At 61.4% G+C, this 57,230-nt stretch carries 52 protein-coding genes (2 of these 52 running past the window's edge); 21 read left to right on the top strand and 31 right to left on the bottom strand.

Features of this window, described 5'->3' with window-relative positions:
• From folM to ydgH, 3 genes are all read right to left on the bottom strand, one after another.
• Positions 1–22: the start of a dihydromonapterin reductase gene (gene folM / locus CWM61_RS05125; protein WP_100630831.1), read on the bottom strand. It extends 701 nt beyond the left edge of the window; only the first 22 of its 723 coding nucleotides appear in the window; it begins with the start codon at positions 20–22; its stop codon lies off the left edge, out of view.
• 36 nt (positions 23–58) lie between these two features.
• Positions 59–1,441, bottom strand: coding sequence for an amino acid permease (locus CWM61_RS05120; RefSeq protein ID WP_061154738.1), 1,383 nt, complete (start codon positions 1,439–1,441; stop codon positions 59–61).
• A 177-nt stretch (positions 1,442–1,618) separates the two neighbouring features.
• Positions 1,619–2,569, bottom strand: coding sequence for a DUF1471 family protein YdgH (gene ydgH, locus CWM61_RS05110; RefSeq protein WP_061154737.1), 951 nt, complete (start codon positions 2,567–2,569; stop codon positions 1,619–1,621).
• A 521-nt stretch (positions 2,570–3,090) separates the two neighbouring features.
• Between ydgH and pntA the strand changes: the two genes are divergently transcribed.
• From pntA to CWM61_RS05090, 3 genes are all read left to right on the top strand, one after another.
• Entirely contained in the window at positions 3,091–4,620 is a 1,530-nt protein-coding gene (pntA, locus tag CWM61_RS05100; protein WP_023340072.1) for a Re/Si-specific NAD(P)(+) transhydrogenase subunit alpha, read from the top strand.
• A 10-nt stretch (positions 4,621–4,630) separates the two neighbouring features.
• Entirely contained in the window at positions 4,631–6,019 is a 1,389-nt protein-coding gene (pntB, locus tag CWM61_RS05095; protein ID WP_012541888.1) for a Re/Si-specific NAD(P)(+) transhydrogenase subunit beta, read from the top strand.
• Between the two features lie 148 nt (positions 6,020–6,167).
• A complete protein-coding gene (locus CWM61_RS05090; protein WP_004887037.1) occupies positions 6,168–6,356 on the top strand; it encodes a YdiH family protein in 189 nt (62 codons plus the stop codon).
• Between the two features lie 116 nt (positions 6,357–6,472).
• Here the strand turns inward: CWM61_RS05090 and uspE are convergent, their stop codons facing one another.
• From uspE to ogt, 3 genes are all read right to left on the bottom strand, one after another.
• Positions 6,473–7,423 (bottom strand): universal stress protein UspE, encoded by a 951-nt coding sequence (uspE, locus tag CWM61_RS05085; protein ID WP_061154735.1) that lies wholly within the window; start codon positions 7,421–7,423, stop codon positions 6,473–6,475.
• A gap of 138 nt (positions 7,424–7,561) precedes the next feature.
• A complete protein-coding gene (gene fnr / locus CWM61_RS05080) occupies positions 7,562–8,314 on the bottom strand; it encodes a fumarate/nitrate reduction transcriptional regulator Fnr (protein ID WP_002903394.1) in 753 nt (250 codons plus the stop codon).
• 194 nt (positions 8,315–8,508) lie between these two features.
• Positions 8,509–9,024 carry a methylated-DNA--[protein]-cysteine S-methyltransferase gene (gene ogt / locus CWM61_RS05075; RefSeq protein WP_023297535.1) on the bottom strand — a complete coding sequence of 172 codons (516 nt, stop codon included), beginning with the start codon at positions 9,022–9,024 and terminating at the stop codon, positions 8,509–8,511.
• Positions 9,025–9,281: 257 nt separating this feature from the next.
• Between ogt and CWM61_RS05070 the strand changes: the two genes are divergently transcribed.
• Positions 9,282–9,440 (top strand): phosphatidate cytidylyltransferase, encoded by a 159-nt coding sequence (locus CWM61_RS05070; protein ID WP_100630830.1) that lies wholly within the window; start codon positions 9,282–9,284, stop codon positions 9,438–9,440.
• Positions 9,441–9,472: 32 nt separating this feature from the next.
• Here the strand turns inward: CWM61_RS05070 and abgT are convergent, their stop codons facing one another.
• The 3 genes from abgT to CWM61_RS05055 form a co-directional block, all read right to left on the bottom strand.
• Positions 9,473–10,999 carry a p-aminobenzoyl-glutamate transporter gene (gene abgT, locus CWM61_RS05065; RefSeq protein WP_100630829.1) on the bottom strand — a complete coding sequence of 509 codons (1,527 nt, stop codon included), beginning with the start codon at positions 10,997–10,999 and terminating at the stop codon, positions 9,473–9,475.
• 123 nt (positions 11,000–11,122) lie between these two features.
• Positions 11,123–12,568, bottom strand: a complete 1,446-nt coding sequence (locus tag CWM61_RS05060) for a M20 family metallopeptidase (protein WP_100630828.1) — start codon at positions 12,566–12,568, stop codon at positions 11,123–11,125.
• A complete protein-coding gene (locus CWM61_RS05055) occupies positions 12,568–13,878 on the bottom strand; it encodes a M20 family metallo-hydrolase (protein ID WP_074385970.1) in 1,311 nt (436 codons plus the stop codon). The genes CWM61_RS05060 and CWM61_RS05055 overlap by 1 nt, the downstream gene beginning before the upstream one ends.
• A gap of 166 nt (positions 13,879–14,044) precedes the next feature.
• On the opposite strand from CWM61_RS05055, the gene CWM61_RS05050 reads away from it, so the two are divergent.
• Both CWM61_RS05050 and smrA read left to right on the top strand, forming a co-directional pair.
• Entirely contained in the window at positions 14,045–14,953 is a 909-nt protein-coding gene (locus CWM61_RS05050; protein WP_061154730.1) for a LysR family transcriptional regulator, read from the top strand.
• A 101-nt stretch (positions 14,954–15,054) separates the two neighbouring features.
• Positions 15,055–15,618 (top strand): DNA endonuclease SmrA, encoded by a 564-nt coding sequence (smrA, locus tag CWM61_RS05045; protein WP_100630827.1) that lies wholly within the window; start codon positions 15,055–15,057, stop codon positions 15,616–15,618.
• On the opposite strand, the gene CWM61_RS05040 is transcribed toward smrA, so the two are convergent.
• Entirely contained in the window at positions 15,615–16,421 is an 807-nt protein-coding gene (locus CWM61_RS05040; RefSeq protein WP_061154728.1) for an IclR family transcriptional regulator C-terminal domain-containing protein, read from the bottom strand. The genes smrA and CWM61_RS05040 overlap by 4 nt on opposite strands.
• Positions 16,422–16,590: 169 nt before the next feature.
• Here CWM61_RS05040 and CWM61_RS05035 point away from each other — a divergent pair, with 169 nt between their 5' ends.
• From CWM61_RS05035 to pcaC, 6 genes are read left to right on the top strand one after another with little or no spacing between them, the layout of a single operon-like run.
• Complete coding sequence (locus CWM61_RS05035) at positions 16,591–17,277, top strand: 3-oxoacid CoA-transferase subunit A (RefSeq protein ID WP_032754259.1); 687 nt, start codon at positions 16,591–16,593, stop codon at positions 17,275–17,277.
• A gap of 10 nt (positions 17,278–17,287) precedes the next feature.
• On the top strand, positions 17,288–17,944 hold the full coding sequence (locus CWM61_RS05030) for a 3-oxoacid CoA-transferase subunit B (RefSeq protein WP_061154726.1): 657 nt from the start codon (positions 17,288–17,290) through the stop codon (positions 17,942–17,944).
• A 10-nt stretch (positions 17,945–17,954) separates the two neighbouring features.
• Positions 17,955–19,157 carry a 3-oxoadipyl-CoA thiolase gene (pcaF, locus tag CWM61_RS05025; protein ID WP_074385967.1) on the top strand — a complete coding sequence of 401 codons (1,203 nt, stop codon included), beginning with the start codon at positions 17,955–17,957 and terminating at the stop codon, positions 19,155–19,157.
• Positions 19,158–19,166: 9 nt separating this feature from the next.
• Complete coding sequence (locus CWM61_RS05020) at positions 19,167–20,519, top strand: 3-carboxy-cis,cis-muconate cycloisomerase (protein WP_100630826.1); 1,353 nt, start codon at positions 19,167–19,169, stop codon at positions 20,517–20,519.
• Entirely contained in the window at positions 20,509–21,276 is a 768-nt protein-coding gene (pcaD, locus tag CWM61_RS05015; protein WP_100630825.1) for a 3-oxoadipate enol-lactonase, read from the top strand. The genes CWM61_RS05020 and pcaD overlap by 11 nt, the downstream gene beginning before the upstream one ends.
• Entirely contained in the window at positions 21,266–21,655 is a 390-nt protein-coding gene (pcaC, locus tag CWM61_RS05010) for a 4-carboxymuconolactone decarboxylase (RefSeq protein ID WP_012968329.1), read from the top strand. The genes pcaD and pcaC overlap by 11 nt, the downstream gene beginning before the upstream one ends.
• 851 nt (positions 21,656–22,506) lie before the next feature.
• Here pcaC and CWM61_RS05000 read toward each other — a convergent pair.
• The 4 genes from CWM61_RS05000 to nifL form a co-directional block, all read right to left on the bottom strand.
• Positions 22,507–23,022, bottom strand: coding sequence for a nitrogen fixation protein NifQ (locus CWM61_RS05000; RefSeq protein WP_100630824.1), 516 nt, complete (start codon positions 23,020–23,022; stop codon positions 22,507–22,509).
• Positions 23,022–24,428, bottom strand: a complete 1,407-nt coding sequence (gene nifB, locus CWM61_RS04995) for a nitrogenase cofactor biosynthesis protein NifB (RefSeq protein WP_100630823.1) — start codon at positions 24,426–24,428, stop codon at positions 23,022–23,024. The genes CWM61_RS05000 and nifB overlap by 1 nt, the downstream gene beginning before the upstream one ends.
• 164 nt (positions 24,429–24,592) lie before the next feature.
• The gene (gene nifA / locus CWM61_RS04990) at positions 24,593–26,167 is read right to left on the bottom strand and encodes a nif-specific transcriptional activator NifA (RefSeq protein ID WP_008804120.1); all 1,575 of its coding nucleotides are present in this window, start codon (positions 26,165–26,167) and stop codon (positions 24,593–24,595) included.
• Positions 26,164–27,648 (bottom strand): nitrogen fixation negative regulator NifL, encoded by a 1,485-nt coding sequence (gene nifL, locus CWM61_RS04985; protein ID WP_047666775.1) that lies wholly within the window; start codon positions 27,646–27,648, stop codon positions 26,164–26,166. Before nifL ends, nifA begins: the two co-directional genes overlap by 4 nt.
• A 319-nt stretch (positions 27,649–27,967) precedes the next feature.
• Here nifL and CWM61_RS04980 point away from each other — a divergent pair, with 319 nt between their 5' ends.
• Positions 27,968–28,498, top strand: coding sequence for a flavodoxin (locus CWM61_RS04980; RefSeq protein WP_100630822.1), 531 nt, complete (start codon positions 27,968–27,970; stop codon positions 28,496–28,498).
• A gap of 22 nt (positions 28,499–28,520) precedes the next feature.
• Here CWM61_RS04980 and nifM read toward each other — a convergent pair whose 3' ends face one another.
• The 14 genes from nifM to nifH all read right to left on the bottom strand — a co-directional run bounded on the left by nifM (position 28,521) and on the right by nifH (position 42,256).
• Positions 28,521–29,321, bottom strand: a complete 801-nt coding sequence (nifM, locus tag CWM61_RS04975; protein WP_100630821.1) for a nitrogen fixation protein NifM — start codon at positions 29,319–29,321, stop codon at positions 28,521–28,523.
• Positions 29,321–29,764 carry a nitrogen fixation protein NifZ gene (locus tag CWM61_RS04970; RefSeq protein ID WP_061153948.1) on the bottom strand — a complete coding sequence of 148 codons (444 nt, stop codon included), beginning with the start codon at positions 29,762–29,764 and terminating at the stop codon, positions 29,321–29,323. The genes nifM and CWM61_RS04970 overlap by 1 nt, the downstream gene beginning before the upstream one ends.
• Positions 29,761–30,018, bottom strand: a complete 258-nt coding sequence (locus CWM61_RS04965) for a nitrogenase-stabilizing/protective protein NifW (RefSeq protein ID WP_061153949.1) — start codon at positions 30,016–30,018, stop codon at positions 29,761–29,763. Before CWM61_RS04965 ends, CWM61_RS04970 begins: the two co-directional genes overlap by 4 nt.
• 2 nt (positions 30,019–30,020) lie before the next feature.
• Positions 30,021–31,163, bottom strand: a complete 1,143-nt coding sequence (nifV, locus tag CWM61_RS04960) for a homocitrate synthase (protein WP_100630935.1) — start codon at positions 31,161–31,163, stop codon at positions 30,021–30,023.
• A 16-nt stretch (positions 31,164–31,179) separates the two neighbouring features.
• The gene (gene nifS, locus CWM61_RS04955; RefSeq protein ID WP_074385339.1) at positions 31,180–32,382 is read right to left on the bottom strand and encodes a cysteine desulfurase NifS; all 1,203 of its coding nucleotides are present in this window, start codon (positions 32,380–32,382) and stop codon (positions 31,180–31,182) included.
• A 15-nt stretch (positions 32,383–32,397) separates the two neighbouring features.
• Positions 32,398–33,237 (bottom strand): Fe-S cluster assembly protein NifU, encoded by an 840-nt coding sequence (gene nifU, locus CWM61_RS04950; RefSeq protein ID WP_074385340.1) that lies wholly within the window; start codon positions 33,235–33,237, stop codon positions 32,398–32,400.
• A gap of 194 nt (positions 33,238–33,431) precedes the next feature.
• A complete protein-coding gene (locus CWM61_RS04945; RefSeq protein WP_008804129.1) occupies positions 33,432–33,902 on the bottom strand; it encodes a NifB/NifX family molybdenum-iron cluster-binding protein in 471 nt (156 codons plus the stop codon).
• A complete protein-coding gene (gene nifN, locus CWM61_RS04940) occupies positions 33,889–35,274 on the bottom strand; it encodes a nitrogenase iron-molybdenum cofactor biosynthesis protein NifN (RefSeq protein WP_100630820.1) in 1,386 nt (461 codons plus the stop codon). The genes CWM61_RS04945 and nifN overlap by 14 nt, the downstream gene beginning before the upstream one ends.
• Positions 35,275–35,283: 9 nt before the next feature.
• Complete coding sequence (nifE, locus tag CWM61_RS04935; protein WP_100630819.1) at positions 35,284–36,657, bottom strand: nitrogenase iron-molybdenum cofactor biosynthesis protein NifE; 1,374 nt, start codon at positions 36,655–36,657, stop codon at positions 35,284–35,286.
• A gap of 703 nt (positions 36,658–37,360) precedes the next feature.
• On the bottom strand, positions 37,361–38,023 hold the full coding sequence (locus tag CWM61_RS04930) for a NifB/NifX family molybdenum-iron cluster-binding protein (RefSeq protein ID WP_100630818.1): 663 nt from the start codon (positions 38,021–38,023) through the stop codon (positions 37,361–37,363).
• Between the two features lie 10 nt (positions 38,024–38,033).
• Complete coding sequence (gene nifT, locus CWM61_RS04925; RefSeq protein WP_100630817.1) at positions 38,034–38,252, bottom strand: putative nitrogen fixation protein NifT; 219 nt, start codon at positions 38,250–38,252, stop codon at positions 38,034–38,036.
• Positions 38,253–38,291: 39 nt separating this feature from the next.
• Entirely contained in the window at positions 38,292–39,854 is a 1,563-nt protein-coding gene (nifK, locus tag CWM61_RS04920; RefSeq protein ID WP_008804133.1) for a nitrogenase molybdenum-iron protein subunit beta, read from the bottom strand.
• A gap of 55 nt (positions 39,855–39,909) precedes the next feature.
• On the bottom strand, positions 39,910–41,358 hold the full coding sequence (gene nifD / locus CWM61_RS04915) for a nitrogenase molybdenum-iron protein alpha chain (protein WP_012541112.1): 1,449 nt from the start codon (positions 41,356–41,358) through the stop codon (positions 39,910–39,912).
• Positions 41,359–41,374: 16 nt separating this feature from the next.
• Entirely contained in the window at positions 41,375–42,256 is an 882-nt protein-coding gene (gene nifH, locus CWM61_RS04910) for a nitrogenase iron protein (protein WP_004203553.1), read from the bottom strand.
• A 403-nt stretch (positions 42,257–42,659) separates the two neighbouring features.
• On the opposite strand from nifH, the gene nifJ reads away from it, so the two are divergent.
• The gene (gene nifJ, locus CWM61_RS04905; protein WP_100630816.1) at positions 42,660–46,175 is read left to right on the top strand and encodes a pyruvate:ferredoxin (flavodoxin) oxidoreductase; all 3,516 of its coding nucleotides are present in this window, start codon (positions 42,660–42,662) and stop codon (positions 46,173–46,175) included.
• A gap of 16 nt (positions 46,176–46,191) precedes the next feature.
• Here the strand turns inward: nifJ and CWM61_RS04900 are convergent, their stop codons facing one another.
• The gene (locus CWM61_RS04900) at positions 46,192–46,500 is read right to left on the bottom strand and encodes an ArsR/SmtB family transcription factor (RefSeq protein WP_008804136.1); all 309 of its coding nucleotides are present in this window, start codon (positions 46,498–46,500) and stop codon (positions 46,192–46,194) included.
• Positions 46,501–46,740: 240 nt separating this feature from the next.
• On the opposite strand from CWM61_RS04900, the gene fusA reads away from it, so the two are divergent.
• Positions 46,741–48,843, top strand: coding sequence for an elongation factor G (fusA, locus tag CWM61_RS04895; RefSeq protein ID WP_100630815.1), 2,103 nt, complete (start codon positions 46,741–46,743; stop codon positions 48,841–48,843).
• 223 nt (positions 48,844–49,066) lie between these two features.
• Here the strand turns inward: fusA and sbcB are convergent, their stop codons facing one another.
• On the bottom strand, positions 49,067–50,491 hold the full coding sequence (sbcB, locus tag CWM61_RS04890) for an exodeoxyribonuclease I (RefSeq protein ID WP_100630814.1): 1,425 nt from the start codon (positions 50,489–50,491) through the stop codon (positions 49,067–49,069).
• Between the two features lie 180 nt (positions 50,492–50,671).
• Between sbcB and dacD the strand changes: the two genes are divergently transcribed.
• From dacD to cobT, 6 genes are all read left to right on the top strand, one after another.
• Positions 50,672–51,835, top strand: coding sequence for a serine-type D-Ala-D-Ala carboxypeptidase DacD (gene dacD / locus CWM61_RS04885; protein ID WP_016161444.1), 1,164 nt, complete (start codon positions 50,672–50,674; stop codon positions 51,833–51,835).
• 177 nt (positions 51,836–52,012) lie between these two features.
• The gene (gene sbmC / locus CWM61_RS04880; protein ID WP_074385348.1) at positions 52,013–52,486 is read left to right on the top strand and encodes a DNA gyrase inhibitor SbmC; all 474 of its coding nucleotides are present in this window, start codon (positions 52,013–52,015) and stop codon (positions 52,484–52,486) included.
• Positions 52,487–52,584: 98 nt separating this feature from the next.
• Positions 52,585–53,643: an FUSC family protein gene (locus CWM61_RS04875; RefSeq protein WP_100630813.1), complete on the top strand. Its 1,059-nt coding sequence runs from the start codon at positions 52,585–52,587 to the stop codon at positions 53,641–53,643.
• 167 nt (positions 53,644–53,810) lie between these two features.
• A complete protein-coding gene (locus CWM61_RS04870) occupies positions 53,811–54,134 on the top strand; it encodes a DUF496 family protein (RefSeq protein WP_002911883.1) in 324 nt (107 codons plus the stop codon).
• Positions 54,135–54,446: 312 nt separating this feature from the next.
• Positions 54,447–55,187 (top strand): adenosylcobinamide-GDP ribazoletransferase, encoded by a 741-nt coding sequence (gene cobS / locus CWM61_RS04865; RefSeq protein WP_008804142.1) that lies wholly within the window; start codon positions 54,447–54,449, stop codon positions 55,185–55,187.
• A gap of 27 nt (positions 55,188–55,214) precedes the next feature.
• Positions 55,215–56,282 carry a nicotinate-nucleotide--dimethylbenzimidazole phosphoribosyltransferase gene (cobT, locus tag CWM61_RS04860; protein ID WP_100630812.1) on the top strand — a complete coding sequence of 356 codons (1,068 nt, stop codon included), beginning with the start codon at positions 55,215–55,217 and terminating at the stop codon, positions 56,280–56,282.
• A 45-nt stretch (positions 56,283–56,327) separates the two neighbouring features.
• Here the strand turns inward: cobT and CWM61_RS04855 are convergent, their stop codons facing one another.
• Positions 56,328–57,230, bottom strand: the 3' portion of a protein-coding gene (locus tag CWM61_RS04855) for an adenosylhomocysteinase (protein WP_074385350.1). The gene runs 207 nt beyond the window's last position; only the last 903 of its 1,110 coding nucleotides appear in the window; the start codon falls outside the window, past its right edge — the gene reads right to left on this strand; it ends in the stop codon at positions 56,328–56,330.

The raw sequence follows: 57,230 nt of genomic DNA, 5'->3' as shown, positions 1-57,230 counted from the left end.
GGCGGGGCTGTTGTTCAGCCATGGGTATCTCCTATGCGTTCTGCGGCAGGGCGACCGCTTACCCCACCAGCATCCACGTTGCCGGCACAGCGGCAACCAGCAATAAACCAATTAGCGCCAATTCGCGGCGTTTGAGCGAACGATCGTGCTGGTGCGTACGTCGAGCGTACAAAAAGACCAGAAGACCCGGAGCGTAAAGTACCACCGACAACAGTAAATGCACAGGTCCCGACGCGTATAATAACCATAAGCCATAAATGCAGGCGCCGATACCCACCGCTTTGTGCAGCGGGCGGGTGGCGATTTTCAGCAGAAAGGCGCCGACCAGCAGATAGGGGACGAGGATCATCTCTGAGGCGATGGTCAGCAGGGTGCCGTAGTCCGACCCGGTCAACCAGATCAGCACCAGCGATGCCTGAACGCTGATATTGGTCAGCCACAGCGAGGCGGACGGGGCATTATTGCTGTTCTGGCGGGCAAACAGGCGCGGGAAGGCTTTATGCGTGGCGGCCAGGAACGGCACTTCCGCAGCCATGATGGTCCAGCTCAGGTAGGCGCCACACACCGACACGATCAGGCCCGCCGCAATCACAATTTCTCCCCATGAGCCCATCATGTTGACCATCAGTCCCGCCATCGACGGGTTACGCATGCCGGCCAGTTCACTGCGCGGCACCACGCCCAGCGACAGCAGGGTGACCAGCAGATAAACCGCGAGGGCAGAGATGACCGCCAGCAGCGTTGCGCGACCGACATCGCGCTTGTGTCGGGCGCGGGCGGAAACCACGACGGCACCTTCCACGCCGATAAACACCCACAGGGTGATCAGCATGGTGTTTTTAACCTGCTCCCAAACGGGGATACCCAGTGCCAGCCCACGGAAATCGAGGCGAAACGTATCCAGTTGGAAGGCCAGGGCGGCGAGCGCGATAAACGCGCCCAGCGGCAGGAGTTTGGCGAGGGTGGCCACCAGATTAATCCCCGCCGCCGTCTGCACGCCGCGCAGAACCAGAAAATGGACAACCCACAGCAGAACTGAAGCGCCAGCGATAGACTGCCAGGTGTTGCCATCGCCAAACAGGCGCAGCTCAGGGGTATCGGTGAAGAAACTGAGCGCCGAAAAGACGATCACCAGATAGGAGACGTTGGCGATCACCGCACAGAGCCAATATCCCCAGGCGGAACAGAAGCCAATCAGCTCACCGAACCCTTCGCGGGCGTAGGTGAAGATCCCGCCGTCGAGGTCGGGGCGAATTCGGGTTAACAGCAGCATGGCGAAGGCGAGGAACAGGATCCCGACGCCGGTGATGGCCCAGCCGATAAGCAAAGCGGAGGGGCTGGCTACGGCAGCCATATTTTGCGGCAAACTGAATACGCCAGCGCCGAGCATTGAGCTAAGGACCAGGGCGGTCAGGGCGCTCAGGCCCAGTTTCTTTTCCATTGCATTCCCGAGGTGAAAATGGCTGTTCCAGAATATTTATTTTGCGAAATCGCATAAAAATGGAGGATTGCGCTAAGGCGCGGGATTTTACGGAGTGTCCGGGAGCCATGCAATGGCGGGGGATGAAAAAAAATGAAAAGGCGGCATTGCGCCGCCTTTTTAGCCAGTCAGCAGTGATTATTTGTACAAATCGGCGCTGATGGTGATGTTGCCGCCGCGTTCCTGCCACTGGCGGGTAATGTGATAGTACTTCGCCCCTTTCTTCGCCGCGCGTTTCGCCGTCTGATAGGAGATTTCGGTCATGTTGCCGTAGTTGCCGGTGAACTGGATATTATCAAACGGCACCATTTGCGCTGCGGTCACTTTGTTCACTTCTTCGACTTTGGTGCCGTCCGGCAGCGTGACAGTGTAACGCCCGCCTTTAGACGACTGGGTCTCGAAGAAACGACCGACGCCAGTGCCTGACCCTACAGCCGCAGTGGTGGCGACGCCCGGGATTTCCACAGTTTTCGCCGCTTCGCCGCCTTTGGCCAGCGCTGCGCGACCGGCGTCAGAGTCCGCCGGAATGGCGTCAGGGCTCTGCAGTACGCGTTTCTCAGCATCTTTTTTATAGATATAAGCGGTAATGCGCTGGTTGCCACCCTGGTTGGCATCCACCTGGCGCACGATAAAGAACGCATAGGCGCCTTTCGCTTTTGCCGCTTTGGTGATGGCATCGTTCACTTCCGGCTGACTGCGATAGAAGCCCTGAACGGTGACGGTGTCGTAAGGCATTAGCGCAACAGCCTGATCTTTCGGCAGTTCTACCACACCATTGATGATGCGATTTTTCGGCGTATCCGCTTGCGGTGCGTTGTCTTTATAGAGGTCAGCCGTGACGCGCCAGTTGCCGCCATTGCCGTAGTCCGACGTGTCGACAACATAGAATGAGGCCGCGCCGTCTTTGTCGGCTTTGCGCGATACCGCCTGTACCGCGTCGCCAATGGCATTAAACCGGCCGGTGACGACAACGCGATCGTAGGGCTTCAGCGCAGCCGCCTGCTCCGGGGTCAACTCGGTCGCTGCATGGGCAGACAACGTGGCGGTTGTCAGGAGAGCAGACGCCAGGAGGGTGTTTTTAAGCTTCATAAAAATAATCCTTTGCCTTGCGCAAACCATATACTGGTGTTGTTGTTGACTGAAAACGTTTGATTATTGCATTTAATCGTTGTGACTGTCTGCGTCATTTTTTGCTTGCCGCCCGAATCGTATACTACGGAAAGATAACATTTTTCGATATGTTGAAAAAACAGCCGCTTGAGCAGCAAAAACGATAATCGATACCACTTTTATTAGTTAACGTAATGTTAATACAATGATCTCAATGGCGATAAATGGCGTTTTATACCACTGGATAAGCGGATTATCAGGCCTGAGTGAGAAATTCAGGTAAATATTGCTGCCCGGAACCATCTGTGCTGACAATAAGCAATAAAATCAAAATTTCTGTTTTATCGCTGTAGATCACAATCGCTATTTTCAGTAGGTTATAAAAAGTTTGTTACTGTTTCATTTTGCAGACAGCGGAAGATGGCGAGGAAGATTTCGCCGTCTTGTCGTTGTTGGTCAGAAAAGTAAACCATCATCAAAAACCGATGGAAGGGAAAACTATGCGTATTGGTGTACCACAAGAGAGGCTAGCCCAGGAGACCCGGGCCGCCGCCACGCCGAAGACCGTTGAGCAATTGCTTAAACTCGGCTTTAGCGTCGCGGTAGAAAGCGGTGCCGGGAAACTGGCCAGCTTTGACGATGCAGCCTTTACCCAGGCAGGGGCTGAGATCGTCACGGGCAACGAGGTGTGGCAGTCTGACGTCATCCTCAAGGTCAATGCCCCAAATGACGACGAAATTGCGCTGCTGAATCCGGGAACTACGCTGATAAGTTTTATCTGGCCTGCGCAAAACCCGCAGCTGATGGAAAAACTGGCGGCCCGTAATATCAACGTGATGGCGATGGATTCGGTGCCGCGTATTTCTCGCGCCCAGTCGCTGGATGCGCTCAGCTCAATGGCGAATATCGCCGGCTATCGCGCAATCGTTGAGGCGGCTCATGAATTCGGCCGTTTCTTTACCGGGCAGATTACGGCGGCAGGCAAAGTTCCGCCCGCGAAGGTGATGGTCATCGGCGCCGGGGTGGCCGGTCTGGCTGCGATTGGCGCCGCCAACAGCCTGGGCGCTATCGTCCGCGCCTTCGATACCCGTCCGGAAGTGAAGGAGCAGGTGCAGAGTATGGGCGCCGAGTTCCTCGAGCTGGACTTTAAAGAGGAAGCCGGCAGCGGCGACGGCTACGCCAAGGTGATGTCTGAGGCCTTTATTAAGGCCGAAATGGCGCTCTTCGCCGCCCAGGCGAAAGATGTCGATATCATCGTCACCACGGCGTTAATTCCGGGTAAACCGGCGCCGAAGCTGATCACCCGCGAGATGGTCGACTCCATGAAGTCGGGCAGCGTGGTGGTCGACCTCGCTTCGCAAAATGGCGGCAACTGTGAGTACACCGTGCCCGGCGAAGTGGTCACCACCGCCAACGGCGTGAAAATTATCGGTTACACCGACCTGCCGGGCCGTCTGCCGACCCAGTCCTCCCAGCTCTATGGCACCAACCTGGTCAACCTGCTGAAGCTGCTGTGCAAAGAGAAAGATGGCAACATTGTTATCGATTTCGATGACGTGGTGGTGCGCGGCGTGACCGTGGTGCGTGAAGGCGAAATCACCTGGCCGGCGCCGCCGATTCAGGTCTCCGCTCAGCCGCAGGCTGCGGCGAAAAAAGTCGAAGCGCCGAAAGAAGCGGCAAAACCGGTGTCCCCATGGCGTAAATATGCCCTGATAGCGCTGGCGATTATCCTCTTCGGCTGGCTGGCCAACGTCGCGCCAAAAGAGTTCCTTGGCCATTTCACCGTCTTCGCGCTGGCCTGCGTAGTGGGTTACTACGTGGTATGGAACGTCTCCCATGCGCTGCATACGCCGCTGATGTCGGTGACGAACGCAATTTCGGGCATTATTGTTGTTGGTGCGTTGTTGCAGATAGGCCACGGGGGCTGGGTCAGCTTCCTGAGCTTTATCGCGGTACTGATCGCCAGCATTAATATTTTCGGTGGTTTTACCGTGACTCAGCGCATGCTGAAAATGTTTCGCAAAGGATAAGGGGTAGCACATGTCTGGTGGATTAGTTACAGCTGCATACATTGTTGCCGCAATCCTGTTTATTTTCAGCCTGGCGGGTCTTTCGAAACACGAAACGTCGCAGCAGGGCAACTATTTCGGCATCGCCGGGATGGCCATCGCCCTGATCGCCACTATTCTGGGGCCGGACGCCGGCAACGTCGGTTGGATCATCCTCGCGATGGTGATCGGCGGAGCGATCGGTATTCGTCTGGCGAAGAAGGTCGAGATGACCGAGATGCCGGAGCTGGTGGCTATCCTGCACAGCTTCGTGGGCCTGGCGGCGGTGCTGGTTGGTTTTAACAGCTACCTGCAGCATGAAACCGGGATGGAGCAGATTTTGGTCAATATCCATTTGACCGAAGTATTCCTCGGCATCTTCATCGGTGCAGTCACCTTCACCGGTTCGGTGGTGGCCTTCGGTAAACTGCGCGGCAAAATTTCCTCGAAGCCGCTGATGCTGCCCAATCGCCATAAGCTGAACCTGGCGGCGCTGGTGGTCTCCTTCGTACTGATGGTGATTTTTGTTCGCGCCGACAGCACCGGCACCCAGGTCCTGTGCCTGCTGGTGATGACCGCGATCGCGCTGGCCTTCGGCTGGCACCTGGTGGCTTCTATCGGCGGCGCGGACATGCCGGTGGTGGTTTCCATGCTGAACTCCTACTCGGGTTGGGCGGCAGCGGCAGCGGGCTTTATGCTGAGCAATGACCTGCTGATCGTCACCGGCGCGCTGGTGGGTTCTTCCGGTGCCATCCTCTCTTACATTATGTGTAAGGCGATGAACCGCTCCTTTATCAGCGTGATTGCCGGCGGTTTCGGCACCGATGGTTCTTCCAGCGGCGGCGATGAAGAAGTGGGCGAGCATCGCGAGATTAGCGCGGAAGAGACGGCGGAGATGCTGAAAAACTCCCAGTCGGTGATCATCACCCCCGGCTATGGTATGGCGGTGGCTCAGGCGCAGTATCCGGTGGCAGAAATTACCGAGAAGCTGCGGGCGCGGGGTATCAAAGTACGCTTTGGTATTCACCCGGTAGCCGGGCGTCTGCCGGGGCATATGAACGTGCTGCTGGCGGAAGCCAAAGTGCCTTACGACATCGTGCTGGAGATGGATGAGATCAACGACGATTTCAGCGATACCGACACCGTGCTGGTGATTGGCGCCAACGACACTGTCAACCCGGCGGCGCAGGACGATCCGAAGAGTCCTATCGCGGGTATGCCAGTGCTGGAAGTCTGGAAAGCGCAGAACGTGGTGGTCTTTAAGCGTTCGATGAACACTGGCTACGCCGGCGTACAGAACCCGCTGTTCTTCAAAGAGAACACCCATATGCTGTTTGGGGATGCGAAAGCCAGCGTCGATGCGATCCTGAAAGCGCTGTAATGTAGCACGCTTGTTTTACAACGTTTGTTTATAAGCCGTCTCCTGTGAGACGGCTTTTTTATATACGGCGCAGTGCCTGGAATTGTTCATAAAATAAGCGGCAAGAGGTGATATAATGTCCCGGTTATTACATCAGACAGAGGATATTATGGATACCGAGTTAACCCCAACGCAGATGGCCATCGAATTCTTACGCCGCGACACTACCGTCATGACCCCAGCGCAGTATCTGAAAAAGCTGAAACTGCTGGAGCTGGAGTTTGCTGACCTGATGGCGCTCTCATCGCTGGAGCTGAAAGAAGAGATCGATCTGGCCTGGCGTCTGGGTATCCACTAAGCCATTCTCGCTGGACAGTGACAGGGGCCGCCAGCGGCCCTTTTTTTGTGCCTGACTGGCAGCAAGCAAAAAAATCCCCCGCGAGGCGGGGGAAGGTGAGCGGTACGAGAAGAGGGTTAATCGTCGTCGTCGTCGTCCAGTTCCACCGGCGTCTGGTAGGCCTCCGGTTTGAGTACCAGCAGGTCGCAGCGCAGATGGTCGACCACCTGTTCCGCCGTATTGCCGAGGAACGCTGCTGACAGGCCGGTACGTCCGACCGTTCCCAGCACCACGATCCCCGCCTGCAGATGCTCGGCGAGATCCGGGATCACCTCCTCAGGCAGTCCTTTTTCCACGTGGGTGAATTTCTCATCGATGCCAAACTTCTGCCGCAGCGCTTTCATCGCCAGCAGGTGCTGACCGCGAATGGCGTCGTTGTAGACGCTGGGATCAAAATCCGGTAGCTCAATCGCGATATTGATGGGGGTCACCGGATAGGCGCCGATGAGATGTACTTCGGTATGGTTGACTTCTTTCGCCAGCGACAGCGTCTCCCGAACCAGCTTTTCGTTCAGGGTATTGTGATAATTCTCTTCGCTGGCAAGGTTGACCGCGACCAGCGCTTTACCACCTTCCGGCCACGGTTGGTCTTTCACCATCCACACCGGGCACGGGCACTTACGCAGCAGATGCCAGTCGGTCGGGGTGAAGATCACCGCCTCCAGTTTGTCGTGCTGGTGGGCCATCTTCAACAGCAAATCGTGTTTCTCGCTAATGACTTCCTGAATAATGGCTTCGAAGGGGCGGTTGTGCCACACCACTTTCACGTCAATCGGCACACCCGATTCAATATAGAATTTCGCCTGCTCGCGGATCCAGGCCGTACGTTGGGCAATAACGCCCTGGCGCATCGCCGTGCGTTCGTCCGGCGACAGCAGGGTGGTCATTTCATAAGAAAAATCATAGATCGGCAAAAAGGCTTTGATGCGTCCACCAATCCGTTGGTGCAGGTACACCGCGCGCCTAAGTGCCGGCTGGTCGTCCTGGTTAGGATCGATTACTACCAGCATGCTCTGATACTTCGCCATACAGGGTCTCCTTACAACTGCAGCTACCGTCAGTTACTAAAAAGATAACCTATATGGATGAATTGAAACAGGGGAGGAGCCTGGTCAGATCAACAAATCTTAAAAAATTGCCGATCGTGACCAGGTGGTGCGCAGAGATTAAGCGACGTTACGCGCCTGACCGGCCAGCTGGGCCAGCAGATCGCTGTTTTCAATGGTGATGTATTTGCCTTTCACCGCCAGCATGCCGCTTTTCTGGAAACGCCCCAGCAGACGGCTGATGGTTTCGACAGTGAGGCCGAGATAGTTGCCAATGTCGCCGCGGGTCATGGTCAGGCGGAACTCACGCGGTGAGAAACCGCGCTGGGCGAAACGACGAGAGAGGTTATAGATAAACGCAGCCAGACGCTCTTCGGCATTCTTTTTGGAAAGCAGCAGGATCATATCCTGGTCGCCTTTAATCTCACCGCTCATCAGGCGCATCATCTGCTGACGCAGATTGGGCATTTTTCCGGAAAGATCGTCAAGGGTTTCGAAGGGGATCTCGCAAACCATCGAGGTTTCCAGCGCCTGTGCAAAGCTCGGGTGCAGACCGGTGCCGATAGCGTCGAAGCCCACCAGATCGCCCGCCAGATGGAAGCCGGTGATCTGCTCATCACCCTGCTCGGTGATGGTGTAGCTTTTGATGGTCCCGGAGCGAATAGCATACAACGACTTCAGCTCATCACCGGCTTTGAACAAGGTTTGACCTTTCTGGATAGGCTTTTTCCGCTCGATAATATTATCCAGCTGATCAAGCTCATGCTCGTTCAGAGTAAAGGGGATGCAGAGCTGGCTGATACTGCAATCCTGACAATGGATAGCACAACCGCCAGACTGAATGCGTCGAATAATTCGCTTCTCAGGGATCATATGTCTGCTCAGGCCTTAATTGATATTGGTCAATTTTAACATCTTTTTGATCAGCAGGTAAGTCTTCAGACCCGGAAACACGTAATATCAGCAGGGTAAATCAAAACGGATAAATATCTATTTGATTAACAATAGATTATTTCGCTATGTTTGATTGTAAAATTACCTGAAGATTCCAGAAAAGGCATTTTCAGTCAAAGTAAAAGATACCCTTCATGGCGCAATAACCACTCTTTTCGCTGCACGCCGCCGGCATAGCCGGTCAGGGTGCCGTTACGCCCGATGACCCGATGGCAGGGCACCACGATACTCACCGGATTGGCGCCATTGGCGGCCCCCACGGCGCGAGCGGCGCCGGGGCGTCCGAGCGCCTCGGCTAGCTGGCCATAGTGCATCACCTGGCCACAGGGGATATCGCGTAACGCCTGCCAGACCTGACGCTGGAAAGGGGTGCCGGCGGTGGCGGTAGGCAGGGTATCGATAATCGCCAGATCGCCGGCGAAATAGTCGTTCAGCTTACTGCTGAGACCGCCTGGATTGCGGCAGTCGACGCGCTGATAACCTTCCCGGCGATAGTGAACGTCGAGCAGGGTTTCCATCCGATCGCGGTGCTCGTCCCACTCAACGGCGCGCAAATTAAACTGTTCGTCGCAAAGTACCCACAGCGGCCCCAGCGGGGTATCCATTTTATCCTGCAGCAAGGTCAACATCGTTTCTGTCATCCACCATCGTACATGAGGGGCACACGATACCACGCGCTGACGACAGTCAACTATACTCCCAAAAGATAAAGCCGCATCACGGGCTGGCGCTCTGCGTAAGCCACAATGATTTATTTTTGGATCGATCCCGGCGGGTTATCGGGCATGGTTTTTGCTACTTTTTAACTGACGATGCCGGTGCTTCACGCGCCCGGTAGGGTGCCGACGCCTCAGCGCGGCGCGGTTAATCACTCAGAGGTGGAGCTATGCAATTTATACTGACTGGCGTACTGGTATTGATCATCAGCGGCTTAGCGATCCACGGTCTGACCCTGGTGTTTGAAAGGGTGTATAAAGCGCTTTTCTACAAATTCGCCAGTGCGGATCATGCTGCCAGCAAAGTGAAAACGAAGGGGGCGCGTTAACGTTATGCGGCCGTCCCTGGCCTGCAAGCGGGTTAAGGAAGACGCGGATAGATGCCCGGGCCGATCGGCAGTCCCACCAGATACCAGCCCACCAGCAACAGCAGCCAGACGGCAAGAAAAATCAGCGGGTAAGGGAGCACCAGCGAGTAGTAGGTGCCGAGGCGGGCATCCGGCCGGTAGCGCTGTAGGAAGCCGAGAAACAGCGGCACAAACGGCGACACCGGCGCCAGCGGCAGCACCGATGAATCGGCGATGCGAAAGAGGATCTGCGCAAATGCCGGGTGAAAGCCCAGCAGCATAAACATCGGCACGAAGATCGGCGCCAGAATCGACCAGATGGCCGAGCCGCTGGCGATAAACATACACAGAAAAGCCGACAACAGTGCGAGTCCGACAAACGCCGGGACGCCGTTCATCCCTGCGCTCTCCAGCAGGTCCGTCAGACCGACGGCCATAAACTTGCCCATGTTGCTCCAGTTGAACATCGCCACGAACTGCGCCAGCGGGAAGACCATCACGATAAACCCGGCCATCTCTTTCATCGGCTCAATCATCAGCTGCGGCAGGTCGGCCTGGCGGCGAATTTTGCCGGTGGCGATGCCGTATGCCAGCGACACGACAAAGAAGAAAAAGATAATCAGCGGCACAATGCCTTTGATAAACGGCGAGGGCATGACCGTATGTTGAACCGGGTCGCGAAGTATACCGTTCTCGGGGACCACCATCAGGGCGATGACCGCCACGAATACCAGCGTTGCCACGCCGGCGATGCGCAGGCCGAAACGCTCCTCGGGCGTCAGCGTCTGCAGCTTTTCATCACGACTGCCTTGCCACTGACCCAGCCGCGGTTCAACCAGCTTATCGGTGATCAATCCGCCGACGAGCGTCAGAACGATCACCGAGGTCGCCATAAAGTACCAGTTGTCGATCACGCTGACGTGCAAAGTGGCATCGATGGATTTTGCCGCCTCGGTGCTGATCCCCGAGAGCAGTACGTCGGTGGTGACAATCAGTAAATTGGCGGTAAAGCCGCAGCCCACACCAGCAATCGCCGCCAACAGGCCGGCGACAGGATGCCGACCGACGGCGAGGAACATCAGTGCGCCCAGCGGCGGCATAATTACCAGCGCCGCGTCAGAAGAGATATGGCTGAAGAAGGCGATAAACAGCACCATATAGCTGGCATATCGGGCGCTGACGTGAGAGGCCATCTTCACCATCAGCGCGGGTAACAGGCCCACCCGCTCGGCGAAGCCGGCGCCCAGCACCAGGGCGAGGATCGCCCCCAGCGGCGCGAAACCGCTGAAGTTTTTAATGACGTTGGGCAAAAACCAGTGCAACCCTTCCACGCTGAGCAGATTTTTGACCACCACCCGTGAACCATCCGTAGGGTTCTGCACCCCGACGTTGAAGGCGGAAAGTATCGCCGTGGCCGCGATCAGCGCCACAATAAGATAGATAAACAGCAAAAACGGGTGCGGGACTTTGTTACCGATCTTCTCTACCCAGCCATAGCGCTTTCCGCCGGGGGAAGACGACGGTATGGATGACATACTCATGGGCGTTCCTCTGTTGTCGTTGTTGTGTTGGGCAGGCCTGCTCCCGTACTGCCGGCGGTTATTATGGTCGGTGCGTGCCGCGATGCCGGTCAGCGTTGGCCAGGAGTAGCCTGTCTTAAGTGGTTATCGTAAAACGGACGGACTTACCTCCGCCGGGATCGGGCAACGATAGGGGCGTTCGGCCAGTACCTGCCTGAGTTCTTGCTGGCTGGCCGCCAGCAGGGCGCTATCGCTGAATAAACGGATCGCGGTCGCCGCGAGCACTTTCCCCGCCAGCAACATCCCTTTATGGGCGATGGTGGTTCTGCCCTGGCTCACCAGTTGCCAGCTGTGCAGCGGGGTTCCCACCGCGAAGCACGGGCTGAAGCACTGGGCCACCGGCGCTTTCCAGCTGACATCGCCGACGTCGGTGGAGCCGGCGAGGACGTTATCCGTGGCCGCCCACGGCGCCACCTCATCAATCAGTAGCGTGTCGCGGTGGCGACTCGCGAACGTTTTCCCTTCCTCCCCACTGGTGCCGGCAATATTGTTCAGGCTGTTGTTAATATCGTTGGCGCTGAGGGTGGCGCGGATCGCGGCGGCAAAGGCGCGCTCCTCGTCGCTCCAGTCGGGGGTACCGTAATGACAGACCGCCTGATACATCGCCGCCTCAAGCGTGCGGTTGGGGAGATAGCTGGAGCAGGCTTTTTCAAAGCGGCAGCTGACCTGAGTCTCGGTCATCAGCGCGGCCCCCTGAGCAATCTTCTCGATGCGGGCGAAGATCTGCTCCGCGTCGGCCATCTCCGGCGCGCGGATCAGATACAGCACTTCCGCCTGAGCCTGCACCACGTTGGGCGAGACACCGCCGGTATCGGTAATGGCATAATGGACCCGCGCCTTCTCGATGATATGTTCATTGAGGAAGTTGCTGCCGGTGGTCATCAGGGTGACGGCATCCAGCGCGCTCCGGCCCAGGTGCGGCGAATTCGCAGCGTGGGCGGCGGTGCCGGTAAAACGCCATGCCGCCTGAATATTGGCGAGGGTGCGGGTGCTGAACATCCCGGCCCAGGCTTCCGGATGCCAGGTCAGCGCCGCATCGACATCATCAAACAACCCTTCGCGCACCATAAAGGTTTTTCCCGATCCGCCTTCCTCGCCGGGACAACCATAGAAGCGCAGCGTGCCCGCGCCGCCGTGCTGCTGCAGCCAGGCTTTGGCGGCAACCGCCGCGGCGAATGCCGCCGTACCGAGCAGATTGTGCCCACAGCCGTGGCCGTTGGCTCCCGGCGTCAACGACATTGGCTCCGCGCAATGGGCCTGCTGGCTGAGACCCGCCAGCGCGTCATATTCGCCCAGCAGGGCAATGACCGGTTGGCCTTCGCCGACGCTGGCGATAAAGGCGTTAGGGATCCCACCCGCATCGCGAGTGAGCTGGAAACCTTCCGCTTCCAGGGCGTCCGCCAGGCGTTGGGCGGACCAGAACTCCTCAAAGCGGGTCTCCGGGTGATCCCAGATGTCATCGGCGATGGCACAGTATGCCTCGCGTCGCGTCTCAATCACTTCATCCACAAACGCAAAAATGGATCCCATCACACCCCCCGCTGCCAGGGAAAGTTAAGCGCGATGCGCGCCAGGGTTTCTACCGCTATCACCATGACGCTCTCGTCGAAGTCAAATCTCTCGTTGTGGTGACCGGCGCTCAGTTCGGTGCCGAAGATCATGTACGAGGCGAGGCCGCCGCGCGCCTGGACCCGGGCCATCATCAGGGTGGCGTCTTCCGAGCCCGCCGGGGCGGCGATGCGATCCACCGCCTGTTGCACGCCGGGCACCCGGGCGGCCTGTTCGCGCAGATAGTCCACCCACGCCGGCGACGGTGCGCTGGCGGTCGCTGCGCCCATCATGCGCAGTTCATAGCGGGCTTCGTACATCGCCGCCGCCCCGGCGACGACATGCTGCGCCCGCTCGAACACGTACTGGTTAATGGCTTCGCTTTCGCCGCGGGTTTCCACTTTTAACAGCGCGGAAGAGGGCACCACGTTGCGCCCGGTACCGGCCTGCATCACCCCGACGTTGACCCGCGAGGCGCCGGCGCTGTGCGGCGGGATGGCATGCAGGCCAAGAGCGGCCTGGGCGGCGGCCAGCAGCGCGTTGCGCCCATCCTCAGGCTTGCCGCCGGCATGGGCGGCCACGCCGCTAAACTGCACGTCGAATTTAGTGGTGGCCATAAAGTTGTCGCCGCCGCACACCACGGTGCCCACCGGCACGCCGGTCCCGATATGGATCGCCGTAAAGTAGTCCACGTCATCCACCACGCCGGCGGCCACCATCGCCCGGGCGCCGCGGGTGCCCTCTTCAGCGGGCTGGAAAATCAGTTTGATCACCCCGTTGAGCTGCGCGGCATACTGCTTCAGGACATGCGCCAGGCCCAGTCCGATGGCGGTATGGCCGTCATGGCCGCAGGCGTGCATCATGCCGGCGTTGCAGGAGGCGAAATGGTCGCGATGGGGGCGGTGGCTGTCGTCGTGCTGTTCGTTGAGGTCAAGGGCATCCATATCGACGCGGAAAGCCAGTGTTGGGCCGGGCCGCCCGGTGTCGAGTGTGGCGACCACGCCGGCGAAACCGCCTTCAAACGCCGGTAACCAGCGTTCCGGCGCCCCCTGTTCGCGGGCGCGTTCGAAAGCCTGGGCCAGGGCCTCCTCGTCCGGCAGACCCATCCGGCTATCGGCATCGATGACGTCGCGCCCCAGCGCCAGCTGATAGCCGAGACCGTCGAGGATCTCCGCCACCTTGCTGGCGGTGCGGAATTCCAGCCAGCCGGATTCCGCGTGCAGGTGAAAATCACGACGCCATTCAGTCATGGCCGGCGCCAGCTGGTGGAGGTATTCATCAAGTTGCGGCATAGCTCATCCTGTCATAAGTAAAAAATGTGACGGTGTTCACGATGTGATAGCTTTTGTTTATCACTTGCGTTTTACAGGCCGTATCCCACTTAACCTGCCACAGACTGATGGATTACAGTAGATGTGATTTTCTTCTGTCTGATAAACAATGGTTATCACCTAAAGCATGGCATTTCAGATTAAATTTCATCATATCCGCGCCTTCGTCGAAGTGGCCCGGGAAGGGAGTATTCGCGGCGCCAGCCGGGCGCTGGCGGTCTCGCAGCCGGCCCTGACCAAAGCGATTAAAGAGCTGGAGGAGGGGCTTTCCGCCCAGCTGTTCGTGCGCCGCAGTCAGGGGGTGGCGCTGACCGAAAACGGCGAAAGCTTTTACCAACATGCGAGCTTGATCCTTGAAGAGCTGCGGGCGGCGCAGGACGAACTGCTGCAGCGCCAGGGCGAGCAGGCCGGGCAAATTAATATTGGCCTTGGTGCCAGCGTCGCCCGGTCGCTGATGCCGTCGGTGATCTGCCGCTTTCATCAGCAGCATCCGCAGGTGAAGGTGCGGATCATGGAGGGCCAACTATTGGCGATGATCAATGAGCTGCGCCAGGGAGAGCTGGATTTCACCATCAATACCTATTACCCCGGGCCGTACGACCATGAGTTCAGCTTTGAGAAACTGTTTGAGAAACCGTTCGCGGTGTTCGCCCGCGCGGGACATCCGGCGGCGCAGGCCACCTCGCTGGGGGAGTTGATGGATCACCACTGGACCATGCCGACGCCGCGCGGCAGCTACTTTAAACAGCTGCAGGACCGGCTTAATCAGGCCGGGCTGGCGCCTAAGGTGGATATTGTTTGCGAAACCTTCTCGTCGTGCATTAGCCTGGTGGTGAAAAGTGATTTTCTCAGCATCCTGCCGGTGGAGCTCGGCAACGATCCGCTGATGGCGGACAAGCTGGTGATGATCCCTGTCCGCGACGTCTTGCCGACGGCCGCCTATTTTCTGATCCAGCGGCGCGACACCCGGCAGACGCCATTAACGGCGTCGTTAATCACGCTGTTTCGCCGCCAGAGCCGACAATTGTTTCCTTAATCGCCCGTCGCGCTCACTTTGCCAGCGAACGCGGCTAAACGCGTTGAGGGGCGCGCGCGGGGCGGCTATAGTAGCTGGCGACAGCCGCTGGAGGAGAGCCCATGAACCTTGATGACAAATCCCTGTTTCTTGACGCCATGGAAGATGTCCAGCCTCTGAAACGTAACAATGACGTGCACTGGCATCCCGGGCGCAACAGCCGGGCCCCGCAGCGCGTCGATACCCTGCAACTGGATAATTTTCTCACCACCGGCTATCTCGATATCGTGCCGCTCGCCACGCCGCTGGAGTTTAAGCGTGAAGGGCTGCAGAGCGGCGTGCTGGATAAGCTGCGCCGAGGGAAATACAGCCAGCAGGCGAGCCTCTCCCTGCTGCGCCAGCCGGTGGAGCAATGTCGGCAGATGCTCTTCGCTTTTATGGTGCAGGCGCAGAAAGAGGGGTTACGCAATGTGCTGATCGTTCACGGCAAAGGCCGCGACGACCAGTCCCACGCCAATATTATCCGCAGCTATCTGGCGCGCTGGCTGGAAGAGCTGCCGGAGGTGCAGGCCTTCTGCACCGCGCTTCCACATCATGGCGGTAGCGGCGCCTGCTATGTCGCGCTGCGTAAATCGGCCGAGGCGAAGCAGGAGACCTGGGAGCAGCACGCCAAGCGCAGTCGTTAGCGCAGAAGCAGCGTCAGCTCGCGGGCGGCTTTTTGCAGCTCCGGCAGCACGCGATCGATCATCTCGCGGGCCGACATCTGGCCCGCATGCACCCCGACGTTCAGCGCCGCCTGGACCTGCCCCTGAGCGTTAAACAGCGGTACCGCGAGGGAGCGCAGGCCCATCTCCAGTTCCTGATCGTTGAGGGCATACCCCTGCTGGTGAATCCGTTTCAGTTCGGTGCGTAGCTTCGCCACCGAATCCACCGTCTGCGGGGTGTAGCGGATCATGGTCACCCGAGCCAGCATATCGTTGAGCTTCTCCTCCGGCTGATGGCTGAGCAGCACCCGGCCCATCGAGGTCGCCCAGGCCGGAAGGCGGCTGCCAATATCCAGGTCGATGGTCATAATCCGCGAGCTGGAGGCGCGGGCGATATACAGAATATCGTCCCCGTCGAGGGTGGCGATGGAGCAGGACTCATTGAGCATTTCGCTCAGATGTCGCAGCACCGGCTGCGCCGAACGCGCCAGTGGCGTCGAGGCCAGCCAGGCGTGGCCCAGCGCCAGGATCCGCGGTCGCAGCTGGAAATTCTTACCGTCTTCGGCATACACGAACCCCAGCTTGCTCAGGGTATACAGGCAGCGGCGCACCGCCGCGCGCGGAATGCCGGTCTTCTGGCTGATCTGCGAGATAGACAACAGGGGCCGCTGCGGTGTGAACGCCTGAATCACCTCCAGACCCCGCGCCAGGGAGGCCATAAAGTTAGGATCGCCTTTAAACGGATCGCCGTCGCCGGTCAGTAAATCGTCTGGATGCTTGTCCATTTCTGTTCCCCATATTTGCCATCGATCACATTCTTTCGCTAAAGATAACCGATGTTCGATTATCGCACCATATTTCGATTATCGCCCTTGACCGACATCGTTAAGCGGGTCACATTTTGTGCGAACAACGAATAAAAGTGCGATTACCGCACATCACTGGAGCGACCTGATGATTGATAAAAGCGTATCGACGCTGAGCGAGGCCATCGCCGGGATCCACGACGGGGCGACTATTATGATCGGCGGCTTTGGTCCCGCCGGCCAGCCGACCTTTCTGATTGACGCCCTGATTGACCAGGGTGCCCGCGACCTGACCATCATTAATAACAATGCCGGCAACGGGGAAGTGGGTCTCGCGGCGCTGCTCAAGGCCGGGCGAGTACGCAAGATGATCTGCTCCTTCCCGCGCCAGGTGGATTCCCAGATTTTCGATGACCTCTATCGCCGCGGCAAAGTGGAGCTGGAGCTGGTGCCGCAGGGTAACCTCGCGGCGCGGATCCAGGCGGCTGGCGCCGGGCTGGGGGCAGTGTTTACCCCCACCGGCTACGGCACACCGCTGGCGGAAGGCAAGGAGACGCGGGAAATCGACGGTCGTCACTATGTGCTGGAGTATCCGATCAAAGCCGATTTCGCGCTGATTAAGGCCCATCAGGGCGACCGCTGGGGCAACCTAGTCTATCGCAAGGCGGCGCGCAACTTTGGCCCGATCATGGCGACGGCGGCGAAAACCACCATCGTTGAAGTCTCGCAGCTGGTGCCGCTGGGCGACCTCGACCCGGAAACTATCATCACCCCCGGCATTTTCGTCCAGCGTGTCTTCTCGCTGGAAAACCTGACTGCCGCACAACGCGCCTGAGGAGCCCGAGATGCAAAAACTGACCCGTGACGAAATGGCCCAGCGCGTGGCCCGAGATATTCCCGAAGGCGCTTACGTCAACCTCGGTATCGGCCTGCCGACCCGCATTGCCAATTACCTTCCCGCCGACAAAGAGGTGTTCCTGCACAGCGAAAACGGCCTGTTGGGGATGGGGCCGAAACCGCAGCCCGGGGAAGAAGATCCCGAGCTGATCAATGCCGGCAAAGAGTATGTCACCCTCCTGCAGGGGGGCTGCTATTTCCACCACGGCGACTCCTTCGCCATGATGCGCGGCGGCCATCTCGATATCTGCGTGCTGGGGGCCTATCAGGTTTCCGCCAGCGGCGACCTTGCCAACTGGAGCACCGGTGCGCCGGATGCGATCCCGGCCGTTGGCGGGGCGATGGATCTGGCCATCGGCGCCCGCCAGGTTTTCGTGATGATGGACCACCTGACCCGTGACGGCGAGTGCAAGCTGGTGGAGCAGTGCAGCTACCCGCTGACCGGCGTCGGCTGCGTCAGCCGGATCTATACCGACCTGGCGGTGATCGACATCACCGACCGCGGCCCGGTGGTACGTGAAATCTTTAACGGTCTCTCTTTTGAAGAGCTGCAGCGCATCACTCCGGTGGCGCTGACCTTTGAACAACTGGCGGAAAGCGCGTAAGGAACCTATGATGAATCAGGCATTTATCTGTGATGCGGTGCGTACACCCTTTGGCCGTTTTGGTGGTACCCTGGCGACGATGCGCGCCGACGACCTCGCGGCGTTGCCATTAAAAGCCCTGCTGGCGCGTAACCCGGGACTGGATCCCTCGCGCATTGACGATGTGATCTTTGGCTGCGCCAACCAGGCAGGGGAAGATAACCGCAACGTGGCGCGGATGGCGCTGCTGCTGGCCGGGCTGCCGGAGAGCGTGCCCGGGAGCACCATCAACCGCCTGTGCGGTTCCAGCCTCGATGCGATCGGCGTCGCGTCGCGAGCCATTAAAAGCGGCGAGACGCAGCTGATGATCGCTGGCGGCGTGGAGAGCATGTCCCGCGCGCCGTTTGTGATGGGTAAAGCGGAGAGCGCCTTTAGCCGCAGCATGCAGATGGAGGATACCACCATCGGCTGGCGCTTTATTAACCCGCAAATGAAAGCCCTGTACGGCGTGCATTCCATGCCGGAGACGGCGGAAAACGTCGCCGATGAGTTTGCCATTTCCCGTGCCGATCAGGACGCGTTCGCCTTACGCAGTCAACTGCGTACCGCCGCGGCGCAGGAGGCGGGGCGTTTCGCCGATGAGCTGATTGCCGTCCAGGTGCCGCAGCGCAAAGGCGAGCCGCTGCTGTTTAGCCGCGATGAGCACCCGCGCAGTACCTCGCTGGAGGCGCTGGCTAAACTGCGCGGCGTGGTGCGCGCCGACGGCAGCGTCACCGCCGGTAACGCCTCCGGTGTTAACGACGGCGCCTGTGCGCTGCTGCTGGCCAGCGAGACGGCGCTGGCGGCTCACGATCTTCAACCGCTGGCCCGGGTGGTCGGCGTGGCGACGGCGGGTGTTGCGCCGCGGATCATGGGCTTTGGCCCGGCGCCCGCGGTGCGTAAGGTGCTGGCGCAGACCGGCCTGACATTAGCCCAGATGGATGTCATCGAGCTGAATGAAGCCTTCGCCGCTCAGGCACTGGCGGTGACCCGTGATTTGGGCTTACCGGATGATGCCGCCCACGTTAACCCTAACGGCGGGGCGATCGCGCTGGGCCACCCGCTCGGCGCCTCCGGCGGCCGGCTGGCGATGACCGCGGCTTATCAGCTGAAACGGACCGGCGGCCGCTACGCCCTGTGCACCATGTGCATCGGCGTCGGACAGGGGATTGCCCTGATTATTGAACGTGTTTAAGGAGCCAGAATGAGTTTGTTGACCCCAATGCTGCGCAGCAGTCCGCTGACCGACTGGTTCAGCGACGCGCAGCGGGTGCAGGGCATGCTGGATTTTGAAGCGGCGCTGGCGCAGGCGCAGGCCGCCTGCGGGATGGTGCCGCCGGAAGCGGTCGGGCCGATTGTCGCGGCCTGCCGCCACGAGACCATCGATTTTGCCGCGCTGGGCGAGGCGGCGGTGGGGGCCGGTAACCTGGCGATCCCGCTGGTGAAACAGCTGACGGCGCAGGTAAAAGCGCGAGATCCTGAGGCTGCGCGCTACGTTCACTGGGGCGCTACCAGCCAGGACGCCATCGACACCGGACTGGTGCTCCAGCTGCGCGGGGCGCTGGAAGCCGCTGAGACCTTGCTTGAGCAACTGTTGGCTGCCCTGGCTCTCCAGGCGGATCGTTATCGCGATACTGTCATGCCGGGTCGGACCTGGATGCAGCATGCGCTGCCGGTGACCTTTGGCCTGAAGCTGGCGGGCACCCTCGACGCGCTCCTTCGCTGGCAGCAGCGGCTGCGCGAGATGCGTCCGCGGCTGTTGGTGCTGCAATTTGGCGGCGCCGCGGGCACTCTGGACGCGCTAAAAGAGAAAGCGCCAGCGGTTGGCCAGGCGCTGGCGCAGCTCCTCGGTCTGTCGCTGCCGGATACCCCGTGGCACAGCCAGCGCGATCGGCTGCTGGAGGCGGGCGCCTGGTTTGCCGGTGTCTGCGGCACGCTGGGGAAATTCGCTAACGACTTCTCCCTGCTGATGCAGACCGAAGTGGCTGAGGTCGGCGAGCCGGTGGCGGAAGGCCGCGGCGGCTCATCGACGATGCCGCATAAGCGCAATCCGGTGGCCTGCGCGGCGATCCTGACCGCCGCCCAGCGTACGCCGGGACTGATGGCGACCCTCTACGCCAGCCAACTTCAGCAGCACGAGCGGGCGCTGGGCGGCTGGCAGGCGGAGTGGGAGACGCTGCCGGAGCTGATTACCCTGGTGGGTGGGGCGCTGGCGCAAAGCGAAGCGCTGGTGCGCGATATGCAGGTCTTCCCGCAGAAAATGCGCGCCGATCTCGATATCACCCACGGGCTGATCATGGCCGAGGCGGTGACCCTGGCGCTGGCGGAATTCACCGGCAAAGCCGAGGCGCATCATCATATCGAGGCGCTGTGCCGTCAGGCGCTGGACCGTCACTCTCCGCTGGTCGATCTGCTCGCGACCGATCCGCAGGTCAGTCAGTATCTCTCTCGTGAACGCTTAACCACGCTGCTGGACCCGGCAACGGCGACCGGCAGCGCCGAACGCTTTGTGCGCCAGGTGCTGGCGCGTTATCAGGAGCAACGTGATGAATCTTGATTATCAACTCGACGGGCCGGATGGCGCGCCGGTTATCGTCCTCTCCAACTCGTTGGGCACCACCCGGGCGATGTGGCAGCCGCAGATCGAGGCGTTAACCGCCCATTTTCGGGTGCTGCGCTATGACACCCACGGCCATGGCAACACGACGAAAAATGGCAAAGTCACCCTCGCCCAGCTGGGTGAGGATGTGATTACGCTGCTCGATCACCTGAATATCGACCGCGCCTGGTTCTGCGGGATCTCAATGGGCGGTCTGACCGGCCTGTGGCTGGGACGCTTTGCGCCAGAGCGTTTTTATGGTCTGGCTGTCGCCAACACCGCGGCGCGTATTGGCGATCAGGCCAGTTGGCTGTCGCGGGCGCGGGCGGTACGCCAGGAGGGAATGACGGTGGTGGCCGCCGGGGCGGCGGATCGCTGGTTCACTCATGTGTTTCGCCAGAAGGCGCCGGATGTGGTGGAGGCGCTATGCCACCAGTTAACCCATACCGACGCCGAAGGCTATGCCGCCTGCTGTGAGGCGCTGGCCGCGGCCGACCTGCGGGGCGAAGTAGGGCAGATCCCGTTGCCGACGTTAATTATCGCCGGTGAAAGTGACCCTGTCACTACGGTCAGAGACGCCAGTTTCCTGCAGCAGCAGATCCCCGCTTCCCAGGTGGTGGTGCTGGCGGCATCGCATCTGTCAAACATTGAGGCGCCGAAAAGCTTTACTTCGGCGCTGCTGAGCTTTTTCCAGGGGGAACGCCATGGAGGATAAACAGCGCTATCAGGACGGGATGGCGGTACGGCGCAAAGTATTGGGCGACGCCCACGTCGACCGTACCCTGCAGCATCTGACGCCGTTGAATGACGAGTTTCAGGACTTTATCACCCGCTACGCCTGGGGCGAGACCTGGACGCGTCCGGGGCTCGATCATCATACCCGCAGCATGATCACTATTGCCATGCTGATCGCTCTCAATCGCGAGGCGGAGCTGAAGATGCATCTGCGGGCGTCGTTTAACAATGGGGTGACCCGTGATGAGCTGAAAGAGTTGATCATGCACTCTGCGCTGTACTGTGGGCTGCCGGCGGCGAATGCCACGATGCATTTGGCGCAGCAGGTGTTTGATGACATCGACGCCGCGCAGGGTTGAGTCGTCGTCCGAGTCGGATTGCCCGGCGGCACTGCGCTTGCCGGGCCTGGGAAGCGAAGATCGCCTGTAGACCCCGTAGGCCGGGTAAGGCGCAGCCGCCACCCGGCGAAATAACGGCACTACCGGAAATGTCCCTGTTCGCACTATGTTTGGCAGGGCCACAACGTTTGGCAGGGCTACAACTTCTATGTTAATTCCGGGCAGATTGCGCTCCCGGTTGATCTTCTGCGCTATGTCTCTTATGGCGCAGGGAGCGCACAGGGGGCGGCCAGTCGCCGCCGCCCCCTGTACCCCCGGGCTCCGGCCAGCAAAATCGCCACTTCGTGGTACCTTCGACTTATCCCTGCAGGCTGCGGGTCGGGCCGAGGCAGCGTCCCTGCAAAACACGGCCCTCAGCCCGCATCCATGCGGGCTGCCCCGGCCTGCCGGGAACGTCTCAGCGATTTTGAGGCCGCCAGCACCGGCAGTTTCAGCGGCCCCTGATCCAGTGGTGATTTGGAACTGTAGGCCGGGTCAGGCGCAGCCGCCACCCGGCACTAAAGCGGCTCCGTGCCCGCTGTCTTTGCCCGGCGGCGCTGCGCTTGCGCGGGTCTACGGTGATGGTTAGCCTTCTGATATATAAATGGTTATGTAGGCCGGGTAAGCGAAGCGCCACCCGGCAATATGTTGAGCACGGAGCCTGATATATTGCCCGGCGGCGCTGCGCTTGCGCGGGCCTACGGTGATGGTTAGCCTTCTGATATATAAATGGTTAAGTAGGCCGGGTAAGCGAAGCGCCACCCGGCAGAAACCCGCGTAAAGCGGTAAAACGCGTGTGTGGTTGGGGCAGCCGCAGGGGGGCTGCGGCTTGTTTATAGCGGCGGCGGTTCGAAGCAGAGGCTGCGCTCCAGGCACTCGTCGCAGCTCGGCGATCGGCAGACAATCTCCCCCTGCGACTGCAGGCAGCGCTGGCGGTAAAAGAACTTTTTCCAGCGCATATGGTGGACGTTCTGCACCACCAGCTGCGGAAAGCAGTCGCTCATCAGCCGGCCCAGTTCCGCCCGCGAATCGAGTCCCAGATCCTCCCACAGATGGTTAAACGCCAGCGCCACCTCGGCGACGATCTGCGCCATCGGTTCGGCCTCCGGCGCTATCCACTCCGCCAGCCACAGACCCAGCTGCCGACGCTCTTCGTCGCGGGTGGCATTCAGCTCGGTCATCAGCCGACGGCGGCTCAGCGTCGCGCTGTCCAGCGGCGTCGCCACCTCGCCCAGCCGCTGCTGCAGCGACCGCCATGCCGCGGGAGTCAGCCCCATCCGCAGCGGAAAGCAGCCTTTTCCGGCGTGATACAGTCGCCACAGGCGAGTTAACCAGTCGACCGGCGCCATCAGGCGACTCCCTGACGCAGGCGCGATGCCGCCAGGCTCTGGCGCCGCTGCTGCCACCAGGCAGGCAGCACCTCGGCGACCGAACGCCACGCGCCGTCCACCTGCGGCTCAATGCCCTGCAATTCCAGCTGCTGCCATGGTGTATGGCCGATACGCACGCAGAACACCGCTTTCACGTCGGCGAGCAGCGCCAGCAGCGCCGCCAGTCTGGCCTCGTTCTCCTGTGGCTCACACTCCTCTTCGCCGCGGCAATATTTCGGCGTAAAGCGCTCGCCCACCAGCACCATACCGGCGGCCGACAGGCTGTAGATCGAGAAGCGGTCGGCATGGCCAAAATGACAGTCAATGACCTCGCCGTGGCGGGAGGCCACGGCCACCAGACAGGCGTCATCCGCGTCCGACTCCCCCTGCGTAGCGAGGCTGGCATGAAGTTCGGCGCGCTGGTGGAGGATGGGCAGCCAGTCGGGGAGGCTGTCCGGGTCCGGCAGCCGGGTGAACTGCTGGCTGCGATCTTCGCCCAGCATGCCGATGGCGTCGGCACGGCACTGGTGGCAGTGGGTCATCTGCGGCATCTCCTCCCCGCACTGGCTGCGGATCGCGGCGAGCATCCCGGCGTCCGGCTCCGGCTGGCCGTTGAGACCAAAGACCGTGCCGTGCTCCGGTCTGGCAATCAGCGGCATAATATTGTGAATAAACGCGCCACTTTCCCGCAAACGACGGCTGACCTCAGCCATGCCGCCGTCGTTGATCCCCGGGATCAGCACCGAGTTTATCTTGACCAGCACCCCCGCGGCGGTCAGCCTGCGGACCCCTTCAAGCTGGCGGGCAATCAGGATCTCCCCGGCTTCCCGGCCGCGGTAGCGTTCGCCGTCGAGCCACAGCCAGGCATAGATTTGCCCGGCGATCTCGGCATTCAGGGTATTGATAGTCACCGTGACGTGATCCACGCCGACCTCCAGCAGGCGATCGACCGCGTCGGGCAGCATCAGCCCGTTGGTCGACAGGCATAATTTGAGGTCCGGAAGCTGGTCGCGGACCAGCTCCAGGGTGCGGAAGGTGCGGGTCATATTGGCCAGCGGATCGCCGGGCCCGGCTATGCCGACCACCGACAGCTGTGGGATGGCCTGGGCCACCTGGCGCACTTTCAACACCGCCTGCTCGGGGGTCAGCAGCGTCGATGACACCCCGGGACGGGATTCATTACTGCAGTCGAATTTACGGTTGCAGTAGTTGCACTGCAGATTGCAGGCCGGGGCGACCGGGAGATGCATTCGGGCGAAACGGTGATGCCCGCTGCGGGAGTAGCAGGGGTGCGCGGCGACCTTGTCGGCCACCCGCGGCGCTAACGCGCTGGCGTCCGCCGACTGACAGGCGTTACCGCCGGAAAAAGAAGAGCAGGAAGTCATGGTCGTACCTTCATGGTTGGGCGATACCTTCCTGCTGCAAACGACGTACCAGTGTCGAATTTTTTATCTAGCTGAAAAATAAAGCATTATCCCGCATCCCTGCGGCACAACATTGTCGCGTTCCTGCCGTACTGACGACAATGTCCTGAACCTGACACCGCGGCCTACAGACGCGGCAGGGTGATATCCATGATCTGGATCCGGTAAGCGACCTGGCGCGGCGTCATCCCCAGCAGCCGTGCCGCCTTGGCCTGCACCCAGCCGGCTTTTTCCAGCGCGGCGATCAGTCGCTGGCGTTCATCCAGGCTGTTGTCCAGCCAGCTGTCTTCCGCTGGCCCGCTGGCAGGCAGGGCTTTGGCGGGACGATCCTGGTGAGTGAAGAGGATCACGTCGCGATCGATCAGGCCACTCTCCGACATCACCGCCGAGCGTTCGAGGCAGTTCTCCAGTTCGCGAACGTTACCCGGCCAGCTGTACTCCATCAGCAGGCGGATCGCGCCCTCGCTGATCCGCAGCGTGCGCCCCTGATGCTGGCCGATTTTGCGCACCAGGAAGTGCGCCAGCTCGGCGATGTCCTCCTGACGCTCGCGCAGCGGGGGCAGGGCGATGGGCATCACGTTCAGGCGATAGTAGAGATCCTCGCGGAAATGGCCCAGCCGGACCTCCTCCTCCAGGTGACGGTTGGTGGCGGCGATGATGCGGACATTCACCCGCAGGGTCTCATCGCCGCCGACCCGCTCCATCTCCCCCTCCTGGAGGATACGCAGCAGCTTGGCCTGGAACGAGGCGCTGCTTTCACCAATCTCATCGAGGAACAGGGTGCCGCCATCCGCCAGCTCAAAACGTCCTTTACGCTGACGCACCGCCCCGGTAAAGGCGCCTTTCTCATGGCCGAACAGTTCGCTTTCCAGCAGGGTGTCCGGCAGCGCCGCGCAGTTAAATTTGACGAAGGCGGCGCCAGCCCGTGGCGAATGGTGATGGATGGCGTTGGCGATCAGCTCTTTCCCGGTGCCGCTTTCGCCGCGCACCAGCACGGTGGTGTCCCAGCGCGAAACCTGACGGATCACCTCCACGATCTGGCGCATCGCCGGGCTCTTGCCGACCATATTATCAAGGCCCACCCCGCGCGACGACGAGCAGGCCGGCGGCCGTTCCACCTTCGGCGGCTGGCGGCTCGACAGGGCGGGTGAGGCCGGAAGGATCATCAGCCGGATGGTCTGGGCGACGAGGTTGGCGACGGTTTCGAGAAAACGGGTGCAGGCCGGCAGCCGCTCTTCCTGGCGCGCCATCGGCTGGGCCGCCAGCACCCCTATTGGCCGGGCGTTGGGCCCCATCAACGGTACGGCGATAAACGGCAGATCGTAATCGTAGAGGCTCAGGCGGTCGAGAAAACGCTGATCGTCGGCGACCCGGGGCAGCACCAGCGACTGCCCCTGGGCCAGCACGGTCCCCACCAGTCCCTCGCCGGGGCGATAGCGGATCTGCGTGCTGCCGGGGAGGGGCTGCTGGCCGGTTTGCTGCAGCGCTTCGATACTGAGGATCTCCTGCTCGCTGTCGTACAGACAGATCATCCCGTGCTGCATAAAGGCATCGTTGTGCAATACGCTGAGCACCTCCTGCAACGTTTTGCTGGCCTCGGTGGCCCGGCTCAGCACCACGCTTATCCGCTGCATGGCGGTGAACTGCTGAGAGAGGTCGAAGCGTCTGACGGTGGTGTCCGGGTCGGATTCAGGGATCATGCTTCACCTCCGGTCAGGGTGTTAAACAGCGGAAAACGCAGGGTCAGGCAGGTGCCGCCCTGCGGTCGGGAAGCCAGCTCAATGGCCCCGCGATGATGCGCCACCAGGGTCTGGATCAGCCGCAGCTCCATGCCTTTGCCCGGCGAGTTCAGCGCGTCGGGGGAGTGGGCGTAGCGCACCTGCAGCAGCGGCACGTTGTCAGTCAGATACAGCGACAGCCAGCCGTCGTTCTCCTCGGCATAGAGCTGCATCGCCAGCGGCACGGAGGGGAGTTCGGCGGCGAGGGCCAGGGTGCGGTCGAGCCACAGGCTTAAGCACGCCAGCAGCGGGGTGCGCTGGCCAAAGCCGATCAGATGCGGTGAGGCCATGTCAACCTGCAGCCCGTCGGGATCGAAGCGGGTACGGTAGAGGGCGCACAGATCGTCGAAAAAGGGCTGCAGCGGCCAGACGGCGGGGTTTTCGAGATCCAGCGACGGGCGACAGCGCTGGAGCCGCGCCATCGCCTCTTCCCCTTCACGCCAGGCGGCCTCCAGCGCCACGTTCCCGCTTCCCTCGCCGTTCAGCCGACGGGCTGCCGCCAGCATGTTAATCGGGCAGTTCAGCTGGATCAGCGCGGCGTCCAGCGACTCGCGGATCGCCGCCAGCAGCTTGCCGGCGGTCATTTGCTGCTTCAGCCGGTCAAGGCGCCCTTGCTCCTGCTGCTGACGCTGCTGGGTGCAGTCGGCGATCACCACCAGGGTCCGCGCCAGCGCGCTGTCGATAAAGTAGCGGCTGGCCTCTTCACTGACGCCGGGTAACGGCCAGCAGGTCACCGACAGCCAGCGCGCGGCCCCGCGGAGCGCTACTGGCAGGATCGCCTCCACGCCGGGCGTCATTCGGCCAGGGGAGACCTGCAGCTCGGTGAGCAGCTCCCGGCCGCCGCAGTCAGCGCAGAAGGTTTTGTAGGCGAGGTTGTCCATCACCACCCGATCCTGCTCGTCCACCACCACCACGGCGGCGGGGATATTATTCAGCACCGCCTCCATCAGGGTCATATGGTTGCGCAGCCGCTGCTCGAGGGTGTAGCTGACGCTAATATCCCGCTGCATCGCCAGATAATGCTCCAGTTCCCCCTGCGGGCTGAGCACCGGGGTGATGTCAATCTCCACCAGGTACAGGCCGCCGTCCCGACGCTGATTAATCAGCTGACCGCGCCAGGGCTGACGCTGGAGCAGGGTATGCCACATCTCCTGATAGATCTCGCGCGGCGTCTGGCTGCTGGCCAGCAGGCGCGGGTTCTGGTTTAACAATTGCGCCAGCGAATAGCCGGTCTGGCGGCAAAACGCCGGGTTGGCGTAAATGATCCTGGCGCTGGCATCGGTGAGGGAGATGGCCACCGAGGCCTGTTCCACCATGGTAAAAAACAGCCCCGGATGTTGTTGAATCAGCGCGCCGGCGATGGCCTCCGGCGCGGCGTTATCGAGCATCATATTCAGGGTCATCGCAAACTCCTGTGTCGCAGTTATGACAAATTGTCCGACACCGTGCGCGGAACGCGGCGGGGTAAGCCGAACCCGGATAACCATGCAAAGTGTGCGCCCTTATCGGAACGACCACGCGAAACATTGATCCGACAGGGGGAAAATTCACGGATTTTTACCTTTCGCCCCGCCGGGGGCGCCTTTGGCGCGCGGCATTGTGAGGCGAAGCGATCCTGATGGGGCAGGGATGGGCCGTCGCGGTGCAGGGCAACCTGGCACAGCCTTCGCAATACCTCTGTCGTCATTCCTTTTTTCAACACCATTCCGACAGGAGCGTACTATGGCGAACATTGGCATTTTCTTTGGTACCGATACCGGTAAAACCCGCAAGATCGCGAAACTGATCCACAAGCAGCTGGGGGAGGCCGCCGCCGCCCCGGTCAATATCAACCGCGCCACGCTGGCGGACCTGCTGGCCTACCCGGCCCTGCTGCTGGGGACGCCGACGCTGGGCGACGGCCAGCTGCCGGGCCTTGAGGCCGGGGGCGAGAGCGAGTCGTGGGCCGAGTTTATCCGCAACCTCGGCGACGTCAGCCTGCAGGGAAAAACGGTGGCGCTGTTTGGTCTCGGCGATCAGCGTGGCTATCCGGATAACTTCGCCAGCGGGCTGCGGCCGCTGTACGACGCCCTGCGCGCCCGCGGGGCGTCGATGATCGGCAGCTGGCCGAACGAGGGATATGAGTTCAGCGCCTCATCGGCGCTGGAGGGGGATCGCTTTGTCGGGCTGGTGCTGGACCAGGATAACCAGTTCGACGAGACCGACGCGCGTCTGGCGACCTGGCTTGAGGAGATTAAACCGCATCTGCTGTAGGCGATGGCGGGTAGCCTGTCGGCTACCCGCACAGCCCCGGCTGGCGCGCTAACATCTCGGCCAGCCACTGGCGCTGGTGGCGTCGCTGGCTCTGTTGACTGAGGTAATCGTGGGCGCTTTCCAGCGCCTGCTCAGGCGTCATCGGCGCGGCAGGGCGAATGGCCTCACACCAGATCAGATGCCAGCCGAGCTCACTGGCCACCGGCGCGCTCAGCGCATTTTCCTCCAGCGCAAACAGCGCCTCCTCCAGCTGCGGATAGAGCAACCCCCGGCCGATCCAGCCCAGCAGTCCGCCGTCCAGCGCGCTCGGGCAGTGGGAGTGTCGCTGGGCCAGCGACGCAAACGCCTCACGAGAGGCTTCGATTTGCCCATGAAGCTCCCGTATGCGCGAGTAAATCGCCTGGTCGTCGCCATCGACGGTGAGCAGCAGATGGCGGGTCAGGCGCTGTTCCGGGCGCATAAACTGCGCCTGATGCTGCAGATACCAGGCCTGCACCGTGGCGGGATCCGGCCGCGGCGCCTGGCTGGCAATCCCGGCGAAGGCGGTTTCCAGCCGGGCGTGGTGCAGGACGATCGCCGCCCGTTCCGCTGGCGTAAATCCTCCCTCATCCAGCCAGGTGCCCAGCGAAGTGGCGAGGCCCTCCAGCAGCGCGGCGGGGATCGCCTCCGGCGCAATTTGGGCGACGATGAGCTGCTCCATCTGGGCCTGGCGCTGCCAGGCCGCCTCGAAGGCCTGCCGGTCGACCGCGTCGATGGCCGCCGGCTCGCAGTTCCAGCGGCTCTGCGCCAGCCGCTGCCGGCCAAATCGTTGCCATGGCTCCATTATTCTTCCTCCTCTGCCAGCGCCAGCGCGCTTACCGGGACCTGGAACCAGCGGCCGCCGAAGTCGACGATATAGCCGTCGCCATGCTCGCCCCGGTCGGTGGCTTCGATGCGCCCCAACTGCCCGACGCTGACCACCATCTCGCCCTGCATCGCCAGCGCCGTCTGACAGATTACGCTATCGCCATACTGCAGATTGCCGGCCAGCCAGGGTCGATCGCCGGCAATCAGCTCCTGTTCGCGGCAGCCGACCACCCGGTCGCAGTCCGGGAAGTGGATCTGGTAGATGATCTGGTCCTGCAAGAATACCCCCCAGTCGCGGACATAGCCGATGCTGCCCCGGCGCACCAGCAGGGCGCCGGACGGCAGGCCCGCATAGGTGCCATCGTTACGGATGGCGCGCACGACGCGGACCGCTTCGCTAAAGGTAAATTGGGGTCTCATGGCGTGTTCTCCTCGAACTGTTGCTGATAACTCTCCGCCAGCAGTCGGCGCGCCAGCAGCCAGTGCGCTCGCGGGTTCTCCTCCAGCTGGTTGAGCAGAGGCACTTCCGCCTTCAGCTTGCGGTGAAAGGTGGCCAGCACCGGCAGGCTGCAGTGGGCCAGGCGCTCGGGCTGGTAGGGAACGGCGAAAAACTGAAAGAACGCATCGGCGGAGCGCAGGTCGCCCACGCCGGGGATCTGATAAAACCACTCCATACTCACCCCCTGGCCTGCAGCGTTTCGGCGCCGCAAAGCGCGTGGTAGATTGCCGCCAGCTCATCATCCCGCGGGCTGCGTTTGCCGTTTTCGGCAAAGCGACGGAGCGCTGGCAGCAGCTGGTCAATTTGCGCTGACGTCAGGTGATAGCCCATTCGATCGAAGACGCCGTTAACCGCCTGGCGACCGGAGTGTTTGCCCAGCACCAGCCGATAGCCGCGGCCCAGCAGGGCGGGGTCGATCGCCTGATAGCTCTCGCTGTCGCGCAGCAGTGCCGCAACATGCACGCCGGATTCGTGGGTAAAAACCAGCTCGCCCACCAGCGGCTGCTGGGGATCCACCGGGCGGCGGGTGGCAAGGGCCACCTGCTCGCACAGCGCCGGCAGGGCGGTGAAACGCACGCCGGTCTCGACGCCCAGGCAGCGCTCCAGCCCGAGCGCCACGGTTTCCAGCGCCGCATTGCCCGCGCGTTCGCCCAGGCCCAGCACGGTGGTGTTGACGCTGGTGGCCCCGGCGCGCACCGCCGCCAGGGTGTTGGCGGTGGCCAGACCCAGATCGTTATGGGCGTGCATTTCGAGTTCGCCGGGCCAGACGCGGCGCAGGGCGGTGATCTGCGCCGCGGTGGTGAACGGGTCGAGGATACCGACGGTATCGGCATAGCGCAGACGGGTGGCTCCCGCCTCCCGGGCCAGGCGGGCAATGTCCTGCAGCGTCGCGTCGCTGGCTCGCGAGGCGTCCTCACAGCCAATGCAGACCTTCAGGCCAAGGGTGTGGGCGAGGTGGATCAGGGCCGCCAGCCGCTCCAGCAACAGCGGTAAGCCTTCGCGCAGTTTGTACTGTCGCAGCTTGTCGGAGGCGGGGATGGAGATATCCACCCAGTTCATGCCCAGGTCGGCGCTCTGGCGAATTTCTCCCGCCTGCATCCGGCACCAGGTCATCAGCGTGGCGCCCGGGAGCTGTCGGCGCACCTGCCGGATGCGGGCGCACTCCTCCTCGCCCATCGCCGGGGTGCCGACCTCCATGGCCTCGATCCCCGCCGCGTACAGCGCCTCGGCGATGGCGATCTTTTCGCTGGCCTGAAAGGCCACGCCGGGGCTCTGTTCACCATCGCGCAGGGTGGTGTCGTTAATCAGTACGCGTCCCATCATTGTCTCCCCCGCCTTAGCCGTAGACCGGCGTGAAGGCGCCATCCTGCAGGTGCGGCTGACCCTGTCGCCAGTAGGGCGACAGAGCGCGCAGCCGGTCGATAACCGACGGCAGGGTGGCGATGACATAGTCGATCTCTTTTTCCCGGGTATAGCGTGAGAGGGAGAAGCGGATGGTGCCGTGGGCCGCGGTGTAGGGGATATTCATCGCCCGCATGACGTGCGACGGCTCCAGCGAGCCGGAGGTGCAGGCGCTGCCGCTGGAGGCGGCGATCCCGGCCTGATTCATCAGCAGCAGGATTGCCTCACCCTCGATACACTCGAAGGCCAGATTGAGGGTACCGGGCACCCGCGGCTGGCTGCCGCCCATCACCGTCACCGCCGGGATAGTGGCCTGGAGATGCTGTTCAAGACGATCGCGCAGCTGGCTAATCTGCGCCATGCCCGGCAGATGAACCTGCGCCAGCTCGCTGGCAGCGCCCATTCCGACAATGCCGCTGATATTTTCCGTACCGGCCCGCCGGCCATGCGCCTGGTGGCCGCCGCGCAGCAGCGGGCGAAAACGCGTTCCCCGTCGTAGCCAGAGGCAGCCCACTCCTTTGGGGCCGTGGAATTTATGCGCCGAGCAGGAGAGCATATCGATCCGCGTCTGGCTGAGCGCCATCGGGATTTTGCCCACCACCTGCACCGCGTCGCAGTGAAACAGCGCGCCCTGCTCATGAGCCAGCTCCGCCAGTTCGGGCACCGGGAACATGACGCCGGTTTCGTTATTGGCCCACATGATGCTGACCAGCGCCACGCGTGGGCTAAGCGCCGCCCGAAACTGCACCATATCCAGGGCGCCCTGCTGATCCACGGCGATACGGTGGATCAGGTATCCCTGGCGCTCCAGCTGCTCACACACCGCCAGAGTGGCGGGATGTTCGACCGCGCTGGTGATGATCTCGCGCCGCTCCGGCATCAGGGCCACGGCCGAGGCGATGGCGGTGGTGGTGGCCTCGGTGGCGCAGGAGGTAAAGATGATCTCGCTGGGGTAGTCGGCCCCGAGCAGGGTGGCCACCTGCTGGTGCGCCCGTTCAAGGGCCGCCTGCGCCGGCAGACCAAAATCGTGTATCGACGAAGGGTTGCCGTAAAAGTCGGTTAAAAAGGGCATCATCGCGTCGAGAACCATCGGGTCGAGACGGGTGGTGGCGTTGTTATCAAGATAAACAGGTTTCATCGTATCCCCCTTGGGTTAGTTAACCGCGGCCGGGGCCGCCACCACGTCCATGTAACTTCCGGTGCGCTCCATCAGCTTTTGCTGCAGCCAGGCGAGGGTCATGTCGGTCATCATGCAGCCGCTGCAGCTGCCGGAGAGGCTGACGGTCACCTGACGCGGGGTGACGTTGAGCAACGTCATGTCGCCGCCGTCGGCCTGAATGTGCGGGCGCAGTTCGTTGATGGTATCGACCACGCTTTGCCAGTGCGCATCGTGGGCCGTCTCCACCGGCAGGGGGGCCGGAGGCTGTTGGGCGAGGATCGCCGCCAGCGCCAGCTCAATTTTTTCATGGCAGGCGGTGCAGCCGCCGCCGGCTTTGGTGTAGTTGATCACTTCCTCGAGGGTGGTCAGGCCGTTGTTCACCACGGCCCGGCGAATATGTCCTTCGTCGACGCCGAAGCATTTACAGATCAGTTTGCCCTCCTCATGCTCCTCCTCAAGGCTTTCGCCGCGAAAATGGGCGATGGCCGCGCGCAGTGCTTCCTGGCCCATCACCGAGCAGTGCATTTTTTCCGGCGGCAGACCGTCGAGGTAGTCGGCGATCTGCTGGTTGGTGATCTGCCCGGCTTCGGTCAGGGTGTGGCCGATAATCAGCTCCGTCAGCGCGGAAGAGGAGGCGATGGCGCTGCCGCAGCCGAAGGTCTGGAAGCCCGCCTCCTCGATGATCTCGGTCTGCGGATCAACCCGCAGCATCAGGCGCAGCGCATCGCCGCAGCTTAATGAACCCACATCGCCCACCGCGTTGGCGTTGTCGACCACGCGCGCGTTGCGGGGATGAAAAAAATGGTCTTTCACTTTCTCGGAGTAGTTCCACATGCTGTCAGCTCCAGGGATGATGACGAAAACGCCGGGGCGCGGTACACCGCAGACTGGCGGTGGTACTGACCCCCAAGCAATTGCGATACCAACGCATAAAAACCTTATTTGTTAATGACCTGGCGGGTTAAGCGCCCCCGACAGGGCCGACACTGTTGTGGCGTTTTGTGGGCTTTGTCACATAAACGACAGGATCAGGGGAGCGGGTCGGGCTCCTCCCGCCACGCCGGCTCCTCCAGCAGGCGGTTAAAGCGCTGCGGATCGCGTTGCCGCGCGCTGCGGCGCTGCGCTTTTTCATACCAGGAGAGTTGGATCTCCTGCAGCAAGCCGAGGATGGTGGTCTGGTCGGGGACGCGTTCGGCGCGGACGCCCACCTGCAGCAGCTGGCGAAAAACCGCCTCGCCAATCGCCACGCAGAACAGGGTGACGCAATCCTCAAGGGCATGGATGCGCTCGGCTATCTTCTCGGTCTGGTGACCGCTGGCGACCGGGAACTCCACCACCCGCAGCAGGGTGACCCGGTCGGCTTTGACGCCGTAGACCACCAGCCGCGGCGTGGCGCCGAAATGCTGATCGACGTGGCGGTAATCGGAGCTGGCGAAGGCGACTTTCATCGACCACTCGTCGGCGTGGACCATATCAAACTGACGGTTAATGGGCGGCATAAGCGTCTCCTGAAGCCGGCTGGGGATCGGCGCCCTGACGAAGCGGCGAGCGGTAGAGGGCGGTGTGGTGATGGCGGTCGCGCAGCAGATTGGCCAGCTCAAACAGCGTATCTCGCATGCCGGCGTACCCCTGGCGGACCCGACGAAACTCACCGAGCCGGTCGAAGAGGGGAAAACCGACGCGGATCAGCGGCAGGGCAAACTGCTCCGCCAGATCGCGGGCGTGAGAGTTAGCCACCAGCAGATCGGCGGGTTGGTGGCTCAGCAGCTGCTGCAGATCCTCAAGATCCCCCGGCACGACTTGCTCGACCGGCAGCTGGCGCAGGCTGGGGTGGCTGGTGGGGGCGACCAGCGGGCCGGGCTGCATCCCCTGGCTGCGGGCGAAATCACACCACGCCGCCAGCAGGTCGCCCTCCGCCGCCATCGCCATACGCTGGCCCTGAAGCCACATATGGCAGTCGATCATCGCATCCTGCAGCTGGCCGCGCTGGCGCTCAATCCAGGCCGGTACGCGGCGTCCGGACATCTTCGCCAGCTGATGGATAAAGGTATCGCAGTGGTCGAGGGTCATCAGGTGCGGCAGGGCGATCACGTCGCCGCGGCTGCGCTGGGTCAGGAGCGATGCCGCCCGCTGGAGCGACACGCCAATGGCGAAACTGCCCAGACTCTGGCCCATCTGTGCAATCTGGCGCAGCGAGGCGCCGCCCTGGGTCAGGGGCGTAAAATCCCCCTGACCGAGGTGGCCATCCATTGACTGCGAGAGGTCCGGCAGGATCACCGGCTGCAGGCCAAAGGCCTCCACGCAGCGGCTCAGCCATTCGATATCCCCTGGCGAACAGAGGTGGCTGACCAGCAGGTTGACCCGCCGGGGCCGCTGCCCTGGACGCGGCGTCGGCGCGACCCACTGCTCGATCACGCTCTCGATCACCGCGCTGTAGCCGTTTTCCATAGAGCCAAAAAAATCCGGGGTATTGACGGTGAGGATCGCCACGCCGTTATGGCGCGGATGCGCCTCGCGAAACTGGCGCACCACCCGGGCGATATCGCTGCCCTGCGCTTCCGCCAGACCGGTGCTGAGCAGCACGATAGCCTGCGGGCTGTGGCGCTGGCAGAGGGTGTCGAGCGCGGTGAAGATATTGCCGTCGGCCCCCATGATCGTGGCGGTCGGGTCCATGGCCGTCGACTGCAGCGGCACCGGGTCATGGAAATGCTGAATAAAGAAAACTTTGGCGAAGGCGCTGCAGCCCTGGGCGCCGTGGACCAGCGGGATGGCCTGGGCCAGCCCGAGGCTGGCGAGGATTGCCCCGAGCGGTTGCCCGGTTTTAATTGGGCTCACCGCCAGCGGTTTTTCACTGCGGATAATATCTGCCATGGTGTTCTCCTAGCACCACGGGGCGCGGGCATGCGTTTGCGGCCAGACGGGGCTGGCGAGGGTCAGACAGAGCTGGCGGGCGAGGGTGATGATGCCCTGGTAGCCGGCGTAGGCGTGCTCGCGCTCCTGATTGATATCGAGAAACGGCAGCCGGGCTTTCCAGGCGGTGTACATATTGCGTCCGCCGGCGATCATCAGGTCGGCCTGATAGCGGTACACCACGTCGAGCAGGGTGCGGGCATTGCCCTCCTCAAGCATCACCGCCTCGTCGCCCATCAGCTCACGGATCCGCTGTTTGTCCTCCTCGGTGGATTTCCGCGTGCCGGTGGCGACCACGGTCATGCCGAGATCCTGCAGAGCCGATACCACCGACCAGGATTTCACGCCGCCGGTATAGAGCAGCACTTTGCGCCCGCGGAGCTGCTCGCGCCACGGCGCCAGGGCTTGCTCCGCCGCCTGCTCTTCGCGGGCGATCAGCGCGTCGGTGCGGCGGCGCAGGTCGTCATCCCCCAGCAGCGTCGCCAGCTGGCGCAAGGCGTCGGAAGTAGCGCGGATCCCGTAGAAGCTGCCTTCAAACCACGGCGTGCCGTAGCGCAGCTCCAGCCCCCGGGCGACGTTGATCAGCGCGCGCGAGCAGACCAGCATATTGGCCTGCGCCCGGTGCAGGGTCTGGATCTCGGCAAAGCGGCCGTCGCCGGAGAGGCTGCCGAGGACGCGGATCCCCAGCTCATCCAGCAGCGGCTGGACCTGCCAGAACTCGCCGGCGATATTGAATTCGCCAATCAGGCCGATATCGTGGCGCTGGGCCGGGGCAAAGGGCGTGTTGTCCGGCCACGGGGCGGGTTCGCGCTGGCCAATCACCTGCCTGAGCATCACGTCGCCCGCCATTCGGTTGCCAAGGTTTTTACTGCCGTAGAAACCGGCGGCGTCAATGGCGATGACCGGGACGCCGGTGGCGGTTTGCGCGGCCTGGCAGACGGCCTCCAGGTCATCCCCCTCCATCGCCGGTACGCAGGTGTTGTAGATAAAGACCGCCGCCGGATGATAGCGGTCGACGATGTGACGCACGGCGTGGAACAGGCGGCGTTCACCGCGGCCCATAATCACATCCTGTTCGTTAAGATCGGTGGTAAAGCCGAGCCGGTTGAGGGCCGGGCCGGCGCTGACGCTGCCGCGGTTATCCCACGAGCTGCCCGCGCAGCCGATGGGGCCGTGCACCAGGTGCGCGACGTCGGCGATGGGCAGGAGCGTTATCTGCGCGCCGTCGAAGGCGCAGCCGCCGGCGGTAGCGCCGGGCTTAGGGGCGCTGCAGCCGGATTTTTGCTTCTGGTTGTGCTCGCAGGCGGGTTCGTCCAGCAGCGCCAGAATTTCCTTTCCCTTCATAGTGACCTCGTTGACGGTGGGAGACCGGAGAGGTGATGCAATTCGCGCTCCAGGGGGAGGGGGATTGATTTTTAAGGAAAAAGGGTTGTGGGTTTTGCGACAAAGGCAACAATCGGACAGGGGGAAGGCAAATGTTGCCTCGTGCCGCTATTCAGAGCCAGGCCAGGCATTCGTTCATGGTGGGAAAGGTCGATAAGGTGGAATATTCCGTTCACCGACCTTCCTCTCTATTTCATCGCACCCTCTGCGGGTGAACGGCATGGGGGGCGTTTCGCCCGCCCCCCATGACCCCCCGCATGGCGCTGAAAATTGCCGCTGCGCGGTTCGCTCCACTCCGGCTTCATCTGGCGGAACGGGCGGACTCGACATCCTTGTCTCGACCGCCCTCTGGCCGCCGTCCTGGCGGCCAGTCCTGGATGCGCGCCTGCGTTCTCGCCAATTTTCCTGATGCGCCCAACCCCCGGCTGTTACTTTTGTCCCTGTCCTGCGGCGCTTGCCTTGCTGAAAGAAAGGATGCCCCTGCGGGGGCAAAAAAAGCCCGCGGGGTCGGCGGGGAGCAAGCTCAACATTTCCTGATGCGCCCAACCCCCCGCTGTTACTTTTGTCCCTGTCCTGCGGCGCTTGCCTTGCTGAAAGAAAGGATGCCCCTGCGGGGGCAAAAAAAAGCCCGCGGGGTCGGCGGGCAACAAGTAAAACGCAACGATTAAAAAACACGTTCCTCCAGAGGGTTATCCCGGTTGAGGCGCTTCGCCAGCCACGGCGGCAGCCGGCCGGCCAGCATCGCGCTCACCGCCTCGCACTGCGCCTGAATCGTCGTGCCCGGCGGCGCTTTCATCGGATGGATCTGATGGCGGATCAACCTCGCGGCGGCAGGCCCGCCAATCTCCTGACAAAACAGCAGATGGCAATCCTCCAGCAGCCTGGCGCGCATCTCGCTGGCGTCCGACGCCGCAGAAGAAGAGGCATAGCGGCGCAGATCCGCCAGCCAGCCGCCCTGGTCATCGAAGGCATAGATAAAAAACAGCCGGTTCTGGCCAAAATGACCATTGATGGCCAGACCATCCTGCGAGCAAAAAGCGACCCGCAGCTGCGGCGTTCGCTGAGGGTGGCGGGCGATGCGCAAATGGCCGGGCAGCACCCCCTGCAGGCAGGCGATGACCCGCGCCCAGCGGGCCGGGGACATCACCGCCGTCGCCGAAGGAAAGCTGGCGGCCAGCTGAGGCTGCGTCAGGGTGGTTAACCGTGCCGGGGTCAACGTTTCGCCGCACTCCTGCGCCAGCCAGTCGACGACTTGCACCGGCTGCAGCTCCGGCAGCGTCTGGAACAGCGCCAGCAGACGCCAGAAAAGGGTATCGTTGTCGGACATTTCCAGCTCCTTATAGCAGCGTGCTGCGGGTGGCGCGCAGGCTTATCGGGAAGACGGGGCGCCCCGGCTGCGGATTGACGTAGTAGCGACGTCCCCCTTCAAGGGCAATCGCGCCGCCCCAGCGCTCCGTCTCGTCATGTTCGACCTGGAGCACCCGGGCCTCCAGATCCTGTTTGGCGATATAGGCATACAGCGCCTCGCCGCGCTCACGGAAAATCACGATGGGCATACTCCCTCCTGGCCCCGCCTGCGGCGGGGCGCCTGATGGTTAACGAACGAGGTCGAAGCTGTAATCGGTTTTGCCCAACTGGCTGGTGTCGTGGTCCAGTTTTTCCAGCACGGCGTTCACCAGCGTCGTGACGATGTTCATTGCGCCTTCATAGCCCCATGTAGTCTGGCGGTGCAGGTGATGGCGGTCGAACAGCGGAAAGCCAAGACGGATCAGCGGTACTTCGAAGGCTTTGCCCTTCGCCAGGGTATCGCGCTGGATAAACTTGCCGTAGGAGTTACCGATCATAAAGTCCGGCTGACGGGTGAACATCAGCGACCGGAAGTGCCACAGGTCGCAGTTGATGAACACTTCGCTTTCCTGACCGTACGGCGAGGCATCAAGCATTTTCTTCATCGCTTTTTGCCAGCGTTTATTGGCGTTATGGCTGAGGATCACCGTCGGCTCGCAGCCCAGCTCCAGCAGGAAGCGCGTCAGCCCCATCACGAAATCCGGATCGCCGTAGAGACCGAATTTTTTGCCATGCAGCCAGGTGTGGGAGTCCAGCATCATGTCGACCAGCCGGCCGCGCTCCAGGGTCAGGGCATCGGCAATCGGTTTGCCGGTCAGCTGACTGACGGTCATTAGCAGCGCATCGGTGGCGGCCAGGCCCAGCGGAACGGCCACCTCGGTGGCGGGCTGGTTCCACATCTCCTGAACCACCTTTTTGCTTTTCACCAGTTGCCACGGCTGCAGCAGCAGGGTGTCAATGGCGTCCGGCGCGGTTTTGATCTCCTGCTGGCTGGTGCCGCCGGCATACATCCGGTAATGGCCGTCGGCGGGGGTGTCGAGTACCTCTGAAGGGTCGGAGAGCAGGCTGCACGGGACATCCATCTGCGCCATCATCCGCTTCAGCACGCGGAAGTTGCCGAGATAGGTCTCAAATCCGGTCACCAGATTGAGCTTTTGCTGTTTGCCCGGCTGCCCGGCGTAGTCAGCGGTAAAGGTCTTCGCGAACCCTTCAAACATATTGTCCCAGCCGGTGACATGGCTGCCGATAAAGCTGGGGGTATGGGCGTAAGGAATGGCGATGCTGTCGTCAACAAATCCCTCTTTTTTGGCGTTGGCGATAAACGCCTGCAGATCGTCACCGATCACCTCGGCCATACAGGTGGTGGAGACGGCGATAATCTCGGGTTTATACAGCGCGCTGGCATTCTGCAGGCCCAGATTCATGTTGTTGTTGCCGCCGAACACCGCCGCGTCCTCGGTCATGGAGTCGGAGACGCAGGCGACCGGCTCTTTAAAATGGCGGTTAAAGTAGGTGCGAAAATAGGCGACGCAGCCCTGGGAGCCGTGCACGTAGGGCAGGGTGCCGGCGAACCCCAGCGCGCAGAGTACGGCGCCGAGCGGCTGGCAGGCTTTGGCCGGGTCGACGGTCAGCGCCTCGCGCTGGAAGTTCAGCGCTTCATACTCGGCGGTGGTGGTCCAGGCAAAAACCTCCTGCACACGCTGCGCGTCGTGCGCCTCTTCAAGGGTCTTTTTATTCTGGAACAGGGTCTGGTATTCATCCTGTTCAAACAGCGGATAACAGCTGTGAATTTTATCGATCGTTTGGCTCATGGTGTTCTCCTCCCGCGCCACAAATCGGTGGACTGACGGGACAGTGAAGGGGCAATCACGCAGACTTCAGCCACGGGGCAGTCAGTTCGTTCCACGCCGGATTGTTCAGGGTCATATCCATATCGCGGGCAAAGATGGCGAAGCCGTCATAGCCGTGATAGGGGCCGGAATAGTCCCAGGAGTGCATCTGGCGGAACGGCACCCCCATTTTCTGGAAGATATATTTCTCTTTGATCCCGGAGCCGATGAGGTCAGGTTTCAGCGCTTTGACGAAGGCCTCCAGCTCATAGCTGCTGGCATCGTCAAACAGCAGGGTGCCCTCTTTCAGGTCCGGCAGGGTGCGGTCGTAATCATCGTTATGGGCAAACTCGTAGCCGGCGGCGATGATCTCCATCCCGAGATCCTCATAGGCGCCGATGACGTGGCGCGGCCGCAGCCCCCCCATATACAGCAGCACTTTGCGCCCCTCCAGCCGCGGGCGATATTTGGCGATGATGGCCGCCATCTGCCCCTCATATTTGGCGATCACCGCTTCCGCATTGGCGCGAATGGTGTCATCAAATTGATCGGCGATCTTGCGCAGCGATTCGGCGATTTTGGTCGGGCCGAAGAAGTTATATTCCATCCACGGGATCTGATGTTTCTCCTCCATATGGCGGGCGATATAGTTCATCGAGCGGTAGCAGTGGACGAGGTTGAGCTTAACGAATGGGGTGTTCTCCATCTCCACCAGGGTGCCGTCGCCGGACCACTGCGCCACTACGCGCAGCCCCATCTCTTCCAGCAGAATGCGCGAGGCCCAGGCGTCGCCGCCGATGTTGTAATCGCCAATGATGGCAACATCGTACGGGGTGCTGGCAAACGGCTGCCCTTCGCGATTGTTCAGCACCCAGTCGCGCACCACGTCGTTGGCGATATGGTGGCCCAGCGATTGCGATACGCCGCGAAAGCCTTCGCAGCGCACCGGGATCACCGGTTTATCCAGCGCCTTGCTGCTGGCGTTGGCCACGGCGCTGATGTCATCGCCGATCAGGCCCACCGGGCACTCCGACTGGATGGTGATCCCTTTGGTCAGCGGGAACAGTAGCTCCATCTCTTCGATCAGTTTGGTCAGCTTTTTATCGCCGCCGAAAACAATATCGCGCTCCTGAAAATCAGAGGTGAAGTTCAGGGTGCCGAAGCTGTCGACGCCGCTGACGCCGGTATAGTAGTTGCGCCGTCCGGCGCGCGAGTACTGGCCGCAGCCGATGGGGCCGTGCGAGATATGGGCCATGTCTTTGATTGGCCCAAACACCACCCCTTTCGAGCCCGCATAGGCGCAGCCACGCACGGTCATCACTCCGGGCTGCGATTTACGGTTCGAGATAATGCACTTGCCGACGCTCTCCATCTGCGGATCGCTGATCATCATGTGCTTTCTGCGCTCTTTGCGCGCGGTTTCGGGAAACACCTCCAGGACTTCCTGGATGAGCGCAAGGTTACGTTCGCCTGTTGCGTTGGTCATGGTGAGGATCCTGTGCTCAGGCCGCGTTTTCTTCAGCGGCGGTTTTACCAATGATGCTGGTGTCTTCTTCTTCCATGATGCCGAACTCCATCAGCAGCGATTCCAGCTCGTCCATGGTGCACGGCGTTGGCACCACTTTTTTGGTGTTATTGACGATCTTCTGCGCCAGTTGACGATATTCATTCGCCTGCTGACAGGTCGGGTCGTACTCGATCACCGTCATCCGGCGGATCTCCGCGCGCTGCACAATGTTGTCGCGGGGAACGAAGTGGATCATCTGCGTGCCAAGCTTCTCCGCCAGGGCGATGATCAGTTCGTCTTCCCGGTCGGTTTTGCGCGAGTTACAGATCAGGCCGCCGAGGCGCACCTTGCCGGATTTGGCGTACTTCACGATCCCCTTGGAGATATTGTTGGCGGCATACATCGCCATCATCTCGCCGGAGCAGACGATGTAGATCTCCTGGGCTTTGTTTTCGCGGATCGGCATGGCGAAGCCGCCGCAGACCACGTCGCCGAGGACGTCATAGAAGACGAAATCCAAATCTTCCTCATAGGCGCCTTCTTCTTCGAGGAAGTTGATGGCGGTGATCACCCCGCGTCCGGCGCAGCCGACGCCTGGCTCCGGGCCGCCGGATTCGGCGCAACGGACATCGCCATAGCCGATTTGCAGCACGTCTTCGAGCTCCAGATCCTCGACCGAGCCCACTTCCGCCGCCATCTCCATGATGGTGTTCTGGGCTTTAGCGTGGAGGATCAGACGGGTGGAGTCCGCTTTCGGATCGCAGCCGACGATCATCACTTTCTTACCCATCTCGGCGAGGGCCGCGACGAGATTCTGGGTGGTGGTGGATTTACCGATACCGCCTTTACCGTAGATAGCGCATTGACGCATGGTCATGGTGACTTCTCCTGTTGTTGAGTGTTTGCCAGCAGAGAAGTGCAGGGAACGTACCAGCTGCGAATTTTTTCTCAGTTATTTGATAAATAATGGTTTTTTGTAAAGCAGCCGCGCCGGGAGGCTGAGCAAACGGCACAATAACGCCACCAAATGTGCGAAACAGAACAATTTCCCGCCACGGGCCCGGCGCGGCGCTTTGTCACCTGTTCAACAGCTTGTCGCGCACAGTGTCTTATTCCTCGCAATCCCGCCGGACGGGCCTGCGCGTTTCTTCCCTTAACCTGTTGAATTGATAAGCGACGGGTGGCAATCCGCGAGCTGGCACAGGCTGTGCTTGGAGAGGTGACAGGGTTTGCCGCGGGCTGCCGCGGTAAAGAGAACGCTCACCTTTGAGGATTGAACGATGTCCGGAAACATGAAAACAATGGATGGCAACACGGCGGCGGCCTGGATCTCCTACGCCTTTACCGACGTGGCGGCTATCTACCCCATCACCCCCTCCACGCCGATGGCGGAAAATGTCGATGAATGGGCTGCCAAGGGAAAAAAGAACCTGTTTGGCCAGCCGGTGCGCCTGATGGAAATGCAATCCGAAGCCGGTGCCGCCGGGGCGGTCCACGGCGCGCTGCAGGCGGGAGCGCTCACCACCACCTACACCGCGTCGCAGGGGCTGCTGCTGATGATCCCCAATTTGTACAAAATTGCCGGTGAACTGCTACCAGGCGTTTTTCACGTCAGCGCGCGGGCGCTGGCGACCAATTCGCTGAATATTTTTGGCGACCATCAGGACGTGATGGCGGTGCGCCAGACCGGCTGCGCCATGCTGGTGGAGAATAACGTTCAGCAGGTGATGGACCTGTCGGCAGTGGCGCACCTGACGGCGATCGCCGGGCGGATCCCGTTTATCAATTTCTTCGACGGCTTTCGCACCTCGCACGAAATACAGAAGATTGAGGTGCTGGCGTATGAGCAACTGGCGACGCTGCTGGACCGCTCGGCGCTGGAGCGCTTTCGTCGGCAGGCGCTGCACCCGGATCATCCGGTGATCCGCGGCACCGCGCAAAATCCGGATATCTACTTCCAGGAGCGGGAGGCCGGTAACCGCTTCTACCTCGCACTGCCCGATCTGGTGGAAAGCTATATGGCGAAGATCACCGCGCTGACCGGGCGGGAATATCACCTGTTTAATTACCACGGCGCGCCGGATGCCGAGCGGGTAATTATCGCCATGGGCTCAGTGTGCGACACCGTCCAGGAGGTGGTGGAGACGCTGAATGCGGCGGGGGAGAAGGTGGGGCTGCTCAGCGTCCATCTCTATCGGCCCTTCTCGCTGGCGCACTTTTTCGCGCAACTGCCCGCCAGCGTGCAGCGTATTGCCGTCCTTGACCGCACCAAGGAGCCGGGGGCGCAGGCGGAACCGCTGTGCCTCGACGTCAAGAACGCCTTCTATCAACGCGACGATGCGCCGCTGATTGTCGGCGGCCGCTACGCGCTCGGCGGTAAGGACGTGCTGCCCAACGATATCGCCGCGGTGTTTGACAACCTCAGACAGCCGCTGCCGAAGGACGGCTTTACCCTGGGTATTGTCGATGATGTCACTTTTACCTCGCTGCCCGCCCGGCAGGAACCGCTGGCGGTCTCCCATGCCGGGATCACCGCCTGTAAATTCTGGGGCATGGGCTCGGATGGCACCGTCGGGGCGAACAAAAGCGCCATCAAGATCATCGGCGATAACACGCCACTCTACGCCCAGGCCTACTTTTCCTACGACTCGAAAAAGTCCGGGGGGATCACCGTTTCGCACCTGCGCTTTGGCGATCGGCCGATCACCTCGCCCTACCTGATCCACCGGGCCGATTTTATCGCCTGCTCTCAGCAATCCTATGTCGACCGCTACGACCTGCTGGAGGGGCTGAAGCCGGGAGGCACCTTTCTGCTCAACTGCAGCTGGTCCGAGGCAGAGCTGGAGCAGCACCTGCCGGTCAGCGTCCGGCGCTATCTGGCGCAGGAAAAGATCGACTTTTATACCCTTAATGCGGTGGACATTGCCCGCGAGCTGGGCCTCGGTGGGCGCTTTAACATGCTGATGCAGGCGGCGTTCTTTAAGCTGACGGCGATTATCGATCCGCAAACGGCGGCAGACTATCTCAAGCAGGCGGTGGAGAAAAGCTATGGCAGCAAAGGGGCGAGCGTCATAGAGATGAACCAGCGGGCTATCGAGCTGGGGATGGCGGCGCTGCACCGGGTGACGGTACCCGCCCACTGGGCGACCCTCGAGGCGCCGGCACCGCAGGCGAGCACCCTGATGCCGGACTTCATCCGCGATATCCTGCAGCCCATGAACCGCCAGCGTGGCGACCTGTTGCCGGTGAGCGCCTTCGCCGGGATGGAAGACGGCACCTTTCCCTCCGGCACCGCCGCCTGGGAGAAGCGCGGCATCGCGCTGGAGGTGCCGGTCTGGCAGCCTGACGGCTGTACCCAGTGTAACCAGTGCGCCTTTGTCTGCCCGCATGCGGCGATCCGCCCGGCGTTACTGAGCCCTGAAGAGCAGGACACGGCGCCCGCCGGGCTGCTGAGTAAACCCGCCCAGGGGGCCAAAGACTATCACTATCATCTGGCCATCTCGCCGCTGGACTGCTCCGGCTGCGGCAACTGCGTGGAGAGCTGCCCGTCGCGCGGCAAGGCGCTGCAGATGGTCTCCCTCGACAGCCAGCGTGCGATGGCTCCGGTCTGGGATTACGCCCTGGGACTGGCGCCAAAAGATAACCCGTTTCGCAAAACGACGGTCAAAGGCAGCCAGTTCGAAACGCCGCTGCTGGAGTTTTCCGGCGCCTGCGCGGGCTGTGGAGAAACGCCCTATGCCCGGCTTATTACCCAGCTGTTTGGCGACCGGATGCTGATCGCCAACGCCACCGGCTGCTCTTCGATCTGGGGCGCCAGCGCGCCTTCGATGCCCTATACCACCAACCATCGCGGCCACGGGCCGGCGTGGGCAAACTCGCTGTTTGAGGATAACGCCGAGTTCGGTCTCGGCATGATGCTTGGCGGCCAGGCGATCCGCCAACAGATCGCCGAGGAGCTGACCGCCGCGCTGGCGCTGCCGGTCAGCGACGCGCTTCACGCCGCGATGCAGCAGTGGCTGGCGCAGCAGGATGAGGGGGAGGGGACCCGCGAGCGCGCGGACCGCCTCAGTGCGTTGCTGGCGGAGGAAAAAGAGGGCGTCCCGCTGCTGGAGCAGCTCTGGCAGAACCGCGACTATTTCGTACGGCGTTCGCAGTGGATCTTCGGCGGCGACGGCTGGGCCTACGATATCGGCTTCGGCGGCCTCGATCATGTGCTGGCCAGTGGGGAAGACGTCAACATTCTGGTGTTTGATACCGAGGTCTACTCCAACACGGGCGGCCAGTCGTCCAAGTCGACCCCGGTGGCGGCGATCGCCAAATTTGCCGCTCAGGGGAAACGCACGCGTAAAAAAGATCTCGGCATGATGGCGATGAGCTACGGCAATGTTTACGTCGCCCAGATCGCCATGGGCGCCGATAAAGATCAGACCCTGCGGGCCATCGCCGAGGCCGAGGCCTGGCCGGGACCGTCGCTGGTGATTGCCTATGCCGCCTGTATCAACCACGGCCTGAAAGCCGGGATGCGCTGCAGTCAGCGCGAGGCGAAGCGGGCGGTGGAGGCGGGATACTGGCACCTGTGGCGCTATCATCCGCAGCGGGAAGCCGAGGGCAAAACGCCGTTTATACTGGACTCCGAAGAGCCGGAAGAGAGTTTCCGCGACTTTTTACTCGGCGAGGTGCGCTACGCCGCGCTGCATAAAACCACGCCGGATCTGGCGGACGCGTTGTTCCGGAAAACGGAGGACGATGCCCGGGCCCGTTTCAGACAGTATCAGCGGCTGGCGGGAGAGGAGTAGGCTGTCGGTTAGCGATTCACGGCTGCTGCATCACGTTCAGCAGCGTATCCAGCAGGCCGGGAAAACGGGCGTCCAGATCTTCCCGGCGCAGCGAAATCATGTTCTCCCGTCCCTGAGGCCGTTGCCAGATCACACCGCTGTCGCGCAGGACGCGCCAGTGGTGGGTCATGGTGGACTTGGCCACCTCTTCCTGGCGCAGAGCGTTGCAGCTCAGCTCGCTGCCGTCGGCCAGCGTGCGGATGATCTCCAGTCGCAGTGGGTTACCGAGCGCGGAAAGGACATTTTCCAGGCGAATTTGTTCTCGTTCGGGGTGATTGGCGATCATAATAATCCTGTGTCGGCGGTGGCGCGGCGCATGGTAGCCGCAGCCCATATCGGCGGCTGGCGGCTACTATACCCAAACTCCGGTTCTGATACCACGCGCGCCGCCGCAACCTGACCAATCGTAATAATAGCAAAAATAGTTCGAATATACTCGTACAGTTGTACTATGATAGGCGGCAGTTAAATGAACTGCGGATCATTCCGACCGCAGACTGACAGTCAAAATGACTAAGGACGCATCATGCCCCGACCCATCCCCCTCGAACGTTATCGCAACATCGGTATCTCCGCGCATATCGATGCCGGTAAAACCACCACCACCGAGCGCATCCTGTTTTATACCGGGATGAGCCATAAGCTGGGTGAAGTACACGATGGCGCGGCAACCACCGACTGGATGGCCCAGGAGCAGGAGCGCGGGATCACCATTACCTCGGCGGCGGTAAGCTGCTTCTGGCCGGGTATGGACCGCAGCTTCGAGCCGCACCGGATCAATATCATCGACACCCCGGGGCACGTGGATTTCACCATTGAGGTGGAACGTTCCATGCGCGTGCTCGACGGCGCGGTGATGGTGTATGACTCCGTCGGCGGGGTGCAGCCCCAGTCGGAAACCGTCTGGCGCCAGGCGAATAAATACCACGTTCCGCGGCTGGCCTTCGTCAACAAGATGGACCGCCCCGGCGCGGACTTCTTCCGCGTGGTGCAGATGATGATCGACCGCCTGAAGGCTAACCCGGTGCCGATTGTGATCCCCATTGGCGCCGAAGAGCATTTCACCGGCGTTGTCGATCTGGTGAAAATGCGCGCCATCCTGTGGGATGACGCCACCCAGGGCATGACCTTCAGCTATGGGCCTGTCCCTGATGATCTGCTGGCGACAGCCCGCGAGTGGCGGGAGAAAATGGTCTCGGCGGCGGCGGAAGCCAGCGACGCGCTGATGGATAAATACCTGGAAACCGGCGAGCTGGACGAGGCGGAGATCGTTGCCGGTCTGCGCCAGCGCACGGTGAAGGGGGAAATCCAGGCGGTGCTCTGCGGTAGCGCCTTTAAAAACAAAGGCGTGCAGCGCATGCTCGATGCGGTGGTGGAGCTGATGCCGTCGCCGCTGGATATTCCGGCGATACAGGGCGTTGATGAGAAAGGCCAGCCGGCGGAACGCCATCCGAGCGACGATGAGCCGCTGTCGGCGCTGGCGTTCAAACTGATGACCGACCCCTACGTCGGCCAGCTGACCTTTATCCGCGTCTACTCCGGGACGCTGAAAAAAGGCGATGCGGTGTGGAACCCGGTGAAGGGCAAGAAAGAGCGCATCGGGCGTATCGTGCTGATGCACGCCAACGACCGCCACGAAGTTGACGAACTGCACGCCGGGGATATCGCGGCCTGCGTCGGTCTGAAGGATGTGACCACCGGTGATACGCTGTGCGATCCGGATGCGATCATTACCCTCGAACGGATGGAATTTCCGGAGCCGGTGATTTCGCTGGCCATCGAGCCGAAGACCAAAGCGGATCAGGAGAAAATGGGCATCGCGCTGCAGCGGCTGGCGGCGGAAGATCCGTCGTTCCGTCTGCATACCGATGAAGAGTCCGGCCAGACGATTATCTCCGGTATGGGCGAGCTGCATCTGGAGATCATTGTCGACCGGATGAAGCGCGAGTTTGGCGTTGAGGCCAACATTGGTCGTCCGCAGGTCACCTACCGCGAAACCCTGCGCAAGAAAGTGACGGACGTGGAAGGCAAATTTGTGCGCCAGTCCGGCGGCAAAGGGCAGTACGGGCACGTCGTGCTGACCCTGGAGCCGCTGGAGCCGGGCAGCGGTTTCGTCTTCGAGGACGCCACCAAAGGCGGCGTGGTGCCGCGCGAGTACATCCCTTCCGTGGAGAAAGGGCTGCGCGAAGCGATGGGCACCGGCGTGCTGGCGGGTTATCCGGTGGTTGACGTGAAAGCGACCTTGACCTTTGGGTCGTACCACGACGTGGACTCCTCGGAGATGGCGTTCCGCATGGCGGCGATATTTGGCTTCCGGGAAGGCGCGCGCAAAGCGGATCCGGTGATCCTTGAGCCGGTGATGCACGTCGAGGTGGAGACGCCGGAAGAGTACGCCGGGAATATTATGGGCGATCTCTCTTCCCGTCGCGGGATGGTGCAGGGGATGGAAGAGCGCTTCGGCAGCCAGATCATCCGCGCCGACGTGCCGCTGGCGGAGATGTTTGGTTATTCCACCACGCTGCGTTCGATGTCTCAGGGACGGGCAACCTACAGCATGGAGTTCCACCATTACGCGGAAGCGCCGCGCAATGTGGCGGATGAAATCATCGCCAGCCGCGCGAAAAGTTAAGCAACGTTCCCGGGTGCGACGCGAGGCGTCTTACCCGGGCTACTCTGGTACCAGCGCCCAGGCCCGGTAAGGCGAAGCCGCCACCGGGCAAAAAGGTAAGCACGAACTGGGGACGCAATGCCCGGCGGCGCTGCGCTTGCGCGGGCCTACGGTCAGGCGTCCTCCCCGGTCATCGTTTGTAGCCCGGGTAAGGCGTTAGCCGCAACCCGGGAATGTCAGCCAATCAGACAATATCCTGTGCGTACTGCCACAGCGCCTTCAGCTGCGCCAGCTTCTCTTTATCATCCGCATACTGCTGATACAGCATCTGCAGCTCATCGGCATAGGCCTGCAAAAACTCAGGCGTAAACACCTGACGACGGTGCTCTAACCAGCGCTGCTGCTCATGTTCATCGAGCGTGCCGGGGAAGTTGCGCGCCCGGTAGTTAAACAGCAGGCGTTCGATACGCTTGTCGGCGAAGGTAATATCCAGCGCCGGCAGATTGCGCGGTTCGGTTTCCAGCACGATTTTCATCGCCGCGCGGTCGGCATCGCTAAAGAACCCATTGTAAAGCTGGGCGTCGACGTTTTCGGACGGCACGAACGGTTCGGCTTCGGCATAGACCGCCACCACTTTCTCGCGCACCTGCGGATTCGCCCGCAGCAGCTGGGCATTCTCCAGACAGCGTTGAATAGAGATCCCCAGCCGGTCGGCATCCTGCGGGCGCAGAGTATTGGCCTGAGCCAGCACCGGACATTTATTGAGATGCACCAGCTTAATCGGCGCCGCCTGCAGATCGCCAAGCTCGGCGCGAGGGGTGTAAAGCCGCTCGCGCAGGGCATCGGCATCGAGCTCCAGCAGCGGCGCCATATCGCCCGCCAGATCGACCATAATCACCGCATTGCGGTTTTCCGGATGCCAGGCCAGGGGCGCCACCAGGCTGGTGTTGCCGCGCGCGGCGCCAAACATGCCGGAGACATGCACCAGCGGTTTCATCTGCGGCACGTCGATGAGCGTCGCCAGCTTGCGCTTATTGCGGTGGCTGTAAAGATAATCAAACAGCCGCGGCTGCTGGGTTTTCACCAGCTTTGCCATGGCGATGGTGGCGTACACATCGGCCATCGCATCATGAGCGTTCTGGTGTTCAATACCGTTGGCGACGGTCAGATGTTCAAGCCGGAAGCTGGGCAAACCCTCGTCATTCTCCGGCCAGGTGATCCCTTCCGGGCGCAGGGCATAGCAAGCGCGCATCACGTCGAGCAGATCCCAGCGCGAGTTATCGTGCTGCCAGCTCCAGGCATAAGGGTCATAGAAGTTGCGATAAAAGATATTCCGCGTCACTTCGTCATCAAAGCGCACGTTGTTATAGCCGACGATACAGGTTTGCGGCACTGTGAACAGATCGTGGATGCGGCGGGCAAACGCGGCCTCGTTATCCCCTTTGACCAGCGCTTCCTGCGGGGTGATCCCGGTGATCATCACCGCCTGCGGCTGCGGCAGGTAATCGTCAGCAGGCTTGCAGTAAAACACCTCGGGCTCGCCCAGCACGTTCAGCTCCGCGTCGGTGCGGATGGCGGCGAACTGCGCCGGCCGGTCGAGGGAAGGGCTGGTGCCGAAGGTTTCATAATCGTGGAATAAAAATCCGGGCTGGTTGACGCTATCTTGCATAGTCTGTTCATTATCCGTGGTGGCGTGCGACGGGTATGGTAAACGATTTGCCCGGGCATCAGAAGGGTAACGGCAAGCAACATCCTCTGCTGTGTCATATTTTCTTGCAATTAAACCCTGATATGAAACGCGAAGTTCCGTAAAAAGGACGGCGGATCTGTAAATCTAGAGGATATGCCGTTGAAAGGCCGTTTGTTTATTGCTGTATCTTTGCTCGCTTCGAGCGTTTCCTGCGCATTTGCCGTCGACTTCCCTGCTACGGTCGCGCCACCGGCTATTCAGGCTGGCTCCTGGGTGCTGATGGATTACACCACCGGTCAGGTCCTGACCGCGGGTAACGAACATCAGCAGCGCAATCCTGCCAGTCTGACCAAACTGATGACCGGCTACGTGGTCGATCGCGCCATCGACAGCCATCGTATCACCTTTGACGACATCGTCACCGTAGGTAAAGACGCCTGGGCGAAGGGCAACCCGGTGTTCGACGGGTCATCCCTGATGTTCTTAAAGCCTGGGGATCGCGTCAGCGTCCGCGACCTCAGCCGTGGGCTGATTGTCGACTCCGGTAACGACGCCTGCGTCGCGCTGGCCGACTATGTCGCCGGCGGCCAGCCGCAGTTTGTCGCCCTGATGAATCAGTATGTCGAAAAACTGCACCTGCGGGACACCCATTTCGAAACCGTCCACGGCCTCGACGCCCCGGGCCAGCACAGTTCGGCCTATGACCTCGCGGTGCTGTCGCGGGCGATTATTCATGGCGAACCTGACGTCTACCATATGTACAGCCAGAAAAGCCTAACGTGGAACGGGATCACCCAGCAAAACCGGAACGGTCTGCTGTGGGATAAAACCATGAACGTCGATGGTCTGAAAACGGGCCACACTTCGGGCGCCGGGTTCAACCTGATCGCCTCGGCGGTGGATGGCCAGCGCCGGCTGATCGCCGTGGTGATGGGGGCGGACAGTCCGAAGGGCCGCGAGCAGCAGGCCGCGAAACTGCTGCACTGGGGGCAGCAGAACTTTGACACCGTGCAGGTGCTGCAGAAAGGCCAGAAGGTCGGCACCGAACGCATCTGGTACGGCGATAAAGAGCAGATTAAGCTCGGCACCGATCAGGATTTCTGGTTAGCGCTGCCGAAGGCGGAAGTGTCGCGGATTAAAGCGAAATATGTGCTGGATAAGAAGGATCTTGAGGCGCCAATCGCCGCCAACCAGCGGGTTGGTGAGATTTCGCTGTATGACGGCGACAAGGTGGTGGGGCACTATCCGCTGGTCACCCTGGAAAGCATCAATAAAGGCGGGGTGTTCTCGCGAATGAGCGATTACCTGCACCACGAGCTGTAACCACGCCAACCGCCTCTTTGCAGGCGGTTTTTTTTCGCCTGTCGCTCATGCTGGCGAGGTGTCTGTTTTTTCAGCAGTGGTGATGGCGACTCTGTGAATTCGCGCACATACTGAGGGGGGATCTCCTGCTAAATTAACTGTATATTCATACAGTCATTTATCCACGAAGGAGGCAAGATGAACTACAGCGTCACCACCCTCGGCAAGAAAACCATTGCCGGTTTCCATCTGGTCGGGCCCTGGGATCAAACGGTCAAGCAGGGGTTTGAGCAACTGATGATGTGGGTTGAGAACCATCAGGTGCCCGCCCGCGAATGGGTTGCCGTGTACTACGATAACCCGGAGGAAGTGCCGGCGGAAAAACTGCGCTGCGCGACGGCGGTCACCGTGGATGAGGATTATGTCATTCCCGCCAACAGCGAAGGGGTGATACTGGCGGCGATTGCCGACGGGGATTACGCCTGCGCCCGCGCGCGGGTGGTGGATTACGATTTCGCCACCCCGTGGATGCAGTTTTTCGACAGCCTGCTGCAGAGCACGACGTATCGCGTGGCCCCCAGGCCCTGTTTTGAGATCTATCTCAACGACGGCAACCATGATGGCTACTGGGATATCGACATGTATGTCCCCGTTGAGCGCGTAGCGTCGTAGCGGTTTACCCCTGTTCCGGACAAGGATTTTTACATTCCCGGCACGCTCCGGGCGAAAAAGCAGTTACAATTGGCCTTTTCGTTTTGCCGGAGAGGGTTGTGCGCGCTGATAAATCACTCAAGCCATTTGAGATCCGCTTGTATCGCCATTATCGGGTGGTGCATGGTGTGCGGATTGCGCTGGCCTTTGTGCTCACCTTTTTGCTGGTGCGGCTGTTGAACGTGCCTGAGGGGACCTGGCCTCTCATCACCCTGGTGGTGGTGATGGGGCCGATCTCCTTCTGGGGCAACGTCGTGCCGCGGGCGTTTCAGCGCATCGGCGGCACGATCCTCGGTTCGGTGCTGGGGCTGGTGGCGCTGAAGCTTGAGCTCATCTCTCTGCCGCTGATGGTCCTCTGGTGCGCGGCGGCGATGTTCCTCTGCGGCTGGCTGGCGCTGGGCAAGAAACCCTATCAGGCCCTGCTGATCGGCATTACCCTGTCGGTGGTGGTAGGGGCGCCGCCCGGCGATATGCATACCGCGCTGTGGCGAAGCGGCGACGTGATCTTCGGCTCGCTGCTGGCGATGCTGTTTACCGGTATCTGGCCGCAGCGGGCGTTCATCCACTGGCGCATCCAGATGGCCAGCTATGTCACCAACTTTAACCGCCTCTACCAGGCCGGCTTCTCACCAAATTTAGTGGATCGGCCGCGGCTGGAAAAGCATCTCCAGCAGGCGCTGAACGACGTCGTCAAAATGCGCGGGCTGATCACCCCCGCCAGCAAAGAGACGCACATCCAGAAGGCGATCTTCGAGGCTATCCAGACCGTCAGCCGCAACCTCGTCTGCATGCTGGAGCTGCAGATCAATGCCTGGTGGGCCACCCGTCCGGGTCATTTTGTGATGCTCAATGCGCATACCCTGCGGGAGACGCAGCAGATGACCCAGCAGACGCTGTTGGCCATCGCCCACGCCTTGTATGAAGGGAACCCTCAGCCTGTGCGCGCCAACAATGAAAAGCTGAATGAGATCGTCCTCGAACTGCGCCAGCTGATGAAAGAGCAGGGTGACGACAGCCTGGCGGAAACCCCAATTCATGGCTATGTTTGGCTCTCGATTGAACTGGCGCGTCAGCTGGAGCTGCTGTCGCATCTGATCTGCCGCGCGTTGCGCAAATAAGCACCAGATGCACCGGGTAACTGCATGGGTTGTTTCGATTCAGCAGCGTTTAGGGTTATGATAAACGCAAAGGAAAAAACATTGTCATCAGCGACTGCTAGCAGTTATGTTAGCCCTATAACGCAGTCGCTTTACGAATCCGAATCTCAATTATTAGGGGTGTAAAAATGGAAACAACTAAGCCTTCTTTCCAGGACGTACTGGAGTTTGTTCGTCTGTACCGTCGTAAGAACAAACTGCAGCGTGAAATTCAGGACGTTGAGAAAAAGATCCGTGATAACCAGAAGCGCGTTCTGCTGCTGGACAACCTCAGCGACTACATCAAACCGGGCATGAGCGTGGAAGCTATCCAGGGCATCATCGCCAGCATGAAGAGCGATTACGAAGATCGCGTTGATGATTACATCATCAAAAATGCCGAGCTGTCCAAAGAGCGCCGCGACATCTCCAAAAAACTGAAAGTGATGGGCGAAGCCAAAGTCGAAGGCTAATCCCTGCCGGTCCGGCGGCGATCGACGTCGCCGGGCTGTTCTGCTCTACCTCCCCATTCGTCTCTTTTTCTGCAAAACTTTGTCCCGGCAACTGACTCTCCTCACCGACTCTTTGCTATACTGCCCCGCGAAAACGTATTGATATCGGAAGGGTTTCTCTCATCCTGGCCGGGCATCTGACGCAGCGGCGTCAGGGCGATATCTCAACACCTCTCACCTCTCCGACGATCGATTCGCCAGAAGACAAACTCAGGTGCTGACCGGGCGCGACCGAACTCTTCCGCTGCTTTCGCCGACAGGAGTCAACCTCACGTGATTAAGTCATTCTTTGCTGCACTCTCGTTTATCAGCCGCCTGCCGGTCCCGGCGCGGTTATCTCAGGGCCTGGAGATCGAACAGTACCAGCGCAGTATCGTCACCTTTCCGCTGGTCGGTTTACTGCTCGGCGCCATCGCCGGCGCAGTGGCGCTCCTCCTGCAGCCGTGGTGCGGCGTCCCGCTGGCGGCGCTGTTCGGCGTGCTGGCGCTGGCGCTGCTCACCGGCGGATTTCACCTTGACGGGCTGGCTGATACCTGCGACGGCATCTTCTCCGCCCGCACCCGCGATCGGATGCTGGAGATCATGCGCGACAGCCGGCTGGGCACCCACGGCGGGCTGGCGCTGATCTTCGTGCTGGTGGCGAAAGTGCTGGTGGTCGGCGAGCTGCTGCTGCGCGATACCCACCCCATCGCCGCGCTGGCGGCGGCCTGCGCCGTCGGTCGCGGAATGGCGGTGCTGCTGATGTATCGTCATCGCTACGCGCGGGAAAAGGGGCTGGGCAATCTGTTTATTGGCAAAGTTAGCCTGCAGCAGACGCTGGTGACGATGGCGATGGGGGTAGCGCTGGCCACCGTCCTGCTGGGGCTGCAGGGCCTGCGCGCCGCGCTGATCACCCTGGTGCTGATCTGGGGTCTGGGATGGGCGCTGAAGCGAACCCTCGGCGGGCAGACCGGGGATACTCTCGGGGCGGCGATTGAGCTGGGTGAATTACTCTTTTTACTGGCGCTGCTGTAAGGCCTGGCGCCAACGATGAGGAACAGAATGGAAACACTTTCTGCGTTACTGGCTGCCATTCCGCAGCCCGATGTGGCGGGCATGGCGCGCGCTCAGCAGCATATTGATGGCCTGTTAAAGCCGCCCGGTAGCCTTGGACGTCTGGAGACGCTGGCCGTGCAACTGGCTGGTCTGCCGGGGCTGCAGGGGCAGCTGGCGCTGGCGGAGAAGGCGATAGTGGTCATGTGCGCCGACCATGGCGTCTGGCATGAAGGCGTGACGCCTTCGCCGCAGGTGGTGACGGCCATTCATGCCGGCAATATGGTGCGGGGCAACACCGGCGTCTGCGTGCTGGCGGCGCAGGCCGGGGCCAGGGTGCAGGTGGTGGATGTCGGCATCGATGCCGACCCGCTGCCGGGCCTGATTAACCTCAAGGTGGCCCGCGGTAGCGGGAATATCGCCCGGACGGCGGCGATGAGTCGCCAGCAGGCGGAGCAGGTGCTGCTGGCCAGCATGCATCTCACCCGCCAGCTCGCCGCCGACGGGGTGAAAGTTTTTGGCGTCGGCGAACTGGGAATGGCCAATACCACCCCGGCCGCAGCGGTGATCAGTGTCCTGACGGGCAGCGATCCTGACGCAGTGGTGGGCTGTGGGGCCAATCTGCCGCTGGCGCAGCGGGGCCATAAGGTGGCGGTGGTGCGCCAGGTGATAGCCCTTAACCAGCCGAACCCGGAGGAGGGGCTGGATGTCCTGGCGAAGGTGGGCGGTTACGATCTGGTGGGCATGACCGGGGTGATCCTCGGGGCGGCCTCCTGTGGCCTGCCGGTGGTGCTGGATGGCTTCCTCTCCTATGCCTCTGCCCTGGCGGCGTGTCGCATGGCCCCGACGGCGCATCCTTATCTTATCCCTTCGCACTTGTCGGCGGAGAAAGGGGCGCAGATCGCCCTGGACGCGCTGGGTCTGCGGCCGTATCTCGATATGGACATGCGCCTGGGAGAGGGCAGCGGCGCCGCGCTGGCGATGCACCTGCTGGATGCCGCCAGCGTGATGTACAACCAGATGGGAACGCTGGCGCAGAGCAACATTGTGCTGCCCGATACCGCGCCGTCGTCCTGATGGTAGAGCGCATCGTCTCCACGATGGGGGGACGATGCGCTGCGTTTACAGCGCCTGCTGCCAGACCGCCTGGGGCAGGAGGTAAACCTGCGCCGGGGCGCGCATGCCGTCGGTGACAATATGGCGGATGCCGCTGGCCATCACCGCCAGGGTGACGTCAAAAGCGTTCAGGCTGTCGCCGAAGCCCGCTGTCAGGTTGAGCATCGAACCATTGGCCAGCAGATAGAGGGTTTTGTCGGCCATGCGGTAGGCGTTGATATACGGCATCACCTCTTCCTGAGGGTACTGGCGCAGGTACTCGCCGTCGATCTCTTCCGCCACGTGGCCGACGTTAAGGATAAATACGCCCGCTTTCGCGCGGTCCAGCGCCTGGCGATTAACCACGTTTTTCCCGCCTGTCGCCGTGGCCACCACGTCCGCTGAGGCGATAGCCTCCTGCAAATCCACCACGTGCCAGCCGTCGTAGGCCGCCTGCAGACGACGGGCAGGATCGATCTCCGCCACCATCACCTGGCCGCCAAAGGCTTTTGCCGCCGCCGCGACGCCCTGGCCGACCAGGCCGTAGCCGATCACCAGCACTTTTTTCTCATGCAGGGTGAGATGAGTGGTCTGGAAGAAGGTGTGCCAGGCGGTGAGACCGACCATATGGCGGTTGTGCAGCCCCTCTTTGACCGGCAGATCGTCCCAGTTAAAGATCGGATAGCCTGGCTGAATATCGCCCAGCCGATTGACGCCCGAGCCAGTGGCTTCCAGACCCGCCACGATGTTACCGAACTCGCCGCGCTGGTGGAGCAGGGTGGTGATATCGGCGCCCATCTCGCACAGGTGAGTGGGCTGCCAGGCAATCGCTTTTTCCCATGACTGCTGCCAGTCGGCATCGCTCATATTGCGCCACGCGCAGGCCTCGGCGCCGCGCTCCACCAGCCAGGCCACCACGTCGTCCTGCAC

Source organism: Klebsiella sp. K-Nf6, from assembly GCF_002806655.1.
Lineage (GTDB): Bacteria > Pseudomonadota > Gammaproteobacteria > Enterobacterales > Enterobacteriaceae > Klebsiella > Klebsiella variicola.
Note: the sequence above shows the minus strand (reverse complement) of the source record. Positions and strands in the feature narration are given on the sequence as shown.

Coding starts and splice junctions, on each gene's coding strand:
- CWM61_RS04980 (WP_100630822.1), top strand. CDS start 27,968: ATGGCGAACATTGGCATTTTCTTTGGTACCGATACCGGTAAAACCCGC.
- CWM61_RS05020 (WP_100630826.1), top strand. CDS start 19,167: ATGAGTTTGTTGACCCCAATGCTGCGCAGCAGTCCGCTGACCGACTGG.
- nifV (WP_100630935.1), bottom strand. CDS start 31,163: ATGGGACGCGTACTGATTAACGACACCACCCTGCGCGATGGTGAACAG.
- CWM61_RS05060 (WP_100630828.1), bottom strand. CDS start 12,568: ATGGGATCCATTTTTGCGTTTGTGGATGAAGTGATTGAGACGCGACGC.
- nifL (WP_047666775.1), bottom strand. CDS start 27,648: ATGACCCTGAATATGATGCTCGATAACGCCGCGCCGGAGGCCATCGCC.
- ogt (WP_023297535.1), bottom strand. CDS start 9,024: ATGTTGACCTTGCTGCAGGATAAAATGGATACCCCGCTGGGGCCGCTG.
- abgT (WP_100630829.1), bottom strand. CDS start 10,999: ATGAGTATGTCATCCATACCGTCGTCTTCCCCCGGCGGAAAGCGCTAT.
- sbcB (WP_100630814.1), bottom strand. CDS start 50,491: ATGCAAGATAGCGTCAACCAGCCCGGATTTTTATTCCACGATTATGAA.
- nifD (WP_012541112.1), bottom strand. CDS start 41,358: ATGACCAACGCAACAGGCGAACGTAACCTTGCGCTCATCCAGGAAGTC.
- nifT (WP_100630817.1), bottom strand. CDS start 38,252: ATGCCCATCGTGATTTTCCGTGAGCGCGGCGAGGCGCTGTATGCCTAT.
- nifH (WP_004203553.1), bottom strand. CDS start 42,256: ATGACCATGCGTCAATGCGCTATCTACGGTAAAGGCGGTATCGGTAAA.
- CWM61_RS05035 (WP_032754259.1), top strand. CDS start 16,591: ATGATTGATAAAAGCGTATCGACGCTGAGCGAGGCCATCGCCGGGATC.
- CWM61_RS05030 (WP_061154726.1), top strand. CDS start 17,288: ATGCAAAAACTGACCCGTGACGAAATGGCCCAGCGCGTGGCCCGAGAT.
- nifM (WP_100630821.1), bottom strand. CDS start 29,321: ATGGAGCCATGGCAACGATTTGGCCGGCAGCGGCTGGCGCAGAGCCGC.
- ydgH (WP_061154737.1), bottom strand. CDS start 2,569: ATGAAGCTTAAAAACACCCTCCTGGCGTCTGCTCTCCTGACAACCGCC.
- pcaF (WP_074385967.1), top strand. CDS start 17,955: ATGAATCAGGCATTTATCTGTGATGCGGTGCGTACACCCTTTGGCCGT.
- sbmC (WP_074385348.1), top strand. CDS start 52,013: ATGAACTACAGCGTCACCACCCTCGGCAAGAAAACCATTGCCGGTTTC.
- nifU (WP_074385340.1), bottom strand. CDS start 33,237: ATGTGGAACTACTCCGAGAAAGTGAAAGACCATTTTTTTCATCCCCGC.
- CWM61_RS04970 (WP_061153948.1), bottom strand. CDS start 29,764: ATGAGACCCCAATTTACCTTTAGCGAAGCGGTCCGCGTCGTGCGCGCC.
- cobT (WP_100630812.1), top strand. CDS start 55,215: ATGGAAACACTTTCTGCGTTACTGGCTGCCATTCCGCAGCCCGATGTG.
- fusA (WP_100630815.1), top strand. CDS start 46,741: ATGCCCCGACCCATCCCCCTCGAACGTTATCGCAACATCGGTATCTCC.
- nifN (WP_100630820.1), bottom strand. CDS start 35,274: ATGGCAGATATTATCCGCAGTGAAAAACCGCTGGCGGTGAGCCCAATT.
- nifE (WP_100630819.1), bottom strand. CDS start 36,657: ATGAAGGGAAAGGAAATTCTGGCGCTGCTGGACGAACCCGCCTGCGAG.
- CWM61_RS04870 (WP_002911883.1), top strand. CDS start 53,811: ATGGAAACAACTAAGCCTTCTTTCCAGGACGTACTGGAGTTTGTTCGT.
- smrA (WP_100630827.1), top strand. CDS start 15,055: ATGAACCTTGATGACAAATCCCTGTTTCTTGACGCCATGGAAGATGTC.
- pcaD (WP_100630825.1), top strand. CDS start 20,509: ATGAATCTTGATTATCAACTCGACGGGCCGGATGGCGCGCCGGTTATC.
- CWM61_RS05050 (WP_061154730.1), top strand. CDS start 14,045: ATGGCATTTCAGATTAAATTTCATCATATCCGCGCCTTCGTCGAAGTG.
- CWM61_RS04930 (WP_100630818.1), bottom strand. CDS start 38,023: ATGTCCGACAACGATACCCTTTTCTGGCGTCTGCTGGCGCTGTTCCAG.
- nifA (WP_008804120.1), bottom strand. CDS start 26,167: ATGATCCCTGAATCCGACCCGGACACCACCGTCAGACGCTTCGACCTC.
- pcaC (WP_012968329.1), top strand. CDS start 21,266: ATGGAGGATAAACAGCGCTATCAGGACGGGATGGCGGTACGGCGCAAA.
- fnr (WP_002903394.1), bottom strand. CDS start 8,314: ATGATCCCTGAGAAGCGAATTATTCGACGCATTCAGTCTGGCGGTTGT.
- CWM61_RS04900 (WP_008804136.1), bottom strand. CDS start 46,500: ATGATCGCCAATCACCCCGAACGAGAACAAATTCGCCTGGAAAATGTC.
- CWM61_RS04965 (WP_061153949.1), bottom strand. CDS start 30,018: ATGGAGTGGTTTTATCAGATCCCCGGCGTGGGCGACCTGCGCTCCGCC.
- CWM61_RS05120 (WP_061154738.1), bottom strand. CDS start 1,441: ATGGAAAAGAAACTGGGCCTGAGCGCCCTGACCGCCCTGGTCCTTAGC.
- CWM61_RS05055 (WP_074385970.1), bottom strand. CDS start 13,878: ATGCCGCAACTTGATGAATACCTCCACCAGCTGGCGCCGGCCATGACT.
- CWM61_RS04945 (WP_008804129.1), bottom strand. CDS start 33,902: ATGCCGCCCATTAACCGTCAGTTTGATATGGTCCACGCCGACGAGTGG.
- nifS (WP_074385339.1), bottom strand. CDS start 32,382: ATGAAACCTGTTTATCTTGATAACAACGCCACCACCCGTCTCGACCCG.
- pntB (WP_012541888.1), top strand. CDS start 4,631: ATGTCTGGTGGATTAGTTACAGCTGCATACATTGTTGCCGCAATCCTG.
- CWM61_RS05090 (WP_004887037.1), top strand. CDS start 6,168: ATGGATACCGAGTTAACCCCAACGCAGATGGCCATCGAATTCTTACGC.
- CWM61_RS05000 (WP_100630824.1), bottom strand. CDS start 23,022: ATGGCGCCGGTCGACTGGTTAACTCGCCTGTGGCGACTGTATCACGCC.
- uspE (WP_061154735.1), bottom strand. CDS start 7,423: ATGGCGAAGTATCAGAGCATGCTGGTAGTAATCGATCCTAACCAGGAC.
- CWM61_RS05040 (WP_061154728.1), bottom strand. CDS start 16,421: ATGGACAAGCATCCAGACGATTTACTGACCGGCGACGGCGATCCGTTT.
- nifK (WP_008804133.1), bottom strand. CDS start 39,854: ATGAGCCAAACGATCGATAAAATTCACAGCTGTTATCCGCTGTTTGAA.
- nifJ (WP_100630816.1), top strand. CDS start 42,660: ATGTCCGGAAACATGAAAACAATGGATGGCAACACGGCGGCGGCCTGG.
- pntA (WP_023340072.1), top strand. CDS start 3,091: ATGCGTATTGGTGTACCACAAGAGAGGCTAGCCCAGGAGACCCGGGCC.
- CWM61_RS05070 (WP_100630830.1), top strand. CDS start 9,282: ATGCAATTTATACTGACTGGCGTACTGGTATTGATCATCAGCGGCTTA.
- nifB (WP_100630823.1), bottom strand. CDS start 24,428: ATGACTTCCTGCTCTTCTTTTTCCGGCGGTAACGCCTGTCAGTCGGCG.